Raw genomic sequence first — 57,546 nt, 5'->3', positions numbered from 1 at the left:
AAATCGCCGCTCGGGCGTTACATAGCTAAAGTGCTGTCAAGAAAAGCAGCGCTTGTGTATCTGGAGCAGTCTCCCGGAATCAAGGCAGCAGGCAACATCTTCCGGGGCGCTGCGTGTTCTTCCGAACAACAACTCAGGAAGGAAGAACGTTGAGCGTCAGCGACGTAAGAGGAAATACGATGCAAGCCATACAACGCAACAAGACCACCAATAACAACCACGCCGGCCGCGCCGCCCAGCAATACGTCATGGGCGGGGAAGCGCGCACTTCCCGCTTGGCCAAGCGCCTCAAGGGCGCCGACGCCGCGCATCAGGACGACGACTGCAGCGCGCGTTACGACAAGATTTCCAAGCAGATGGATGACGCCCTGGAAGGCGGTTCGCCGCAGCGTTTCAAGCGTCCCAAGATGGAAAGCGACATCATCGCGCGTTGAAGCAGACCGGATTTCGGGCAGATTTCCAGCCTGGATCCAGCCAGATTCCCGTGTGATAAAAAACAGCCGGAGGCGTTTTCGCTCCGGCTGTCGTTTTCTTCAGTGCTGCTTTGGTGTGAGGTTTGATGAACCTTGACCTGCGCCCGGCACGCCGGCGCTACAGGCTTTCCTCGCGCGGATCCCGCGCCAGCAGCCTGGCCACCATTTCTTGCACCGATACGCCATCAAACAAGGCCGCCGCCACCGCATCGGTGATCGGCATCTCGATGCCTTTTTCGCGCGCCAGTTCACGCACCGCCTGTGCGCAGCGCACGCCCTCGGCCACGTGACCGAGTTCGGCGACGATATCCTCCAGCTTCTTGTTCTGGGCCAGCCCCAGGCCCACGCGCCGGTTGCGCGAGAGATCGCCGGTGCAGGTCAGGATCAGGTCGCCCACGCCTGAGAGTCCCATGAAGGTTTCTGCACGTCCGCCCAGCGCCACGCCCAGGCGCGTGATTTCCGCCAGGCCGCGCGTGATCAATGCGGCGCGGGCGTTCAGGCCGAGTTGCAGGCCATCGGCCACCCCGGTGGCGATGGCCAGGATGTTCTTGACGGCACCGCCGATCTCCACGCCCACCAGGTCATCGCTGGAATAGATGCGGATGTTGTTGCCATGCACCGCTGCGACCACGCGCTCGCACAGCGCCGCATCGGCGCCGGCAATGGTCAGCGCGCAGGGCAGGCCGCGCGCCACTTCCTGGGCAAAGGAGGGGCCGGAGAGCACGCCTGCGGTCAGCCCGGAACCGAAGACTTCCTGCACCACCTGGTGCGGCAGCAGGCGCGTGCCTTCTTCCAGACCCTTGCACAGCCATACCAGATTGGGGATGGCATGGGTGCGCAACTGTCCGGCCAGTTCGCGCAGGCCCGATACCGAGGAAGCCGCGATCAGCAGCGCATCATCAGGATCGTCGCAGACGTGCCGCACGGCAGCGTCGAAGTCCGAACTCACCGTGAGTTCGGGCGGCAGCGGGAATCCCGGCAGGTACAGGCTGTTTTCACGCTGCTGGCTGGCCGCTTGCATGGCCTGGGAATTGCGTCCCCACAGCACGACCTGGTGCTTGCGCGCCAGCGGAATGGCCAGCGCGGTACCCCACGCGCCAGCACCCAGAATGGTGATCTTCATGGTCAGCCGTTCTTCGCTCAATCGCCCCAGACTTCGCCGGCCTTCACGAAGCCGCTCTGGCCGTCGCGATGGCGCACCTTGACCCAGCCATTGCTGGGGCTTTCCAGCATCTCCAGCAGCACCGACTTGTCGGCGGTGAAGACCACCGGGCTGCCTTCATCGGCCGCACTGAAGATGCGCGCATTGGCCACCGACACCACCAGCATGCGCTTGGGCGTCAAGGCCTTGGAAGAGATCCAGGACAGCGTGCCGGCAGCATCCCTGACCTTGCTCCAGTCGCCATAGGTCAGCACTACCTCGACCGGCATGCCGCGCGGCGCGACGTAGACGCGGCGGCCCTTTTCGGAAGGGGCGTCGTACATGATGGCGGGCGAGGCGCCGACCGACTTGAAGTCCAGGGCCAGGGCATCCTTGGCCATGAAGGCGCCCAGCAGGGTGGCGCAAAGTATCAGGGGCAGGCGTTTCATCGTGAAGGTCTCCGCAGATGGGAAAGCGCCGCAGCGCGGGCTGCGGCGGCTCGTTGTCGTGCCGGGCTGCCGCAGGGGATGCGGCCGGCCCGGCAGGCGGACAGGGGGTGAAGCAGGATCAGTTGACGGCGGTGGAGCCGTTGTTGACCAGGGTCGCGCCTTGTTGCTCGGCCAGGGCCTGCAGGCGCTGCTGGTAGAACACCTCGAAGTTGATCTCGGCCAGGTGTACCGGCGGGAAACCGGCGCGGGTGATGGCGTCGGCGATGTTGGCGCGCAGGTACGGGTAGATGATGTTGGGGCAGCCGATGCCCAGGAGCGGGTCCAACTGTTCGGCCGGCACGTTGCGGATCTCGAAGATGCCGGCTTGCTTGCCCTCGACCAGGAAGGCCACCTTGTCCTTGACCTTGGCGGTCACGGTGATGGTCACGGTCGATTCGAACACGCCTTCAGCCAGCGCTTCGGCGCCGACGTCCACCGACACTTCGATCGAAGGGGCTTCCTGTTCCAGGAAGATGGCCGGGGAATTCGGCTGTTCCAGCGACAGATCCTTCAGGTAGACGCGCTGGATCTGGAAAACGGGTTGCTGTTGGGCTTCTTGGTTTTGTTCCGACATGGATCTCTTTCAGGTTCGGTGAATCGATAGGGGGAGTTTGCTGCCCTGGCGTCAGGCTTGCAGCAGCGGGTCCAGCTTGCCGGCGCGGTCCAGTGCGCTCAGGTCATCGAAGCCGCCGACATGGGTGTCGCCGACATAGATCTGGGGCACGGTGCGACGGCCGGTCTTTTGCATCATCAGCTCACGCTGCTGAGGTTCGAGATCCACGCGGATCTTCTCGATCTGCGTGATTCCCTTGCTGGCCAGCAAACGCTCGGCCATCATGCAATACGGGCACACGGCGGTGCAGTACATGGTCACGGGAGCGCTCATTTGGCCTCCTTGGTGGTCAGCGGCAGGCCCTGGCCTTGCCAGGCGGCGATGCCGCCGTTCAGGCCGTAGACTTCGGTGAAGCCGGCCTTCTTCAGCGACGCCTCGGCGCGGTTGGCCTGGGTGCCGGTCTGGCAGACCACGATGACCGGGCGGCCCTTGAGCTTGTCCAGTTCGCCGATGCGCTGCGGCAACTCTTTCAAGGGGATGTTGCGGGCATCGCGCAGGTGGCCGGCGGCGAATTGCTCGGTGTCGCGCACGTCCAGCACCAGCACCTTGCCCTGGTTGAGCATCTGGGTAGCCTGCAAGAGGCTGAGCTTGTTGCCGCGCTGCTGCAGGTAGGGAACCAGCAGCGCACCGCCCGAGACCAAGGCCAGGGCGATCAGGAAAATATTGTCGATGATGAATTTCACGGCAGTCCAATGAGTTTACTGAATCCCGGCATTATAAAATAGAAGCATTCGCGGTTTGCATCCGGACCGAACAGACTAGTCTAAGGCGTGCACCCGGTCTCGCGTAGTCGATCTTTGGGGCAGCCGCATCGGTTTATCCATCATCAATCAGTCCTGCTATGTACAAAATCGTATTCATGCGCCACGGCGAATCGACCTGGAACCTGGCCAACCGCTTCACCGGCTGGGTCGACGTCGACCTGACCGAAAAGGGCGTGGCCGAAGCCCGCCAGGCCGGCAAGCTGCTCAAGGAAGCCGGTTTCTCCTTCGACCTGGCCTATACCTCGGTGTTGAAGCGCGCCATCCGCACCCTCTGGACCACGCTGGATGAAATGGACCAGATGTACATCCCGATCAAGAACGACTGGCGCCTGAACGAGCGCCACTACGGCGCCCTGCAAGGCTTGAACAAGGCCGAGACCGCCGCCCAGTACGGCGACGAGCAGGTGCTGGTCTGGCGCCGCAGCTACGACACCCCGCCCAATCCGCTGACCCCGGGCGAAGAGCGCGATTCCTTCGGCGATGCCCGCTACGCCGGTCTCTCGCGCGAACAGGTGCCGCTGACCGAATGCCTGAAGGACACCGTGGCCCGCGTGCTGCCGGCCTGGAATGATGCCATCGCCCCGGCCATCCGCGCCGGCAAGCAGATCATCGTATCGGCCCATGGCAACAGCCTGCGCGCCCTGATCAAGTACCTGGACGGCATCAGCGACAACGACATCGTTGGCCTGAACATCCCCAACGGCCAGCCGCTGGTCTATGAACTGGATGCCGACCTCAAGCCCATCAAGAGCTACTACCTGGGCGACCAGTCCGCCATCGAGGCAGCGCTCAAGGCCGTGGCCAATCAAGGGAAGTCGAAATAAAACTGCGTTTCTCCAGCAAGACGCCGGCCGCACAGGCCGCGTCCCTTTCCGGCAAGTGCATTGCACCGGCGCGTTCCGTCCTGCAGACGGGCGCGCCGCGGGTCGCTGTGCGCCTGTTCTCGGCGCTGGCGGCGGGGATGCTGCTGTGCGCTGCGGTGCAGGCCCAGCCGATCACCGAGCGTACCCGGCAGAAGCAGGCCGCCGAGAAGGAGCAGGCCGACCTGCAGCAGCGACTGAGCGCATTGAAGCGTGATATCGACCAGACCGAAACCGCCAAGGACAATGCCGCCGATGCCCTGGCCGCCTCCGAGCAGGCGATCTCCAAGGCCAATCGTTCATTGCGTGACCTGGCGCAGGAACAGCAGGATACCGAAGCGCGCCTGGCACAGCTGGTCAGGCAGTTGAATGAACTGACGGCGCTGGTCAACGCCCAGCAGGCACAACTCGCCAAGCTGCTGCGCGAGCAATACGTGGCCGGCAATGAAGACCGCATCAAGCTGCTGCTCTCGGGCGACAACCCCAATCGCATCAACCGCGAGCTGCAGTACATGGGCTATGTCTCACAAGCCCAGGCCAAGCTGATCGAGACCCTGCGCGTGAACCAGCAGGCGATCCGCGCCAACAAGGCCGACACGCAGAATGCCAAGTTCGAACTGGAAGAAATCGCCCAGGAAGAACTGGAACAGAAAAAAGTGCTGGAGCGCGAAAAGGGTCGCCGCCAGACCCTGCTGTCGCAACTGTCCACCAAACTCAACGCCCAGCGCCAGGAAGCCGGCCGCCTGGAGCAGGACCAGCAGCGCCTGTCCAGCCTGGTGGACAAGCTGGCGCAGATCATCGAGCAGCAGAAAAAGGCCGAAGCCGAGGCCCGCGAGAAGCGGCGCCAGGAACAATTGGCCAAAGCCAGGGCCGAACGCGAGAAGCGTCTGGCGGAGCAGCGCGCCCGCGCCGAGAAGCACGCCGCCGAAGCGGCCAAGGCCGCCAGGGAGGGCAAGCCGGTCCCCAGGATGCCAGATCCGGCTGACGCCATCGATGATGACGAACCGCCGCAAAGCGCCTCCCTGGGCCGCAACGACACGCTGCCCGAACCGCAGTCGGACAATTTCGGCAAGCCCTTCGCCAGCCTGCGCGGGCAATTGCATCTGCCCGTCAGGGGTGACTTGACCTCGAAATTCGGCAGCCGCCGGGGCGACGGGCCGACCAGCCGGGGCCTCTTCATCCGCGCCCCCGAAGGTGCGGAAGTGCGCGCGGTGGCGGCGGGACGGGTGGTCTTTGCGGACTGGCTGCGCGGGTTCGGCAACCTGATCATCGTCGATCACGGCAACCAGTACATGACGATCTACGGCAACAACCAGGCGGTATTGAAACGCGCCGGCGACCTGGTCAAGGCCGGCGAAACCATTGCCACTGCAGGCAACAGCGGCGGCAATGAGCAATCGGGTTTATACTTTGAAATGCGGTATCAAGGCCGCGCATTCGACCCACAGGGGTGGGTAACTTCTAGGTGACACATGGGCAGCAAACTCAAGAATATCAGTCTGATCGGTTTGGGCATGGTGGCAGGTGCCACTGCAATGATTCAGTTCGACGCCATCGCGCAAAAGAATGCAACGGCGTCGCTGCCCCTGGAGGAGCTGCGCCAGATGGCCGACGTGTTCGGCCTCATCAAGTCGGATTACGTGGAGCAGGTCGATGACAAGAAGCTGCTGACCGAAGCCATCTCCGGCATGGTCGCTTCGCTCGATCCGCACTCCGCCTATCTGGACAAGAAGGCCTACAAGGAACTGCGCGAAGGCACCATGGGCAAGTTCGTCGGCCTGGGCATCGAGGTCGGCATGGAAGATGGCTACGTGAAGGTCATCTCCCCCATCGAGGATTCGCCGGCCTTCCGCGCCGGGATCAAGGCCGGTGACCTGATCACCCGCCTGGACAGCACCCCGGTCAAGGGCCTGACCCTGGATGAAGCCGTCAAGAAGATGCGCGGCGAACCCAATACCAAGATCACCCTGACCATCGCCCGCAAGGACGAAGACAAGCCCATCATCCTGACCATCACCCGTCAGGAGATCCGCGTGCAGAGCGTCAAGGCCAAGGTGGTCGAACCCGGCTACGCCTGGCTGCGCGTGACCCAGTTCCAGGAGCCGACGGTGGACGACATGTCCAAGAAGCTGGCCGCCATCTACGCCCAGGAACCCAACCTGAAGGGCATCGTGCTGGACCTGCGCAATGACCCGGGCGGCGTGCTGCCGGGCGCCATCGGCGTGGCCGCAGCCTTCCTGCCCAAGGATTCGGTGGTGGTCTCCACCAATGGCCAGCTCCCCAGCTCCAAGCAGACCTTCTACGCCAAGCGCGAGTACTACGCCTCCAACCCGCTGTCGGATCCGCTGTCGCGCCTGCCGGACGCCATCAAGAAGGTGCCGATGGTGGTCCTGATCAACAGCGGCTCGGCCTCGGCCTCCGAAATCGTGGCCGGTGCCCTGCAGGATTACAAGCGCGCCACCATCATGGGCACGCAATCCTTCGGCAAGGGTTCGGTGCAATCGGTGATCGCCCTGCCGCCCGAGAAGAACACCGCGGTCAAGCTGACCACCGCCCGCTACTACACGCCCAAGGGCCGTTCCATCCAGGCGCGCGGCATCGTACCGGACATCATGGTGGACGAATATCCGGATGGCGACGGCCTGAACGGCCTGCGCCTGCGTGAAGCCGATCTCTCCAAGCACCTCACCAACGACACCGACAAGTCCGCCGAGGTCAAGGCGCAATCGATGGATGAACAGTCCGAAGAACGCCTGATCGCCGCCGAGAAAAAGCGCAAGCCGCTGGACTTCGGCAGCAAGGACGACTTCCAGCTGATGCAGGCCCTGAACCAGTTGAAGGGCCTGCCGGTCAAGGTCTCCAACGCCAAGCCGGAAGTGCGCAATGAAGAAGGCAAGAACGACACCCCGGTGAAGGATGACCGCAAGGACAACAAGGCGCCGGCCGAGAAGATCGACACCACCAAGTAATTCGCCGCCTCCGGGCAGGCACATCGGGCCGCTAGCACTTGCCAGCGGCCCTTTTTTTCATGTCAACCAGGGTAGACCTGACGATGGATGACCAACAGCTGCTGCGCTACTCGCGCCACATCCTGCTCGACGAGATCGATATCGAAGGCCAGACCCGGTTGCTGCAAGGCCATGCGCTGGTGATCGGCGCCGGTGGCCTGGGCTCGCCGGCCGCCATGTACCTGGCCTCGGCCGGCGTGGGCCACATCACCCTGGTGGATCACGACAGCGTTGACCTGACCAACCTGCAGCGCCAGATCATGCATACCACGGCGCGTGTGGGCCAGCCCAAGGTGGCGTCCGGCCGCGAGGCATTGCAGCAGATCAACCCCGGCGTGCAGGTCACCGCGCTGGCCGAGCGGGTGGAAGGCCAGCGGCTGCAGGCGCTGGTGGAGACGGCTGACGTGGTGCTGGATTGCAGCGACAACTTCGCCACCCGCCACGCCGTCAACCGCGCCTGCATGGCGGCCGGCGTGCCGCTGGTATCGGGCGCGGCGATCCGCTTCGATGGCCAGGTCAGCGTGTTCGATCCGCGCCAGGACGCCAGCCCCTGCTACGCCTGCCTGTTCCCGCCCGAGCGCGAATTCGAGGAAGTGCAATGTTCCACCATGGGCGTGTTTTCGCCGCTGGTGGGCATCATCGGCACCATGCAGGCGGCCGAGGCCATCAAGCTGGTGGCCGGCATCGGCCGCTCGCTGGCCGGGCGCCTGCTGATCCTGGATGCGCGCGAGATGGAGTGGACCAGCATCTCCATCGGCCGCGACCGCCAGTGTCCGGTGTGCGCCCGGCGACACGCCTGAGTCCTGGCAGGCGGGCCGAACGCATCGGCGCTTCCATCCCGCCCCGTTATTCTGGTATAAACACGGATGGATGTTGCAATGCAAATGACATGCAACATGCGCCTGGCTGATGTTCGGAACGACGACAATTCATAAGCGCGATCAGCCCGCCCCGTCCAGCCCGTCACAGGGGGAGACATGAACCGCTCCATGAACAGGACCACCGCCCGCGTCCGGCTACCCGCAACAAGGGCCACCGGCCCGCTGCGCCAAGGGCTTGGCATCCGGAATCGTTGGTGTACAATCCTTGACCGCGAAAAAGCGTGCGCCATCCGCAGCGCGGCCTGGGGCACCGGGCGGGCCAGCGGATCGCGTCAACGTCAATCGAAGAGGTGCCAACGCGGCAAGGGAAGTGGATTCACAAGCGACCTGTTCCGGCAGCCGTGCATCAGCCGGGATAATGGATATAGTTGAAAAACCCGTAGTATTGAAAGTAAGCGAAGTGGCAACCAAGACTCCCAAAACTACCCCTGCAGCGCCGTTGCTGACCGAGGAACAGATCCTCAAGATGGACGAGAAGGACTACATGAACGAAGCGCAGCTTGCTTTCTTCAAGGCCCGTCTCCAGCAGCTGGAAAAGGATCTGCTCAAGAACGCGGACGAAACCACCGAACACCTGCGCGAAACCGTGCTGGTGCCGGACCCGGCCGACCGCGCCACCATCGAGGAAGAACACGCCCTGGAACTGCGCACCCGCGACCGCGAGCGCAAGCTGCTCAAGAAGGTGCAGCAATCCATCGTGGCCATCGACAATGGCGAATACGGCTGGTGTGAAGAAACGGGCGAACCGATCGGCATCCCCCGCCTGCTGGCGCGTCCGACCGCAACCCTGTCGCTGGAAGCCCAGCAACGCCGCGAACTGAAGCAGAAGCTCTACGGCGACTGATCCGTCACTCGCACGATGACGCCTGCGCCTTGCGGCGCGCGGGCGCTGTGCCGCTGTCGTTCTCAACCTGGTCCGGCTCCATGAATCGTCTGCGTGCCCTGCGAAGCTCCACCGTCATCGCCGTGCTGGCGATGACGCTGCTGTTCGCGCAGATGCTGGGCTTCGTGCACGGTATCGCGCACGCCGGCTGGGCGCCGGGGACGGTGCATTCGCTGATCAGCGAAGCCTTCTTCGACGAAGGTGGCGAAGGCCACGCCGAGCCCGCAGCCAATTCCGGTGGCGCGCCAGACCACCACGATGCTCATTCGCACGCCCACGGCCTGCATCATTCCTGCCTTGCCTATGACGCGGCCGCCTTGTCGGTGGCCGTGCACTTCGATTTCCCTCCGCTCCCGCTGCTGCCGCCGGTCCGGCTGCTGGCCCTGTGGGTGGCCTTCGCGTCCTGGGACGCGCCGCTGAACTGCCATTTCTCCTCGCGCGCCCCGCCGCGCTGAATTCCTTCCTCCTGCAAGACCCTCACCACTGGTTACCGGTTGTCTCCCGCGCATGCGCGCGTGGCGCCGCGTCGTCCTGACGCCGCCGCGCGCGATCGCGTGCCGACGGCCGGTGTATCCGCGCCGCCCCGTCCCCCTCACGACAAGGTGGGCGGCGCCTCGTGCATAACAAGGAAATTCACATGGCTCTTCAACGCCAACGTATCGCCTCGGCCGTCCTCACGGCCCTGGCGGCCTGGTCCGTGTCGGCTTCGGCCCAGACTGCGGACACCACCGCTGCATCTTCTGCGGCTCCCGCGGCCGCTGCCTCGCAACCCGCCCTGCAACCCATCGTCGTCACCGCCACACCCTTCGCCTCGGACGAAAACGTGCAAGTGCTGGCCCCCGCCAAGGTCATTGCCGGCGACGAACTGCGCAACAAGCTCGGCAACTCGCTGGGCGACACGCTCTCGGGCGAACTGGGCGTATCGGCCTCGGCCTTTGGCGCCGGCGCCTCGCGTCCCATCATCCGCGGTATGGAAGGCCCGCGCGTGATGATCCTGCAAAACGGCATGGGCGTCTCCGACGTCTCCACCGTCTCCAACGACCATGCCGTGGCCACCGAAGCCGCCACCGCCCGCCAGATCGAAATCCTGCGCGGTCCGGCCGCGTTGCTGTATGGCTCGGGTGCCATCGGCGGCCTGGTCAACGTGGTCAACGACCGCATCCCCACCGAACTGGTCGGCAAGCCCACCGGCACCGTCGAAGCCCGCTATGGCACCGTCGATGGCGAGAAGAACACGTCCTTCTCGCTGGATACCTCGGCCGGCCAGATCGGCTTGCACCTCGATGGCAACTACCGCGATACCGACAACTACAAGATCCCCGGCAACGCCCGCCAGGGCGACAGCAGCAGCGCCTCGGGCCGCCTGCCCAATTCCTTCACCCATGAGACCAGCCTGGGCGGGGGGCTTTCCTACGTCGCCGACTGGGGCTACGTCGGCTTGTCGGTGGCGACCCTGGATGATCACTACGGTATTCCGACCGATGAAATGTCCTTCATCGATCTGCACCAGAACCGCTACGACCTCGATACCGTCGTCAACAACCCCTTCGCCGGCATCGAGAAGTTCCGCTTCCGCATGGGCTACACCGACTACACCCACATCGAGAAGGCGCAGGATGGCACGCCCAACACGGTCTTCTCCAATCGTGCCCTGCAGACCCGCTGGGAACTGACGCACGCGCCGCTGGCCGGCTGGCACGGCACCTTCGGCGTACAGACCGAGCAGAGCAACTATTCGGCCCTGACGCCCACTACCGGCGCCTCCGAACTGACGCCGCCGACGCGCTCGTCCTCCTTTGCCGGTTTCCTGGTGGAAGAGCGCCAGTTCGGCCAGGTGCTGGCCAGCGCCGGCCTGCGTGCCGAGAGCGTGAGCCGCCGTCCCGACAGCGGCAGCGGCTTGCCGGGACGTGACTTCAGCCTGATCTCCTGGTCTACCGGTGGCCTGTGGACCTTCCAGCCCGGTTATGGCCTGGGCCTGACCTACTCCTTCGCCCAGCGCGCGCCGACGGTGGAGGAGCTGTATTCCAACGGCCCGCATGAATCGACCTCGACCTACGACATCGGCGACAACCAGTTGAAGAAGGAAACTTCACACAACATCGAACTGAGCCTGCAGAAGACCGAAGGACTGGTGCGCTGGAAGGGCAACGTATTCCGCAACAAGGTCAACAACTACATCTACGGCCGTACCAACGGCCAGGTGGACGATACCGGTGCGGCCGATCCCGATGGCGAGTTCACCCAGCGCTTCTGGTCGCAGGGCGACGCCACCATTCGCGGCGTGGAAGCCGAAGTCACCTACAACTGGAACGGCGAGGGCGTCTCCGGCCGGGTCTTTGCCGACACCTCGCGCGGCACGCTCGACAACCAGGGCAACCTGCCCCTGCAGCCGGCCACCCGCTATGGCATCGAACTGGGCTACAAGACCGGCCCCTGGGCCAGCGGCGTGAAGGTCTTGCGCGCGCAGAAGCAGGATCGCCTGGCGTCCTTCGAAACCTACGCAACCCCGTCCTATACCCAGCTCGATGCCAACCTGTCCTACACCCAGCGCCTCAACGGCGTGAAGCTGACCTGGTTCGCGCTGGCGCGCAACCTGTTGAACCAGGACATCCGTGTGTCCACCTCGGTGCTGCGCGAGACGGTACCGCTGGGTGGCCGCAACTTCATCGTGGGGGTACGCACCGCTTTTTGACCGATATGAACTAAACGTCAGCTGCCTCGGGCAGTGGCGTCCTCGGGTGCCGGTGGGAGACTGCGCCTCCCGCCAGCGCGGTTTGCCCGGCCGCCTCCGCAAGGAGGCCGCCGGGCTTTTTTTTCGCGTATGAACGAATGTGTCATTTTTCGGATTTTTTTGCTGGCCCATTACGGCGCCGGCGGGAAATCCAGAACAGTATCGTTCACACGGTTAAACAGATTAGTGAAGGTAATGGCAGTGACCGCCAGCAGCGTATCAACGATCTGGGCATCGCTGTAGACGGCCCGCACGCGTTCGACCGCGCTTGCTTCGACAGTGCCGCGCGTGGCGACCAGGCTGCGGGGCGAAATCGGCCAGTATGTCCAGCTTGTCATCGCCCGAGGGCCGGGCGTGGCGCACGCCATCGATGGCCTGGGCCGACAGGCCGACTTTTTTGCCCATGAGCGCATGGGCGGCCAGGCAGTAGTCGCAACCGGCCTGTTCGCTCACGGCCAGCTTGATGGCTTCAATTTCCTTGGCCGACAGAGTGCTCTTGCGCAGTGCGCCGTCCAGATGCAGCGCCGATTCCAGCGCCACCGGGCTCAGGGTGCCGATGCCCGCGTAGGCATTGGGCACCATGCCCACGGCGGTCTTGATGGCGGCAAACAGTTGGGCGGCCTGGCCGCTGGCTTCGCTGAGGGGGGCAATGTTCAAACGGGACATGATGGTTCTCCTTGATGAGGATGAGCGCTGCGGCCTGGGCGGGATTGCCGGTGGTCCGTGTTGCGCATGGGTGTACTTTAGGCGTCCAGGATGAAATTATGAATGCCTGAAAGTGACATAAAATTGCTCGAAAATCTCATCGAAGGGAAATCATGGATGCCCTCAGCCGACTCTTGTCCCTGCATCCGGTGCGGGCTGCACTGGATATCCGCTGCCGCTTCGGCCAGCCGTGGAATTTGCCGCACGACGCCTTGCCGCCAGGAGTGGCGCCGTATCACTTCATCCTGGAGGGCAGGGCACAACTGCAACTGCGCACGGGCGACATCCTGCCCCTGGAAGCCGGCGACCTGGTAGTGCTCACGCGAGGGTCTGCCCATGATCTCTTCGTCGCACCGGCCGGTGAGGCCATCACGGCCCGGCAGGACGTGACGGCGGCTCCGGTACGGCTGCATGTGAACGATGAAGAGGCAGGTGGTGCGCAGCCGCTGTCCGATTTCCTCTGCGGGCAATTCCATTTCGATGCCCCGCACTCCAATGCGCTGGTGCAGGCCTTGCCGGAAGTGCTGCTGGTCAGGGGCACCCTGCTGCCCGAGGGCGATGGCCTGCGCACCCTGGCCACGCTGCTGCGCAGCGAATGCGGCGGTGCCGATGGCCGTGGAGCATTGCGCGCTGGTGCCCAGGCCGTGGTGGCGGGGCTGGCGGCGGCGTTGTTCGGCCTGGCCCTGCGCGCCTGGCTGGCACAGGGCGGACCGCAGCCGGGTTTGCTGGCGCTGCTGGCCCATCCCGGCCTGCAGTACGCGATGCAGGCCATGCTCGACGCCCCGCAGCAAGATTGGACGCTGCCGGGCCTGGCCGCACTGTGCCACATGTCGCGCGCGACCTTCGTGCGGCGCTTCCAGAAGGTGGGCGGCGCCACGCCGGGCGAGGTCCTGCAGCAATTGCGCATGGCCCGCGCCGCGCAGCTATTGAGCTACAGCAAACTGGCCACCGCGCAGATCGGCGAATCTGTGGGGTATCAGTCGGAGGCGGCCTTCAACCGCGCGTTCAAGAAATTCAGCGGCATGGGACCGGGCGCCTATCGGCGCAAGGGGAGGGAGGCGGAAGGGATGGCGGAGGCGGGCAGCCTCAGCGGATAGGCAGGCGGATGGTGTTCTTCACTTCTTCCATCACGGCGTAGGTGTGGGTCTCGCGCACGCCCTTGAGTTGCAGCAGCGATTTGCCCAGGAATTCACGATAGGCATTCATGTCCTTGACGCGCGACTTCACCAGGTAGTCGAAGCCGCCCGCCACCATGTGGCACTCCATGATCTCGGGGATGCTCTGCACGCTCTTCTTGAATTCGGCAAAGACATCCGGCGTGGTGCGGTCCAGCACCACCTCGATGAAGACCAGCAGGGACACGTCCAGCAATTCCGGATTCAACTGCGCCGCGTAGCCCAGGATGTAGCCGGCTTCCTGCAGCTTGCGTACGCGCTCCAGACAAGCGGCCGGCGACAGGTTCACGCGGGCGGCCAGGTCGACGTTGCTGATGCGGCCGTCGTTTTGCAGCTCCGCCAGAATTTTCTTGCTGATCTTGTCGAGTCCGGCCATGGTTTCTGAACTTTATTCAGTTAAAAAAATATAGAGAAAATTTTATTCCGATTATAAGGGGAATAAGCGCGCCTAATATCAAGGAAGAGTCAATAGAATCCTCCCTCATAAAAAACATAACGTAATGCGGGCATGAAGCGATGTTCACCTCGTTTCTGCGCGGATCACAGCAGTATCTCGGCAAGCGTGTTGACGAGTTTTGTTTGCCAGGGCTTGCCTGTGCGTGGCGGTGACTACCGGCCTCTCGCAGTAGGCCCAGCATCAACGGAATGCGCTGCCCCTGCCCACAAGGCGGGGGATGGCGCAAATCCTGCTTTTCCGTCGTTTTCAATGCAATCACCCACCGCAGTCTGACTTTCTAGAAGAGAGGAAACACCCCATGTTCAAACGCGTCTCCGGACTCAACATCATCGCCGCCTCGCTGGCGCTGATCCCTGCTTTCGCCATGGCGCAGGAAACCCAGGTCGTCAAGATCGGTTTCTCCAGCCCGCTGACCGGTCCCCAGGCATCGGCCGGCAAGGACAACCAGGGCGGTCTGATGATGGCCGTCGAGCGTCTGAATGCGCAACCCATCACCGTGGGCAGCAAGAAGATCAAGTTCGAAGTCATCGCCGAAGATGACCAGGCCGACCCCAAGCAGGGCGTGGCCGTGGCACAGAAGCTGGCCGACCAGGGCATCAAGGCCATCGTCGGTCCCTACAACTCGGGCGTGACCATCCCGGCCTCGCGCGTCTACAACGATGCCGGCATCGTGGTGGCCACCGTGGCTTCCAATCCCAAGATCACCCAGCAAGGTTTCGCCACCCTGTTCCGCGTGGCCGCCAGCGACAGCCAACTGGGCGGCAAGATGGCCCTGTATGCTGCCAAGGAACTGAAGTTGAAGCGCATCGCCGTCATCGATGATCGCACCGCCTATGGCCAGGGCCTGGCCGAGGAATTCGCCAAGGTCGCCAAGGCCAACGGCATCGAAGTGGTCAGCAAGGACTTCACCAACGACAAGGCCACCGACTTCACCGCCATCCTGACCTCGATCAAGGGCAAGAAGCCCGACGCCGTGTTCCTCGGCGGCTATGCTCCCCAAGGCGGCCCGATCAAGCGCCAGATGAAGCAGTTGGGCATCGACGTGCCCCTGATGGGTGGTGACGGCATCTGTTCGCCGGAAATGGGCCGCCTGGGCGGCGACGCCATCGGCGAGACCGTCTATTGCACCCAGGGCGGCACCATGCTGGACAAGGCCAAGGACGGCAAGGTCTTCGCCGACGACTACCAGAAGAAGTACAACCGTCCTGCCGAAACCTATGCAGTGTCCTTCTACGACGGCATGATGCTGATCGCCCAGGCCATGAAGAATGCCAATTCGGTCGAGCCCAAGGCCTTCGGTCCGGCCCTGGCCAAGATCACCTACAAGGGTGTGGCCGGCCAGTATGACTTCGACGCCAATCACGACCTGAAGCAGTCGCCCGTGACGGTCTATCGCTTCAAGGATGGCCTGCCGGTTCCCCTGACCAGCTACTGATCGGTCCTTCACCCGGCCTGATCCTGCCGCCCGCTGCTGCGGGCGGCGCGCCAGGCCTCCAGCCCAGCTCCACTGTGCAGTGCTCCGCTTCCCGCCGGTTCCGACCGGCTCGGGAGCGGTTTGCCGTACCCGCTTGCGGCGCCGATGCCCGTGCCGGCAGTGTTACCCTCTGCCCTGGCGGACCCGCAGCACACCCGGAAGGAAGACCATGCTCAGCTATACCCGTACCGTCCAGACCATCGATGCCCATACCGGCGGCGAACCGCTGCGCATCGTGGTCTCGGGCCTGCCCAGAATCCCCGCCGGCACCATCCTGGAACAACGCGCCTGGCTACGCGAACATCGCGATGACCTGCGCCGCTTCCTGATGAACGAACCGCGCGGCCACGCCGACATGTATGGCGCCTACCTGCTGCCCCCGGTCACGGCCGGGGCCGACTTCGGCATCATCTTCATCCACAACGAAGGCTACAGCGACATGTGTGGCCACGGCATCATCGCCCTGGGCAAGGTACTGGTCGAGATGGGCTACGTCGAACGCACCCAGCCGCAGACGCGCATCTGCTTCGATGCCCCGGCCGGTTTCATCGAAGCCTTCGTCGAGTGGGATGGTGTGCGCGCCGGCAAGGTCAGCTTCAACAACGTGCCTGCCTTCATCTATCGCCGCGACGTGGAAGTGGAAACGCCCGGGTTTGGCAGCATCACCGGGGATATCGTCTTCGGCGGTGCCTTCTACTACTACATCAACGCCACCCAGGCTGGCCTGACGGTCAAGCCCGAACTGGTGCGCCAGCTGATCCAGCTAGGTGCCGAGACCAAGGCGGCGGTGATGGCCAAGGTCGCCATCGCCCATCCGCTGGAGCCCGGCCTCAATACGCTGTACGGCACCATCATCGACAGCGAACCCAATTTCCCCGGTGCCGACCAGTCCAATGTCTGCATCTTCGCCGACCGCGAAGTGGACCGCTCGCCCACCGGCACCGGCACGTCAGGACGCGCCGCCCAGCTGTTCCTGCGCGGGCAGCTGGCGCTGAACCAGCCCTACGTCAACGGCAGCATCGTCGGCAGCAACTTCGGCGTGCGCGTGACGGCCGCCACCAAGGTCGGCGACTTCGACGGCGCCCTCACCGAAGTGAGCGGCTATGCCCACATCATGAGTACCAACCAGTGGGTGCTGGAAGACTCCGATCCTTTCCCGACCGGTTTCTTCCTGCGCTGACCTTCACACAGGATTCCCATGCACATTCTTGATTCCCGCCAGACCGCGCAAGCCCTGCCTTATTCCGCGCTGGTCGATGCCCTCGCGCGCGCCGCGCAGGAACTGGCCAGCGGCGCCATCCGCGCACCCGAGCGCCAGGTCGTTCCCATCGATGGCAATAGCGTGCTGCTGGGCATGCCGGCCATCGCCGGGGATCTCTCGGTGACCAAGCTCATTACCGTCCATGGCGACAATGCCCGCCATCAACTGCCCGCGATCCAGGGCGAGGTGATCGTCTTCGAGACCCACACCGGCCGCCGCCTGGCCTTGATGGATGGTCCCACCGTGACTGCCCGCCGCACTGCCGCCATGAGCATGCTGGGCATCCGCACGCTGTTGCCGCGCACGCCGCAATCGGCGCTGCTCATCGGCACCGGTGCCCAGGCGGCGGCGCATGCCGATGCGCTGGTGGAAGTCTTCGGCGTGCGCCAGTTCTGGGTGGCCGCGCGTGACCTCGCGCGCACCCAGGCTTTTTGCCAGTCCATCAGCGAACGCCAGCCGCAAGCCGTGGCCAGTCCGCTCCCGGCACAGATGTTGCAAGAGAATCTGCCACGCACCGATGTGGTGATTGCCCTGACCACTTCGCGCGTGGCCGTGATCCCTGAACAGATCGCGGCCGATACGCTGGCCATCGGCGTGGGCGCCTTCAAGCCGGACATGGTGGAGTTCCCGGCGAGCCTGCTGCACGCACGGCGCATTGTGGTCGATGACCTGGCCGGCGCGCATCACGAAGCCGGGGACCTGATCCAGGCCCAAGTCGACTGGTCCGGCGTGGTGGGCATCGGTGATGTGCTGGGCGGCAAGACAGAGGCTGCAAGCTTGCGCGGCGCGGGGGCGCTGCCGGTATTGAAGACCGTAGGCCAGGCGGCATGGGACCTGGCGGCAGCCCGCGTGATGCGCGCGACACTGGGAATGTGAAATTTGCGCGTGCATGCGCGCTTAATTTGATAAATAATTTACGCTTTTTTGCGAGCGCTCCCGCGTTCGCCGTTTCCTTGCAATTTCCTGACGTTTCACAACAATCATCCTCCTGAAGGAGACACCGTTTCATGGACATTTTCATCCAGCAGATCATCAACGGATTGGTGCTAGGCAGCATGTACGCACTGATCGCCCTGGGTTACACCATGGTGTACGGGGTGCTGAACCTGATCAACTTTGCCCACGGCGACATCCTGATGGTCGGGGCCATGGTTGGCCTGTCGCTCCTCAAATTGGTGCAACAGGTGGCGCCTGAGCTGCCGGGCATCGTCAAGCTGATCATCGCCATCGTTGGTGCCATTCCCGTGTGCGTGATCGTGAGCCTGTTGATCGAGCGCATCGCCTACCGTCCGCTGCGCAATGCACCGCGCCTGGCCCCGCTGATCACCGCCATCGGCGTGTCGATCCTGCTGCAGACCTTTGCCATGATGATCTGGGGCCGCAGCCCGCTGCCGTTCCCGCAGATCATGCCCTCGACCCCGGTCAACATCGCCGGTGCCCTGATCTCGCCGACCCAGATCATGCTGCTGATCCTGGCCCTGGCCGCGATGATCGGCCTGGTGCTGATCGTGGAAAAGACCAAGATGGGCCGCGCCATGCGCGCCACCGCCGAGAACCCGCGCATTGCGGGCTTGATGGGCGTGGACGCCAACCGCGTCATCATCGTCACCTTCGGCATCGGCGCCGCCCTGGCCGCCATTGCCGGCGTGATGTGGGCCGCCAACTACTCCACCGCACAATTCGCCATGGGCTTCGTACCGGGCCTGAAGGCCTTCTCGGCCGCAGTGCTGGGCGGTATCGGCAACATCTACGGTGCCATGCTGGGCGGCATCCTGCTGGGCCTGATCGAAAGCCTGGGCGCCGGCTACATCGGCGACCTGACCGGCAACTTCCTGGGCAGCAACTACCAGGACATCTTCGCCTTCATCGTGCTGATCATCGTGCTGACCCTGCGCCCGTCCGGGATCATGGGTGAGCGTGTGGCAGATCGCGCATAAGTTTTAAGTTTTAAAGTCTCAACAACTTAAAAACGAATACTTAAAAGTTTAGAAAACAGAACTTAGAAAATCGGAAGAGAACACTATGGCTCTCATGACCTTCGACATGAAGCGCAACCCCCAACAGGCCCGCATCAGCCTGCTGGTGCTGTTGGCGCTGATGATCATCTTCCCCATGATCGCCCAGCAGTTCGGCAATTCGTGGGTGCGCATCATGGATATGGCGCTGCTCTACATCATGCTGGCCCTGGGCCTGAACGTGGTGGTGGGTTTTGCCGGCCTGCTGGACCTGGGCTACATCGCCTTCTATGCCATCGGTGCGTACAGCACCGGCTTGCTGGCCTCGCCCCAGTTTGCGCAGGTGATCGAATCCTTCGTCAACACCTATCCGGCCATCGGCAATTTCCTGGTCTGGCTGTGCGGTCCGCAGATCGTGCAGAACGGCATCCACCTCTCGCTGTGGCTGATCGTACCGATCTCGGGCGTGCTGGCGGCGATCTTCGGGGCCCTGCTGGGTGCCCCGACCCTGAAGCTGCGCGGTGACTACCTGGCCATCGTGACGCTGGGCTTCGGCGAGATCATCCGTATCTTCATGAACAACCTCAACGCGCCGGTCAACATCACCAACGGTCCGCAGGGCATCAACCTGATCGATCCGATCCGCGTGTTCGGCGTGTCGCTGGCCGGCGAGCCGGGTTCGGGTTCGATGGTCAAGGTGTTGGGCATGAGCCTGCCCTCGGTCAACGCGTATTACTACCTGTTCCTGGTGCTGTGCATCTTCGTGATCTTCTTCTCCAGCCGCCTGCAGGATTCCCGCCTGGGCCGCGCCTGGGTCGCGATCCGCGAAGACGAGATCGCTGCCAAGGCGATGGGCATCAATACCCGCAACGTCAAGCTGCTGGCTTTCGCCATGGGTGCTTCGTTTGGTGGCGTGGCCGGTGCCATGTTCGGTGCCTTCCAGGGCTTCGTTTCGCCGGAATCCTTCTCCCTGACCGAATCCATCGCCGTGCTGGCCATGGTGGTGCTGGGCGGTATCGGCCACATCCCTGGCGTGGTGCTGGGGGCGTGATCCTGGCAGCGCTGCCGGAAGTGCTGCGCCACGTGGTGGAGCCGCTGCAGATGGCGATCTTCGGCCGTGTGTGGATCGATGCGGAAGTGCTGCGCCAGCTGCTCTACGGCCTGGCCATGGTCATCATCATGCTGACCCGTCCGGCCGGCCTGTGGCCCTCGCCGCGCCATGAAGACCGTCCCGAAGTGGACCATACCAAAGTCGGCACCACCGGCGAAGTCAAAGCCTAAGCCATATCAGGAGCACAGAACATGACACAAACACTGCTCAAGATCCGTGACGTCAGCAAGCGTTTCGGCGGCCTGCAAGCCTTGAACGGCGTGGGCATCACCATCGAGCGCGGCCAGATCTATGGCCTGATCGGCCCCAACGGCGCCGGCAAGACCACCTTCTTCAACGTCATCACGGGCCTGTATCAACCCGATACCGGCACCTTCGAACTGGACGGCAAGCCCTATTCGCCGAGCGCCCCGCACGAAGTGGCCAAGGCCGGCATCGCCCGGACCTTCCAGAACATTCGCCTCTTCGGTGAAATGACCGTGCTGGAAAACGTGATGGTCGGTTGCCACGTGCGCACCAAGCAGAACGTCTTCGGTGCGGTGTTCCGCCACAAGGCTGCGCGTGAGGAAGAAGCGGCGATCCGCGCGAAGTCGCAGCAGCTGCTGGACTTCGTGGGCATCGGCCAGTTCTCCAAGCGCACTGCGCGCCACCTGTCGTATGGCGACCAGCGCCGCCTGGAAATCGCTCGTGCCCTGGCGACCGATCCGCAACTGCTGGCGCTGGATGAACCGGCGGCCGGCATGAACGCCACCGAGAAGCTGGGCCTGCGCGAGCTGCTGGTGAAGATCCAGGCCGAAGGCAAAACCATCCTGCTGATCGAACACGATGTGAAGCTGATGATGGGCCTGTGCAATCGCATCACCGTGCTGGACTACGGCAAGCCGATTGCCGAGGGCGTACCGGCCGACGTGCAGAAGAACCCGGCCGTGATTGAAGCCTACCTGGGCGCCGGACATTAAGCGAGACCACAGAACATGACAACCAATATCCTCAAAGTCGAACAACTGAGCGTGGCCTATGGCGGCATCCAGGCCGTCAAGGGCATCAGCCTGGAGGTCAACGATGGTGAGCTGGTCACCCTGATCGGCGCCAATGGCGCCGGCAAGACCACGACCCTTAAAGCCATCACCGGCACGCTGCCCAGCAGTAAAGTCGATGGCCACATCTACTATCTGGGCAATCCGTTGAAGGGCAAGAAGTCCTTCGAGCTGGTCAAGGACAAGCTGGCGATGGTGCCGGAAGGCCGTGGCGTCTTTACGCGCATGAGCATCCAGGAAAACCTGCTCATGGGCGCCTACACCAGCAATGACAAGGGCCAGATCCAGGCCGACATCGACCGCTGGTTCGAGGTCTTCCCGCGCCTGAAGGAACGTGCGGCGCAGATGGCGGGTACGCTCTCGGGCGGTGAGCAGCAGATGCTGGCGATGGCGCGTGCGCTGATGAGCCATCCCAAGCTGCTGCTGCTGGATGAACCTTCGATGGGCCTGTCGCCGATCATGGTGGAGAAGATCTTTGAAGTGATCCGCAATGTGTCGGCCCAGGGCATCACGATCCTGCTGGTGGAACAGAACGCCAAGCTGGCGCTGGAAGCGGCGCATCGCGGTTATGTGATGGAGTCGGGCCTGATTACCATGGAAGGGCAGGCCAAGCAGATGCTGGATGATCCGCGGGTGAAGGCGGCTTATCTGGGTGAGGGATGATGGGTGGTTTTGGTGCCTGGTGAAGTAACAGGTAAATGATATAAATCATTTGTAGCTGAACCCCATGAAAAAAGCGCAGCTCTCGGGCTGCGCTTTTTTTGCTTGAAGGCAGAGTACATCGCCTGCATGAATCTTTATTGCGGCGACATGGGTAATCGTTGGTGGCCAAACTCAATACTCTTCAATGCGCGCATGAAGTCTCGATAATGTAGTTCGTTGGGCTCTCTGGGATTACGATCTCGGGCAAGGCAGGTGGCGAACTCCAGGCTGTTTTTTTGATTGCCGATCAAGGCGATGAAACATCGTTGTGGTCGCTTGGGCGCCGCGTTGCCCATCTCTTTCCTGGTTGGCTCCGTGCGCCGTGTCCAGAGATAGCCGGTCCAGTCCTTGCCGTGAATTTTCTCCCGCTTGATCTCATCGGGCTGTGTCGCCCAGAGAAAATCCACACCGTACTCGTTGAGCTGTATCGCATCATCTTCCTGATCCAGGTGGCCAGTGCGCGCGGGGACGGCGACCCAGTCCGAGATGCCTGAGGCGAGATAGTCCTGCGTCGATTGTCCCGAGAGAAAACCATCCGTGAAGGCCAATAGCCCAGGTCCCGGAAAGTCCTGCGGATAATGGCCTATCTGCAGCACCTTGGCACCAGGGTAGCGAGGGAGGTCTGCACAGGTGATGAAGGCTGCACTGGGCGGTAGCTGCATATCGAGAAGACATTTGCGTCGGACGTCACTTCTAACGTCATGTGCGAAGGCTTCACGGTTTCCTGCCATGCTGGTGGTCGCCAGCGTGGCCGTGAATAAGAGCGAGCAATAGAGCAGACACATGTTCAACGATATTCTCCTGAATGGAAGATGGTTCTTTCGAGCGGACGGCGCAAGTAGCTAGGGGGACCTGATCGGGAAAGATAAGTAAAAAGAAAATTAGTCCGTATTGAATCTGATGCTGCGAATCATCGTGAGGAAGTCCTCAAAGTCAAAATCGGCAGGATGGGTTTTCTTGCGGTTTGTTGGCAAGCAGGCTGGGCCGAAGTGCAAGATCCTGGATCGATTGCCGATGATCGCTACGAAGCAGGTATCCGACAGATCAGAAGTCATGCATTTGCCCGCTAGATCAGCGTGTTTTGGCCGCGATCTACGTGCCCACAGATAGCCTGACCAGTTATCAGACTTGATGGCTTTTCTCTCAATGTCGAGTTCGCTTCTTGCGCATAGACTTTCCATTGTCTCCGGCTGAAGAACGGGCTTGCCATTTTCCTGGAGCTGCCCGCTAGCACCCAATTCTCGGGCTACGACCACGCCTCGCGCGCCACCATTCATATATTTTTCAAACACATTTTTTTCGACAATTCCGGAGATGTGTCTTACGGCTTCGTTGTGTATGAATTGTTGGAGAAAGTATTCAATGTCTAGAATTACGTAGTCATGTTCGTTAAGACCCCTACCGCATCCAGCTGAACTAATGGACGCGGGAAAATGGATTTTCAAATCGCAGTCGTCCATTAACTCCAATGGCAAATTTTCAAGTTGCTCCGGCTTGAAAGGAGTCGACCAGCTGGAATATTGCATAAGAAAACTAAGGCAGAACACCATAAAAAATCTACTTGGGCTCATTTGTTTTTCTCCCTTTGGAGCATAGAAATATCGGCAGAAACATACTTCTCGTCGCCAAGAAATCGGATGAGGTACAGAAGTCAGCATCCCTGTTTCTGCGAAAACCTGACTTAGAAAATGCGCTGTTCTCAAATGAGAAGCAGAGATAAAGTAGCGCTTGAGCAGGTGAGGCAGTTTTCGATGAAGATTCGGCGGAAAGGTTTGTCCATCCTTGTTTTTCGTTCCTAGTGTCATCCTCTTCAGTGCATCTTCCCAAGTGACATTGATCGACTTTTTCTCAATTGTTATTTCTCTAGGAATCGTCTGCGTCATTTCTTCCAGACTAATCCATCCGTTTCTTCTGAATGCCGCAAGGAATTCTCGCGGATTGAACCGCCACTTCGCCATCAAAACCTCTTTGTGATCGATGCAAAGCGCCCTCGCATGCTTTTTGAATTGCTCAAATCCCTCGGCATTCAACCGCGCCGGCACACCCTTCTCGCTGCGTGTCAGCCATGACCATCGCGCCTCCAGCCTGGCGGCAGCCGTGGCCCCGCCCAGCAGTCCGATGGCCTGCTGCGTGCGCAGCCGGAATTGCTGACCACTGACGTGCTGGGCGTCCTGTCCGTTGATCAGGCTGACGCTGCCGCCATTGGCCATCTGCAGATGCTGTCCCGCCACCACGCCCAACCCTTCCTTCGCGGCGATCTGGATCAGCGGTGTGCTGGTGGCGGGCAGGTCCTGCTGCGCGATCTCGGCCTGTCCGACAATGGCCTGCTTCATCGCATCGAGTCCCTCGGCCATGCCCACCGTGCGATGTGTGCGCACTGCCTCGTCGAAGGTCTTGCGGATGTGTGCGGCCTGTCGCGCCATGGCCCGCTGGCCCATGTTGTCTCCAGCCGGATCACGATGCTGGGCGCGATGTTCCACCCGATAACTGGAGAACAGAATGCCGCGTCCCGCACGAATGACCCCATAGGCATCAGTACGCAATTCCACGCCCGTGCCACGGAAGCTGCCACGATAATTGTCAGCGCTGTGGATCAGGTGCCCCAGGTTCAGTTCGGTACCGGCCTGGGTGGTCTTGAGCTGGATACGGCCACGGTGGTTGCTGTCGTCGAAGAGCAGCTGGTTGTATCCCCAGCCGCCAAACTCCTTGGAACGGATGCCCCATTGCGCGGCGGGATTGCGATGCCCATCGAGATCGGCACTGGCACCATGCCACGTTGGTGCGTTACCGCCAGCCAGATTGCCCTGGCCGCTGATGGCGGTATCGCCGGCTTGTTGAAAAACCTGGATTTCGGCAGAAACCTTCACTTCGCCACCGGGCGTCGGGGCGACACCTCCCTCCCCACGGCCGTTGTAGAGGGCACCGAGCACAACCGGTCGCTCCAGGTCGTTTTCGATGAATTGCACGAGGACTTCCTGCCCGATGCGCGGCAGGAACTGCATCCCCATGCCCGGTCCGGCGCAGCGCTGGCCTACCCGCACCCAGCAGGTCGCCGCTGCATCGTCGTGCCGTCCCTGCCAGTGGAAACGGATGCGCACGCGGCCCAACCGGTCGCAGCAAATTTCATCGGGGCCGTTGGGCTGGGTCTCGCCCCGGTAGCCGACCACGATGGCGCTCTGGCTGCCATGCGCTAGCGCATGAGGACGACGCTCCAGGCCCGTGCCATCGGCCAGGACCGGCCGCCAGGGAATATCGGCGTGGATCGCTTCGAACACATTGGCATGTCCCATACGGCGTGCCTGCTCGATCAGGCTGTGATCGGCAGCCAGCGCCTGGAACGTCCCGGTGGCCTTGAGGCAGGCAGCGATGGCCTCCTCCAGCAAGACCGGCAAGGGCCCGAACAACTCAGCCAGTGCCGCTTCGGTATCCGCAGGCAGATTGTTGACGCCCACACCGAGCACCGAGAGCACGGCATAGTCGCGTTCCTTTCCGGCCAACGGTCCCTGCGTCAAGGTGAAGCGCGACCCGGCCCGCAAGCTGCGTACCGTGCCGCGTCCGCGCCAGCGCTTGTTGCGGGCCTCGGCGGCTTCCATCATCAGGCGCGCGTGACGGTCTGCGGCGTCGCTGTCGTCGCGGGCGGCCAGGCCTGCACTGTCGTGGCTTTCCAGCCATGGCGCAGCGCGGCCGCCGAAAGCATGATGGGTGGGGATGCTGGCGGCGACGGCTCGTTTGTTTTCATAATCGTAGGACAGCAGTGCATAGCTGGCCGCTTGCAGACTGCGGCAGGCTGCCAGAGCCTGGATGCCATCCTGTTGCTCCTGTTCCCGGGCGCCATGAAAGCGGATGCCGCCATGGGCCGCGCTGGTCGCATCTTCGGGAAAGGAACCGCGCGCAGTACTGTCGGCAAAGATCACCATGCGATGTCCCTGCGGGCTGGTCGCATGTTCTTCCATGCGCCATGAGAGCCCTTCGCCGGCCAGCAGGCGGCTGATGAAATCGAAATGGGTCTGCCGGTATTGCACGGTATAGCTGCGCAGCGGCAAGCGATCCAGGCAGGCCAGCGCGTCGGCAGACCAATGCCAGTCGGCGTGTTGCAGGAATTCGTGGAAGACGTCTTCGACCACTTCCAGCAGGCTTTTGTCTTGCCAGACGCGGCTGGTGCTGGCCTGTGTGAGCAACCACGGCCAGGGTGCCAGGCGCAGGCGGTAACGGCAGAAGCCGCCATTGCCGCCCAGCTTGGCGACTTCATGAATCAGCCCGGTCCTTCGACGGACGCCGCCATCGGCCAGGCGCATCTCCAGCGTGGCGCGGCAACCCAGCAGGGACTTCGCTGGCGCGTCTGCATCCAGGCTCAGGACAATCACTTCGGTGGCACCCACCGCATGCAAGGCGTCGACAGCGGCATAGGCTTCGACCATGAAGCGGTCCTCGGTTTGACCGGCAATGTCCAGGCGGTACAAGCGCGATGCGGCAGAAAAGCGGATCAGACGGGAGAGCAGACGGCTGGTGGTATCCATGAATGGGGGCGGTGTGCAATGACGGGCCGCCATTCTTGTTCGGCAAGTTTGCCTTGCCGGAAAAACCACCAAAATCCTGGGTAAAGCTCGAAAGGAACCGAAGAATCCGTCGAATAATTTTGGATTCGCGCAGAGGTCACCGCGATGGCACAGGCTCCTGGCGGCTTTGCGCCCTCATCGCCCCGGAAGCCGCGACAGCTCTGCCTGTCCTGCCCATTCAACAGCGATGTGGAAAATTTAAAATCGCAGAAATAAAATTTGCCAAATTAAATATTGGTCTATGACCATAAATACAGAATTAATATTGGCATCAAGCACATAGAATCCCGTTGCCCATTCCATCCCATCTCGACTCCAGACCATGACCACCGCCGTCTCCGCCGCGCCTGCGGCCCCCGTTTCCAGTTTGCCTTTCGGCACGTTTCAGGCCGAGTTGCTGCCGCCCCCGAGTCCGCTGCGCGCGGCCATCACCGCTGCTTATCGCCGTGACGAGCGCGAGGCCGTGCAGTGGCTGCTGCAGCAGGTCCAGGGCCAGCAGCCCTGGAAGGACGCCACCCAGCAACTGGCCAGCAAACTGGTGCAGCAGGTGCGCGAGAAGCGTACCCGTTCGTCCGGAGTGGACGCACTGATGCATGAATTCTCGCTGTCCTCGGAAGAAGGCGTGGCCCTGATGTGCCTGGCCGAAGCGCTGTTGCGCATCCCCGACCGCCAGACCGCCGACCGCCTCATCGCCGACAAGATCAGCAAGGGCGACTGGCGCAAGCACCTCGGTGAATCACCGTCGCTGTTCGTCAATGCCGCCACCTGGGGCTTGCTCATCACCGGCAAGCTGGTCTCCACCAGCAGCGAAAGCGGCCTCACGCAAGCCATCACGCGCCTGATCGGCAAGGGCGGCGAGCCGCTCATCCGCAAGGGCGTGGATCTGGCCATGCGCATGCTGGGCAACCAGTTCGTGACCGGCCAGACCATCGAAGAAGCCCTGGAAAACAGCCGCGACAACGAAAAGCGCGGCTATCGCTATTCCTACGACATGCTGGGCGAGGCCGCGCTGACCATGCATGACGCCGACGCCTACTACCAGTCCTACGAGACCGCCATCCACGCCATCGGCCGCGCCTCCAACGGCCGCGGCATCAAGGATGGCCCGGGCATCTCGGTCAAGCTCTCGGCCCTGCATCCGCGCTATTCGCGCGCCCAGCATGCGCGGGTGATGAGCGAACTGCTGCCGCGCCTGAAACAGTTGCTGCTGCTGGCCAAGCAATACGACATTGGCCTGAACATCGACGCCGAAGAAGCCGACCGCCTCGAACTGTCGCTGGACATGATGGAAGTGCTGGTCGCCGACCCCGACCTGGCCGGCTTCGAGGGCCTGGGCTTCGTGGTGCAGGGCTATCAGAAGCGCTGCCCCTTCGTCATCGACTACCTGGTCGACCTGGCCCGGCGCAACGGTCGCCGCCTGATGATCCGCCTGGTCAAAGGCGCCTACTGGGACAGCGAAATCAAGCGCGCCCAGGTCGATGGCCTCGAAGGTTATCCGGTCTACACCCGCAAGGTGCATACCGACCTGTCCTACCTGACCTGCGCACAGAAGCTGCTGGCTGCCACCGACGTGATCTATCCGCAATTCGCCACGCACAATGCGCATACGCTGGCGGCCATCTATCACTGGGCCAGGCAGCACCAGGTCGACAACTACGAATTCCAGTGCCTGCACGGCATGGGCGAAACGCTGTATGACCAGGTGGTCGGCCCCGACAATCTCGGCAAGGCCTGCCGCATCTACGCACCGGTCGGTTCGCACCAGACCCTGCTGGCCTACCTGGTGCGCCGCCTGCTGGAAAACGGTGCCAACTCCTCCTTCGTCAACCAGATCGTGGACGAAGCCGTACCGCTGGATCGCCTGGTGGCCGATCCCATCGAGACCGTGCGCGCCCAGGGCGGCGTGCCGCATCCGGCCATCGCCTTGCCGCACCAGCTGTATGGCCAGGAGCGCAAGAATTCGACCGGTATCGATCTCTCCAACGAAGCACGCCTGCAGCAACTGGGCGAGCTGTTCGTCTCCATGGCCCAGCGCCAATGGCAGGCCGCACCGCTGATTGCGGGCGAATCCTCTGCGCAGCAGGCGCAGGCCGTGCGCAATCCGGCCGACCATCGCGAAGTGGTGGGGCAGGTCAGCGAAGCCACCGTGGCCGATGTCGATACCGCGCTCACTGCAGCGACTGCCTATGCGCCGCAATGGCAATCGACCCCGGCCGCCGAACGTGCCGCCATGCTGGAACGCGCGGCCGACCTGCTGGAAGAACATATCGCCGAACTGATGGCACTGGCCGTGCGCGAAGCCGGCAAGTCGCTGCCCAATGCGATTGCCGAAGTGCGCGAAGCGGTCGATTTCCTGCGCTATTACGCCATCGCCTCGCGGCATGACGGCAACGTGCTGGCCTGGGGCCCGGTGGTGTGCATCAGCCCGTGGAATTTCCCGCTGGCGATCTTCATCGGCGAAGTCAGCGCGGCGCTGGCTGCCGGCAACGTGGTGCTGGCCAAGCCGGCCGAACAGACTGCCCTGATCGCCCATCGCGCCGTGCAATTGCTGCATGAAGCGGGCGTGCCGCGCGCCGCCTTGCAGCTGCTGCCGGGTCGGGGCGAGACCGTGGGCGCCGCGCTGACTTCGGATGTGCGCGTCAAGGGCGTGATCTTCACCGGTTCCACCGAAGTGGCGCAACTCATCAACCGTACCCTGGCCCAGCGCAAGCATGACGATGGCGATGGCAGCGGCGAACATGGCGATGTCCCGCTGATCGCCGAGACCGGTGGCCAGAATGCGCTGATCGTGGATTCGTCGGCCCTGGCCGAACAAGTCGTGCAGGATGTGCTGTCCTCGGCCTTCGACAGCGCCGGCCAGCGTTGCTCGGCGTTGCGCATCCTGTGCCTGCAGGAAGACATCGCCGACCGTACGCTGGAGATGTTGAAGGGCGCCATGGCCGAACTGCGCGTGGGCCGTCCGGATCGTCTCTCCACCGACATCGGTCCGGTCATCGATGCCGAGGCGCAGCAGAACCTGCTGGCCCACATCGAACGCATGCGCAAGACCGCCCGCGCCGTGTTCCAGCTGCCGCTGGGCGAGCAGTGCCAGCACGGCACCTTCGTAGCACCGACCGTGATCGAGATCGACGACCTGGCACAACTGCAGCGCGAAGTCTTCGGTCCTGTGCTGCACGTGCTGCGCTATCGCCGCGATGCCTTGCCGCAACTGATCGACGCCATCAATGCCACCGGCTATGGCCTGACCCTGGGCGTGCATTCGCGCATCGACGAGACCATCGATTTCGTGGCCCAGCGTGCGCACGTGGGCAATATCTACGTCAACCGCAACATCGTCGGTGCCGTGGTGGGCGTGCAGCCCTTCGGCGGGGAAGGCAAGTCCGGCACCGGTCCCAAGGCCGGTGGCCCGCTCTACCTCAAGCGCCTGCAGCGCAATGCGCAACTGCATGAAGAGCTGACCCGCGCCCAACCCTCGGACGTGCCCAACGCACTGCTGGACAGCCTGCTGGACTGGGCCCGCACCCACGGCCACGAACGCCTGGCCGCCAGCGGCCAGCGCTACCACCGCGACAGCCTGTTGCAACGCAGCCTGTTGCTGCCCGGCCCGACCGGTGAGCGCAATACCCTGGGTTTCGCCCCGCGCGGGCTGGTACTGTGCGTGGCGGCCGGCGTCGGTACGCTGCTGAATCAACTGGCGGCGGCCTTTGCCACCGGCAATACGGTGCTGGTCGATGAGGCCACCGCCGCGCTGCTGCCGGCCGGCCTGCCCGCCCCGGTGCGCGCAGCCATCCGCCGCGCCAGCCAGCTCGATGCCGAACCCTTGCAGGCGGCCCTGGTGGACAGCCACCAGGCCGCCGCCTGGCGCGTGCGCCTGGCCGCACGGGAAGGCGCGCTGGTGCCGCTGATCCTGTGCAGCGAAGATGGTGCCATCCCGCTGTGGCGCCTGCTGGCCGAGCGTGCGCTGTGCGTCAACACCACGGCCGCAGGCGGCAATGCCAGCTTGATGACCATTTCGGTGTAATCGCTCCCGCTGCCTGAGACGGGCGCCCGTTGTTCTTGCGGGCGTACAATATCGGCCTCGGTGGCGGCCGGTCCGATCGCGCGACTTGCAATCCGGCCGGCCAGCCCCATCTCGACAGGAATGCGGATCGGATATGCCTTTTCCGCGGCTCCCAGGCACATATTGAACAGAGGCAAGCATGGAACAATTTCACGGCACCACCATCCTTTCCGTCCGTCGCGGCAATCAGGTCGCGCTGGGCGGCGACGGCCAGGTGACGCTTGGCAACATCGTCATGAAGGGCAGTGCGCGCAAGGTGCGCAAGCTCTACCACGGCCGTGTCCTGGTCGGTTTCGCCGGCGGCACGGCCGACGCCTTCACCCTGCTCGACCTGTTCGAAGCCAAGCTGGAAAAACACCAGGGCAACCTGATGCGCGCCTCGGTCGAACTGGCCAAGGACTGGCGCACGGACCGTATGCTGCGCCGCCTGGAAGCCATGCTCCTGTGTGCCGACAAGGAAACCACCCTGGTCATCACCGGCAACGGCGACGTGCTCGAACCCAATGACGGCATCGGTGCCATCGGCTCCGGTGGCAGCTATGCGCAATCGGCGGCCAAGGCCCTGTACGACAACACCGACCTGGCGCCGGCCGAGATCGTCAAGAAATCGCTGACCATCGCCGGCGAGCTGTGCATCTACACCAACCTGAACCACATCATCGAGACGCTGGAATAAGCCACGCGACGCGGGTTTTGCGCCCATTCCCCTGATGAATCGCCACAGCGAAAAGATCACCACCATGAATATGACTCCCAAGGAAATCGTCTCCGAACTCGACAAGCACGTCGTCGGCCAGGCCCGCGCCAAGCGCGCGGTGGCCATCGCCCTGCGCAACCGCTGGCGCCGCCAGCAGATCGAGGAGCCGCTGCGCCACGAGATCACGCCCAAGAACATCCTCATGATCGGCCCCACCGGCGTGGGCAAGACCGAGATTGCGCGCCGCCTGGCCAAGCTGGCCGATGCGCCCTTCATCAAGATCGAAGCCACCAAGTTTACCGAAGTCGGCTACGTCGGCCGCGACGTGGACACCATCATCCGCGACCTGGTGGACATCGGCATCAAGCAGACGCGCGAGCTGGAAACGCGCAAGGTCCGCACCCGCGCCGAGGACGCCGCCGAAGACCGTATCCTGGACGTACTGTTGCCCCCGGCACGCGATTTCGGCTTCACGCCCGAAGGCAGTGCCAGCGGCGAGAAGGACGACAAGAACACCACCCGCCAGACTTTCCGCAAGCGCCTGCGCGAAGGGGCACTGGACGATCGCGAGATCGAACTGGAATTGAACGACGCCGCCCCTTCCATGGAAATTATGGCGCCCCCGGGCATGGAAGAAATGACCGAACAGATCAAGTCGATGTTCTCGGGCCTGGGCAACCAGCGCAAGAAGGCGCGCAAGATCAAGATCAAGGAAGCCATGAAGCTGTTGATCGAGGAAGAGGCAGCCAAACTGGTCAACGAGGAAGAACTCAAGCAAAAGGCCATCTCCAACGTGGAGCAGAACGGCATCGTCTTCCTCGATGAGATCGACAAGATCGCCACCCGCTCGCAGAACGGCAATGCCGACGTCTCGCGCGCCGGCGTGCAGCGCGACCTGCTGCCGCTGGTGGAAGGCACCACCGTCAATACCAAGTACGGCATGATCAAGACCGATCACATCCTCTTCATCGCCTCGGGGGCCTTCCATCTGTCCAAGCCGTCCGACCTGATTCCGGAACTGCAGGGTCGTTTCCCGATCCGGGTGGAACTGGATTCTCTGTCCATTGCCGACTTCGAGCGCATCCTGACCGGTACCGATGCCTGCCTCACCAAGCAATATGAAGCGCTGCTGGCCACCGAAGGGGTGAAGATCGAATTCGCCGACAGCGGCATCAAGCGCCTGGCCGAGATTTCGCACACGGTCAATGAAAAGACCGAGAACATCGGTGCGCGCCGTCTCTATACCGTGATGGAAAAACTGCTGGAAGAGATTTCCTTCACGGCCGGCGAGGCCGGTGTGGATGGCCTGCGCATCGATGCGGAGTATGTCAACGAGCGGCTGGGCGAGCTGGCCGTGGATGAGGACATGTCGCGCTATGTCCTGTGATGGGATGATGTAAAGGCGCCGGCAAGGCAAGGAGAACGCGATGGCCAACAAGACCCTGGGAACGCGGCAGAAGCTGAGCTTTCGCGTGGAGCCATCGCAATCCAGGCCGCGCAATCCGGTCGCGCTGGCGGCCCAGCAGCGCGCAGGCGGTGCCGGTGCCCATCGCAAGAATGCCTCGGCGCAGCGCCAGCAATTGAAATCCGAGCTGCTCAAGAAGCTGGTTGGCGACACCAAGGACGAATGATTGCCCATGCATGTTTGTATAGTCGGTGCGCGCAAGCACTGCCAGCAAGATGTTTCAAGATGTTAGAAATCCAGTAAAGCGCCGGTAGAGATACCGGCGCTTTTTCCTTGATGCAGGCCGATCCTGAAGCTGGACCACAAGCGTGCAATGGAAATTGACGATAAAAAAATACAACAATTGCCATTTCAATCTTTCGCTCCCGTCTAAAAAATCACTTCTATCGACCAAGGTGCAGTCACGCGCGACGAGAAGCATTAATGTTTGCCCATCCGACTGCAAGTGCGGATCCTCAAGACTATTTTTAGAGAAGGACGTCACATGAAAAAATCTCTGCTGGCACTCGCCGTTCTGGGCGCGTTCGCAGGCGCAGCCAATGCGCAAAGCTCCGTCACGATCTACGGTATCGTCGATACCGGTGTTGTCTACCAAAGCAAGGTTGCCACCTCCTCCGGCGGCACTGGCAGCAAGTTCGGCCTGAACTCGGGCGTCATCCAGGGTTCGCGTATCGGCTTCAAGGGTGTTGAAGATCTGGGCGGCGGTCTGTCGGCCGTGTTCCAACTGGAAGCCGGCTTCAGCAATGACACCGGTGCTCTGGACGATTCCAAGACCAGCAACACCCTGTTCCGCCGCAAGTCGGTGGTGGGTCTGACTGGTGGCTTCGGTAGCGTGCTGGTCGGCCGTCAAACCGACTTCGCTGACACCATCTCCGCTTACACCGCCGTGAACGACTTCGGTGGCTGGGTCAGCAACTCCGGCTCCGGCCTGGATCGCCTGCAAGGCACCCGTACCAACAACTCGATCAGCTACACCACGGCCAACCTGAACGGCTTCACTGGTAACCTGATGTACGGCTTCGGTGAAACCGCTGGCCAGACCTCCGCTGGTCAAGCCTTCGGCATCGGCGGCAAGTACGACAACGGTCCGCTGGGTCTGGGTATCAACTACTACCAGTCCAAGGCTGGTTCGACCGCAGCTGACACCTCCCTGCTGAGCAGCACCACCACTACCAGCGTGGCTAGCGAAAGCAACCTGGCTGGCAGCACCGCTCAGAAGGTCCTGAACGTGGCAGCGTCCTATCAGTTCGGCCCGGCTCGTGTGTACGGTAACTACTCGCGCGTCAAGCAAGACCTGAACACCCAGACCAACCTGACCGCAGCCGGCGTCGGTTCCCTGACCAGCATCGCCAACCGCACCCTGGCCAATTCGAAGAAGGCTGACATCTACGAACTGGGTACTGCTTACTCCCTGAGCCCGTCGCTGAAGCTGCTGGCTGCCGTGGATCACACCCGTGCCGACTTCGACGGCGTGTCCACCAAGGCCAAGCTGACCCAAGTGAGCCTGGGTACCGACTACTGGCTGTCCAAGCGCACCGACCTGTACGCCTTCCTGGCTTACACCAAGGCTAGCGACCTGAACAACCCGGGCGTTTCCAACGCCACCGGTACCGATGGTAACCAAGGCGCCGTCGCCGTGGGTATCCGTCACAAGTTCTAATGTGACTTGAGCTGCGCCGTCTTTTTGGCGGCGCAGTTTGATGCGCAAGTGAGCAAGAAAAAAGCGCCGCATGAGGTTCATGCGGCGCTTTTTTCATGCCTGCTTTACCGATCTATTTTGTTAGATTTTGTAACAGTATTTTTCTCTCTCCGCAGGAATGCGACGGATTGGAGACTTCTCCCCATTTTGTTTCGCATTGCATTCGGATTTGGTGCATGCCGAATCCCGCTGCCACGTAGGAAAACTCATTTTCTGCGTCGCAAAAAGCTCGCTTTTGGATCGCAACAAGCTGACGAAAGCCTTACCAGTAGCGGGTGTTGGCGAATGTAAAGGAAGCGTAATAAGCTCTCGTTAACGCGCACTTTTTTGCGGCGCACTGCTCTAATGACGTGCATCATTCCGATGCGCGTGGTGCAGAAGCGCTTCCACGAATCGCGTATCGCGCCGCCTCACAACGCACTGGCGGGCAGCATCCAAATACTTAGTTTTTGATGCACACCGGACCGACGCAGCTTGCTGCGCCGGCGGGGACTTTTTTGTCCGCAGTTTTTGACTGCGGGCTTGCTGAGAAAGGAAAAGAACATGGCAACGAGAGAAGAGCTGGCCGTCATCAAGGCCGCCCGCGCTGGTGAATCGCGCGCGCAACTGGCCCTGGGCCGGCGCTACCTCAACGGCGGCAGCGGACTGCCGCGCAGCAAGGGCACGGCGTTCTACTGGCTGCGGCGTGCTGCGCAACAGGGCCTGGATGATGCGTGGATGATCATCGGCCGCAACATCACCTACGATCAGGTCAAGGAGCTGTCCTCGCCGCAGGAAGCGGCCATCTGGTACGAAAAGGCCTTTGACGCCGGCGTGCCCCAGGCGGGCATCATCTTCGCGCGCCTGGTGCTGGAGCATACCGAGCAGTTCGACAGCAACGCCCATGCGCGCGCCATCGCTGCGCTGTCCTTGCTGGCCAGCCGCGACGATCACGAAGCCCAATGGCTGCTGGCCCAGCAGATGCAGCGGCATGGCCAGCCGGTAGTGCCGGGTGCAGCCGCCTCGGCCGTCGAAGAAAGGCTCATGCGCGAGGCTGCCCGCGCCGGTATCGAACAGGCGCAATACGCGCTGCTGGACAAGGCCTGGCAACAGGGACAGGGCGAGGCGTTCGCGCGCGGTGCGGTGGTTCTGGTCAAGCGCCTGATGGAGCGCAATAGTGCAGCGCTCACGCAGCTGGACAAGGAAGGCGATGCTACCGGCCTGGTCGAACTCAATGTCGAGGAAGCGACCCTGCTGCTGCGCTACGGCCAGTGGCAGGCGCGCAGCGCCAAGCCGGAGCTGCCGCAATTGATGCGGCTGTTCGAACTGGCGGCGCTGGCTGGCGACATCGAGGCGCGTCTGGAACTGGGACTGCTGTGCGCCAAGATCGACCGCGCCGGCAACCGCGTCTTCATGGAACACGGCCTGGCCAATTTCAAGAAGGCCCTGCACTGGCTGGTGCTGGCCGGGGAGGGCGGTTCCGGACAAGCCTGGCACGCACTGGCGCGCATCTATTCGCGCTCGATCTATTCACAGCGCAATCTGCAGGTGGCCCAGCAATATCTCGAGAAGGCGGCCGAATCGGGCCTGGCCGATGCGCAGTGCGAACTGGCGCAGATCTTCTGGCGCAATCGCCGCGACGATGCGCTGCATGATGTCAAGGCGCTCTACTGGTGGCAGCAGGCGGCAGTCCAGGGAGATACGACCGCCGCTGAGGCGCTGCAGGCCTTCACGGCGCAGGAAGACGCCCAGCCCTGGGCGCTGCAGGCCCGTGCCCGGCTCAGCGACAAGCTGCGCAACAGCAATCCTTTCCTGAGTGCGCGCATCGAACTGGCCGCCACCTTTGGACTGACCAAACCGGAAGCGCTGCTCATCGACATCAAGCAGGCCGATTACGGCCACTGCCTGGTGGTCGACATCTGTGCCCACCACGCGCGCAGCAAGCGGCGCCTGATCGCCGTGCAGACCGAAGCCCAGCGCGCGGCCATCAATCGCGTCAGCCGCTTGTTCGGCGACGTCGACTGCGGCTTCAGCGGACCGGAAGGCAATTACCGGCAGCGCCAGTACCGGCTGCGGACGGCTTTCCCGGATGGGGTGTGAGCAAGCGGTGAAGAGTTGAGCGGCCCGCGTCGCTCAGCGCGCCGGCTCAATGGTAGTGGATGACCTGATCGCCGTCGGCGTCGCCGTCCGGTCCGGCCTGGCCGAAGGAGTAGAGCTCGTAGCTGGTGCCGTCGTCGTCAGCCTCGTACTGGTAGGAATTGCCCCAGGGATCGCGCGGCAGGCGATCGACGTAGCCGCCGATCTGCCAGTTGCCCGGCACGGGCGCGCGCACCGGCTTGATCACCAGCGCCAGCAGGCCCTGGGCGGCACTCGGATAGCGGCCATTGTCCTGGCGGTAGCGTTCCAGGCCGGTGGCGATGGCTTGCATGTCTTTCTCGGCGGCCAGGGCCTGGGGGCTGTGGTCGTGGTTGAAACGGGTCACCAGGGGCGGCAGCAGCAGCGCTGCGGCCACGGCCAGGACGGTCAGTACCAGGATCCAGCGCAGACGCGCCAGGCCACGCTGCAGGAACAGGAAGGCGGGATGTCGGAGGGATCGACGCATGAATGCTGCGGGTTTCTTTTCGTGGACGGTAGAAGCCGGAAGGGCGCAAGCATCAGCGCGCCGCCGCTGCTGCGGTGGGGCGCGCAGGCCGGCACCGTGCCGGCTCAGGGCTTGAGGGTGACCGGCACGCCGGCCTGGCTGCTGACCACTTCCGAGAGCGTGGCATAGAGCTCGCTGCCGTCACGGGTATTGAGCCACTGGCTGCCGTCATACTTGTAGTGGAAGCCGCCCGAACGTGCGGCCAGCCACATTTCCTGCATGGGGGCCTGGCTGTTGATGATGATCTTGGAGCCATTGTCCACGCACTCGATTTCCAGCACGTTGCCGCTGCGGCTGCATTCCACGTCCAGGTCGCTGGCGTCGCAGGCGTCTTCCAGCGCCGTCTCGATGGCGTTGAGGGTGGCGTCGGCCAGGTCCAGGAATTCCGATTCGGTCATGCTACACTCCAAGTCATTCTAAGATTTCGATGTAATCCGTCATTTTATCGTGAAGTCACACTATTCTCCCGCCCGTTGTGCAGCTTCCCTGGCGCTGTGCGCCGCCGTCGTGATGCTGGCCGGTTGCGGCCAGAAAGGCCCGCTGTACATGCCCAAGATCCCGCCCGACCCGTTCGTGCGCACCCAGCCGGCCGCGCCGGCCAAGGACAAGGCAGCGGCCCAGGAGGGTGCGGCCCCTGCCGACACCTCCGCCGCCGACACGCCCAAACGATGATGCCCGGCTGAAACATCTGGCTGCATCGCGGCCGGTCCCCCAGGAGCATGAGGGCGGGATCGCGCCGGGTTTCCCTACAGAACTGACTTTTCCGGATCTCCATGTCCCACTTCTCCTACCGCAACGGCGCGCTGCACGCCGAAGACGTCTCGCTGCAAGCGCTGGCCGAACAGTTCGGCACCCCGCTCTACGTCTATTCCAAGGCCGCCCTGGTGCAGAACTTCTCGGCCTATGCCGATGCCTGCCGCGCAGCCGGCCGTGCCGATGGCGACAAGGGCGGCGCCCTGGTGTGCTACTCGGTCAAGTCCAATTCCAACCTGGCGGTGCTGAACCTGCTGGGCAAGCTGGGCTCCGGTTTCGACATCGTGTCCGGCGGCGAGCTGCTGCGTGTGGTGGCCGCTGGCGGTGATGCGCGCAAGGTGATCTTCTCGGGCGTGGGCAAGGGCCGCGACGAGATGAAGCTGGCGCTGGAACATGACATCCTCTGCTTCAACGTCGAATCCATCCCCGAAGTGGCCCGCCTGAACGAAGTGGCCGGCGCCCTGGGCAAGCGCGCGCGCATCTCGCTGCGCGTGAACCCCAACGTGGATGCCAAGACCCACCCCTACATCTCCACCGGCCTGAAGGAAAACAAGTTCGGCGTGGCCTATGAAGATGCGCTGAACTGCTATCGCGCCGCAGCCGCCCTGCCCAACATCGAAGTGGTGGGCATCGATTGCCACATCGGCTCGCAGCTGCTGGACGATTCGCCGTTGCTGGAAGCGCTGGACAAGATCATCGAGATGGTCGATGCGCTGGAAGCCGAGGGCATCACGATTCACCACCTCGACATCGGCGGCGGCATCGGCATCCGTTACGACGACGAGCAGCCGGTCGCCATCGGCGACTACCTGGCGCGCGTGTTCGCCCGCGTCGATGCCTGGCGTGCCAGGAAGTACGACGGCCGGCCGATCCAGGTCATGTTCGAGCCGGGCCGCTCGGTGGTCGGCAATGCCGGCCTGCTGCTGACCGAAGTGCAATACCTCAAGCATGGTGAAGGAAAAAACTTCGCCGTGGTCGATGCTGCCATGAACGATTTGATGCGTCCGGCCATGTACGAAGCCTGGCATGGCGTCAAGACAGTGAAGGAAAACGCCGGCCAGCCCCGTATCTACGATGTGGTCGGCCCGGTATGTGAATCCGGCGACTGGCTGGCCCGCTCGCGCGAACTGGCCATCGGCGAAGGCGATTTGCTGGCGCTGATGTCGGCCGGTGCCTATGGCATGACCATGGCCTCCAACTACAACACCCGGGGCCGTGCGGCCGAGGTGCTGGTCGATGGCGCGCAAGTCCACCTGGTCCGGGCACGCGAAAACCCGGCCGACCTGTTTGCGCTGGAAAAGATCGTCGACTGACACCGATTGTTGTCAGTCCTCCCAGCGGCAGCCCCGGAAACGAGGCTGCCGTTTCTTTTTGCACATCGTTTCTTGATAGGCCGGCAAGTCCCGCCCAGTCTGGGTTCGGAAATTTTTTGCAGAGCCGCATTTTTATTTTGCCTTTCGGAAATTTGAGCGCAAAATAGCCATCCGTCCAAAAAACAAACGCTGCATCAAAACCGCCTGGGGCCGAATTCGCCCGATTCTTGAGACCAGGCAACAGCCATCACGGACGTGAGGGAGCACACCAGGGCCGCCAGGGACGGCGGCCGGTAGCGCAATACAGGGGAATTCCAATGCAGCTTCTGGCACCTACAGAGGAAGATCGTGACCGGCGCGCCGCCGAAGGCGCGTCTGCGGCCGGTCACGGCAGCCAATCCGGCAACACCAGCCATATCAGCCCCACCGGTCATCCGGCCCACCCGGCGATGCCACCGCTGGCGCTGAGCGAGGAAGAGCTCGAAGTCCGCGCCTCGCACATTACCGCTGCGGCAGTGGCCGCTGCCGCCGTGACGGCTGCGGTCGCCACTTCTGCAGCCAGTGCCAGCCTGCCTTACGAAGACGATGCCCCTGCCGTGGCCGTCCAGGAACAGCCTGAACCCGCCGCACGCCCGGCGCCGCGCGGTCCGCGCACCGAACCCGAGGTGCGGGCCTCGACCCGGGGCGCCTTGCTGGTCTCCCTGCTGACCCTGGCCATCATCGGCCTGGCCCTGTGGCTGGGCGGGCAATGGCCGCAGCGCGGGCTCAAGCCGGTGATGCAGCAGTCGCCCGCACTGTCCAAGTCCGCCCAGGCTGAGCCGGCCGCCCCGATGGCCAGCCAGGTCACCGCAGAACCTGCTGCCGGTGATGCCGCGCCCGGTCCCGAGGTGATCGCCCAGCTCCAGCAGGAAGCCGACGAAAAGGCCCATCAACTGGCCCAGAAGCGCGCGGCCGCCGAGGCCCGCCACCGCCGCGAGGATGCCGCCCTGGCCCTGCGTGAGCAGCGCCGCCGCGACGCCGAGGCGCAACTGGCCAATGCCCGCGCCAAGGCCGAACGCGCCCAGGCCGCCGTGCCGGCACCGGAGGTGGTCGAAGTGCTGCCCGTGCCGACGCTGGCCGAGCAGGTCAAGCAATGCGGCACCCTCTCGGTGTTCGCCCGCGAAAGCTGCCTCTGGAAGCTGTGCGACGGCAAATGGGGCAAGAACGGTTGCCCTTCCTACGAGCACAGCAACGAAGGCGCCTGATCCGCCTGCGCCTGCGCTGCCGCTCCCGGGCGGCGCAGGATTGTTCACCTTCTATTCACTCCAACTGACAAAATGCTGACGCCCCCGTCCTGTGGGCGGGAGCATTTCTTGCTTGCTGCGAGATCAATTCCCTTGCGCCGGCCAGCACGGCTGTGGCCCCCTGGCGACAGATGAAAAGTCTTGCCACAAGCGGCTTTGCGCGGGGAAGTTGCCGCTATAATGCGCGTTTTTCATCCCCCCGCCTGCAAGGAAAAAGGCATGAATGCACTGCTTTGGTTCGTCGTTCTCTATTGGGTCATCTCCGTCGCTATCGGCTTGTACGCCACCCGCTACGTGAAGAGTTCGAAGGACTACGCCGTCGCCGGCCGCTCGCTGCCGATGTCGGTGGTGACCGCGACCGTCTTTGCGACCTGGTTCGGTTCGGAGGCGGTGCTGGGGGTGTCCTCGACCTTCCTCAAGGAGGGCCTGGGCGGCATCGTGGCCGATCCCTTCGGTTCTTCACTGTGCCTGATCCTGGTTGGCGTGTTCTTCGCCAAGAAGCTCTATCGCATGAACCTGCTGACCATCGGCGACTACTACAAGAAGCGCTTCGGCCGCGCCGCCGAAATGCTGGTCACGATCTGCATCGTCATTTCCTACCTGGGCTGGGTGGCCGCGCAGATCAAGGCGCTGGGCCTGGTCTTCAACGTCGTCTCGGGCGGCTACATCCCCATGCACTGGGGCATGATCATCGGCGCCGGCAGCGTGCTCATCTATACCCTGATGGGCGGCATGTGGGCCGTGGCCATCACCGACTTCCTGCAGATGATCATCGTGGTGGTCGGCATGCTGTATATCGGATATGAAGTGTCGGGCATGGTCGGCGGTCCGGGTGTCGTGATTGCGCATGCTGCCGAGGCCGGCAAGTTCAACTTCTGGCCGGCCGCTGAACTCAAGGACGTGCTGTGGTTCTTTGCCGCCTGGATCACCATGATGCTGGGCTCGATTCCGCAGCAGGACGTGTTCCAGCGCGTCATGTCCTCCAAGAATGAAAAGGTGGCGCGCAATGCCTCGGTGCTGGGTGGCGTGATCTATTTCTTCTTCGTCTTCATCCCCATCTTCCTGGCCTATTCGGCTACGCTGATCGACCCGGCCATGGTCTCGCGCCTGCTGGACACCGATTCGCAACTGGTGCTGCCGACCCTGATCATGGAAAAGATGCCGGTCTTCGCCCAGGTGATGTTCTTCGGCGCCTTGCTCTCGGCCATCAAGAGTTGCGCCAGCGCGACCCTGCTGGCGCCCTCGGTGACCTTCACCGAGAACGTGCTCAAGGAAATCCGCCCCTGGAAGAACGACCGTGAATTCCTCTTCTCGATGCGTGCCGTGGTGCTGGTCTTCACCGCCGGCGTGACCTCGCTGGCCCTGAACAGCCAGTCCAGCATCTATGAAATGGTCGAGAACGCCTACAAGGTGACCCTGGTAGCCGCCTTCGTGCCGCTGGCCTTCGGTGTCTACTGGCAGCGCGCCACCCGCCAGGGCGCGCTCATGTCCATGGTGCTGGGCCTGGTGTCGTGGATCACGCTGGAATACGCCGCCCCGGACGGCCTGTGGCCGCCGCAGCTGGCCGGTCTGCTGGTCTCCATCGGCGGCATGGTGGTGGGTTCGCTCATGCCCCAGGTGCTGGCTCCCGTGCCGCCCATGGTGGTGGCATCGGCCGAGGGCAGCGTCCAGTCCTGACCCCTCTTGCCTGATTGAAACGGTCGCCCGGCCTAGCCGCGCGGCCGTTTTTTCTTTTTGGGCGGCCTCCCAGAACTGCTGGGCCAGGTGCTGTCAAAGCAATTCCAACGCCCGGCTTTTCGAACTTATTCGATGTTTAATTGATAAGAATTCGAGAACAAGCCGGAACTTATTTGCTTTCCATCAACCTGAAAAAGCATGACTGAGCACACTCGCCCCTACGATGTTGCTGCCGATGCGTTGTTCCTGGACTTCGACGGCACCCTGGTCGACCTGGCGCCCCAGCCCGAAGAGATCGTGGTGCCACCGGACCTGATCACGCTCCTGCAGCGCATCCAGCAAGAATCGGATGGCGCGCTGGCCATCGTCAGCGGCCGCCCGCTCGATCAGCTGGATTTCTTTTTGTCGCCCTTGCGCCTGCCGGCCGCCGGCGTGCACGGTGCCGAGCGCCGTACCGCCGATGGCCGCATCCTGCAGCAGCCGGTGCCGGACGTGCATCACCTGCGCGAGCGTCTGCTGCCGCTGGTGGAGTCGCATCCCGGCCTGCAGCTCGAACTCAAGCGCGGTGCCCTGGCCCTGCATTACCGCCACGCAGCTCACCTGGAACAGCGCTGCGTGGAAACCATGATGGACGCGCTGCGCCACGAACCCGGATTCACCCTCCTGCAGGGCAAGATGGTGGTGGAGGCCAAGCCGCACATCAACAAGGGCGACGCCGTTGCGGCCTTCCTGCATGAGGCGCCTTTCCGTGGCCGCCGCCCGGTCTTCATCGGCGACGACGTGACCGATGAAGCCGGCTTTGCCATCGCCCAGGGCGAAGTCTTCGGCGGTCTCGGCATCAAGGTCGGCAGCGGCCCCAGCCAGGCCCTGCAGCGCCTGGGCGACCCGGCCGCCGTATTGACGCTGCTGCGCCAGAGCGTGGAGGTCCGCAGCGCCAGCGCATAGATGCCACCGGATGCCTCTCCCCGCAGCACATCGCCTTCCATCAAGAAATCTGACCCACAGAACAGAGCACGAGGAACCATGAGCCAGCCCAGCCCCGACCCGCAGCAAGAAGCGCAACCGCAGCCGCATTCCCAGACGCAGCATTCCGAACAACCGCATCTGGCCGCCCAGGCGCACGACATGCCCTCGACCTCCTCGCTGGAGCTGGGCGTGATCGGCAATTGCGCCTTCTCGGCCCTGGTGGACAAGATGGGCCGCATCGTCTGGTGCTGCCTGCCGCGCTTCGATGGCGATCCGGTCTTCAATGCGCTGCTCGATCCCACCGACAATGGCGCGCTGTGGTCTTTCCAGCTGGAGAATTTTTCCCACAGCGAGCAATGGTATGAACCCAATACCGCCGTGCTGCGCACCCGCCTCTACGACACGCTGGGGCAGGGCATCGAGATCACCGACCTGGCGCCGCGCTTCCAGAGCCGTGGCCGCTTCTTCCGTCCGCTGCAGCTGGTGCGCCGCATCCATCCGCTGTCGGGCGCGCCGCGCATGCGCGTAGTGCTGCGCCCCAGATTCGACTGGGGCCGCGAAGAACCGCTGCAGACGCGCGGCAGCAACCACATCCGCTATGTCGGACAAGAACAGACGCTGCGCCTGAACACCGATGCGCCCATCAGCTACATCGTCGGCGAGACCGCCTTCGTGGTCAGCCGTCCCTACAACTTCATCCTCGGCCCCGATGAAACCCTGCACGGCGGCATCAACGACACCGCCCGTGATTTCGAGCAGGAAACCACCGCCTACTGGCGCAACTGGAGCCGTGCCCTGGCTACGCCCCTGGAATGGCAGGATGCCGTCATCCGTGCGGCCATCACGCTGAAAATGTCGGTCTATGAAGATACCGGCGCCATCATTGCCGCCATGACCACCAGCGTGCCCGAAGCACCGGGCAGCCAGCGCAACTGGGACTATCGTTATTGCTGGCTGCGTGATGCTTTCTTCGTGGTGCGCGCACTCAACAGCCTGTCCGAGCTGGGCACCATGGAAGACTACCTGCGCTGGCTGACCAACGTGGTGGTGCGCTCCGGTGGCGGCCACGTGCAGCCGCTCTATGGCATCGGCCTGGAAGAGGCGCTGCCCGAACAGATCCTGGATCACCTGCCGGGCTACCAGCATCACCAGCCGGTGCGCGTGGGCAACCAGGCTTACGAACATTTCCAGCATGACGTCTACGGCAACATCGTGCTGGGCGCGGCGCAGGCCTTCCACGACATGCGCCTGTACCATCGCGCCGGGGCCGAGCACTTCCAGCATCTGGAAGCCGTGGGCGAGCGCGCCTACGAGGTCTACAACCAGCCCGATGCGGGCATGTGGGAGCTGCGTACGCGCTCGCGCATCCATACCTCATCGGCACTGATGAGCTGGGCCGCCTGCGATCGCCTGGCCAAGATCGCCGCTCGCGTGGACCTCCCCGAACGTGCCCGCTACTGGGGCGAGCGCGCCAGGGAAATTGGCGAGCGCATCCTCACCGAAGCGTGGAACGAACAGCGCCAGGCCTATGCCGAAAGCTTCGGCGGCCGCGACCTCGATGCCAGCGTATTGCTGATGGTGGAAGTGGGCCTGATTGCGCCCACCGACAAGCGTTTCATCTCCACCGTCGAAGCCCTGGAAAAATCGCTCTGCGACGGCCCCTACATGCGCCGCTACGAAGCCCCGGACGACTTCGGCCGCCCCGAGACCGCTTTCAACATCTGCACCTTCTGGCGCATCGATGCATTGGCGCGCATCGGCCGCAAGGAGCAGGCGCGCGAGATCTTCCAGGCCATGCTGGATGCCCGCAACCACCTGGGCCTCCTGTCCGAGGACACGCACCCGGTCACGCGCCAGATGTGGGGCAACTTCCCGCAGACCTATTCGATGGTGGGCATCATCAACTGTGCGATGCGCCTGTCGGCATCGTGGGAGGCGGTGATCTGATGGGCAGACTCGTTGTTGTTTCCAATCGCCTGGCCGATCCGCGCAAGCCTGCTGCGGGCGGCCTGGCCGTGGCCCTGGGCGAGACGCTCAAGAAGACCGGGGGACTTTGGTTTGGCTGGAGCGGCAAGGTCGTCGAGAATGGCACGCCCGGCGAGGGTGAGCTGCGCGTGAACCAGGCCGGTCCCGTGACCCTGGCCGAACTGGACCTGTCGCAGGAAGACCATGATGCCTACTACCGTGGCTATGCCAATGGCGTGCTGTGGCCGGTGTTCCACTATCGCCTCGACCTCGCGCATTTCGAAGCGGGGCACCTGGGCGGCTACCGTCGCGTGAACCAGCTCTTCGCGCGTAAATTGTTTCCGCTGTTGAAGCGTGATGACATCGTGTGGATCCACGATTACCACCTCATCCCGCTGGCCGCCGAGCTGCGCGCCATGGGCTGCGAGGCGCGCATCGGTTTCTTCCTGCACATCCCGCTGCCACCGCCACCCATCCTCACTGCCATCCCTTCCCATGAATGGCTCATGCGCGCGTTGTTTGCCTACGATCTGGTGGGTTTCCAGAACCACGCCGACCTGCAGCACTTCGCCCAGTACGTGCAGGCCGAAGCCACCGCCGAGCCGGTCGGCCCGAACCAGTTCCGCGCCTTCAATCACACGGTGCATGCCAATGCCTTCCCCATCGGCATCGACGTGGCGGAGTTCCAGCGCCTGGGCCAGGCCAAGGAAGCGCGGGACACCTATGAAAGCACCAAGGCCGAGTATTCGCGCCGGCGCCTGCTGATCGGGGTGGACCGGCTGGATTATTCCAAGGGCTTGCCGCAGCGCATCCGTGCCTTCCGCGAACTGTTGCGCCTGTATCCGGAGAACCGCCACAGCGCCACGCTCCTGCAGATCGCCTCGCCCAGCCGCGAGGACGTGGAAGCCTATGGCGACATCCAGCGCGAGCTGGAAAGCCTGTGCGGTTCCATCAATGGCGATTTCGGCGACTTCGACTGGATGCCGATCCGCTACATCCACCGCACCGTGGCACGGCGCCGCCTGCCGGGTTTGTACCGCGCTTGCGCGGTGGCGCTGGTGACACCCCTGCGCGATGGCATGAACCTGGTGGCAAAGGAATTCGTTGCCGCCCAGAACGCGGACGACCCCGGCGTGCTGGTGCTGTCGCGCTTTGCCGGGGCGGCTGAGCAGATGAAGGCTGCGCTCATCATCAACCCCTATGACACCCACGGCACCGCCCAGGTGATCCAGCAGGCCCTGCAGATGTCGCAGTCCGAACGGCGCGAGCGCCATGCCGCACTGATGGAGAACATCCGCCGGTTTGACGTGCATTGGTGGTGTCGTGAATTTCTGGACACCCTGCGCAGCAGCCGTGCCGCCCCGGTGGAGGCTTGAGGCGGGATGGCGCTGCGGGACGCGGTGCGACGTGAATAAATTTTCCAAAAGACAAGATTTTGCTGGCGCGGCGCTGCATGCCGTCGCGCCAGCGCATCGCCCGCGCGGGCAGGTTCACTAAAAATCCGCCAAAAGCCTTTATAATTCAGGGTTTTGGAAGTTTTTTGCGGAGTTAGTCATGCCCATTTACGCGTATCGCTGCGAAGCGTGTGGTTTTGCCAAGGATGTCTTGCAGAAGATCTCTGACGATGCGTTGACCGTTTGCCCCTCCTGCAACAAGGACAGCTTCAGGAAGCAGTTGACTGCGGCCGGCTTCCAGTTGAAGGGTTCGGGCTGGTACGTGACCGATTTCCGGGGCAATGGCAGTGGTACGGCCAACAGCAAGGGCGCCAACGGCACCGGCATCGCCGCCTCCACCGACGCCCCCGCAGCTCCTGCAGCCGCCGAACAGGCCGCTGCTGCCCCGGCTCCTGCTGCCAGCGCACCGGCGCCAGCGCCTGCAGCCGCACCCGCCACCCCCAGCGCAAGCTAACGAGGTCTTCCTTCCCCCATGCGCAAATACTTCATCACGGGTCTGCTGATCCTGGTCCCCCTGGCCATTACGCTGTGGGTGCTGAACCTCATCATCAGTACCATGGACCAGTCGCTGCTGCTGCTGCCCGAGGCCTGGCGGCCGGCACACTGGCTGGGCCACAACATCCCCGGCCTGGGCGCGATCCTGACACTGCTGATCGTGTTCCTCACCGGCCTGGCTGCGCGCAATTTCATCGGCCGCCGCCTGGTGCTGCTGTGGGAAGGCCTGCTGACCCGCATTCCGGTGGTGAAGTCGATCTATTCCAGCGTCAAGCAGGTGTCCGATACGCTGTTCTCGCCCTCCGGCAATGCCTTTCGCAAGGCTGTGCTGATCCAGTACCCGCGCCAGGGTTCGTGGACCATCGCCTTCCTGACCGGCGCGCCCGGCGGTGAAGTCAAGCATCACCTGCAGGGCGACTTCATCAGCGTGTACGTGCCCACCACCCCCAACCCGACTTCCGGTTTCTTCCTGATGCTGCCGCGTGCCGACTCCATCGAGCTCGACATGTCGGTGGATGCGGCCCTGAAATACATCGTCTCCATGGGCGTGGTCGCCCCCGAGATGGCCACCGACAAGAAGATCATCACCGACGCGGCGGCGCCGAAGAATTGAGGGGGCGGCCGGCACCTTGCCCGGCCAGCCCCGCCTTCGCCCTTAGCGTCTTCTCTCTCGAATCCAACAAGAACACTGTCAACGGAATCACAACCATGTCCATGCGAACCCAATACTGTGGCCTCACTACCGAGGCACTGCTCGGCCAAACCGTCAGCCTGTGCGGCTGGGTGCACCGTCGCCGCGATCACGGCGGCGTGATCTTCATCGACCTGCGCGACCGCGAAGGCCTGGTCCAGGTGGTCTGCGATCCGGACCGCGCCGATGTCTTCAAGAACGCCGAATCGGTGCGCAACGAGTTCTGCCTGCGTATCACGGGCCTGGTGCGCAACCGTCCGGAAGGCACCACCAACGCCAACCTGAAGTCGGGCAAGATCGAAGTGCTGTGCCACGAACTGGAAGTGCTGAACCCGTCGGTGACGCCCCCGTTCCAGCTGGATGACGACAGCCTGTCCGAAACCACCCGCCTGACCCACCGCGTGCTGGACCTGCGCCGTCCGCAGATGCAGAACAACCTGCGCCTGCGCTACAAGGTCGCCATGGAAGTGCGCAAGTTCCTGGATGCGCAAGGTTTCATCGACATCGAAACCCCGATGCTGACCAAATCCACCCCGGAAGGCGCCCGCGACTACCTGGTGCCCTCGCGCGTGAATGCCGGCGAATTCTTTGCCCTGCCACAATCGCCGCAGCTGTTCAAGCAGCTGCTGATGGTGGCCAACTTCGACCGCTACTACCAGATCACCAAGTGCTTCCGCGACGAAGACCTGCGCGCTGACCGCCAGCCCGAATTCACCCAGATCGACTGCGAAACCTCCTTCCTGAACGAACAGGAAATCCGTGACCTGTTCGAAGGCATGATCCGCCTGGTCTTCAAGAACGCACTGGACATCGACCTGCCCAACCCCTTCCCGGTGATGGACTTCGCCACCGCCATGGGCATGTATGGTTCGGACAAGCCGGACATGCGCGTCAAGCTCGAATTCACCGAACTGACGGACGTGATGAAGGACGTCGACTTCAAGGTCTTCTCGGGTGCCGCCAACAGCGAAGGCGGCCGCGTGGTCGGCCTGCGCGTGCCGGGCGGTGCAGAAATGCCGCGTTCGGAAATCGACGCCTACACCCAGTTCGTCGCCATCTACGGCGCCAAGGGCCTGGCCTACATCAAGGTCAATGAAAAGGCCAAGGGCCGTGACGGCCTGCAGTCGCCCATCGTCAAGAACATCCACGATGCGGCCCTGAACGCCATCATCGAGAAGACCGGCGCGCAAGACGGCGACCTGATCTTCTTCGGTGCCGACAAGGCCAAGGTGGTCAACGATGCCATCGGTGCGCTGCGCGTGAAGATCGGCCACAGCGAATTCGGCAAGAAGAACGGCCTGTTCGACGACGCATGGCGTCCGCTGTGGGTGGTCGACTTCCCCATGTTCGAATACGACGAAGACGGCCAGCGCTGGGTCGCCCTGCATCACCCGTTCACCTCGCCCAAGGATGGCCACGAAGACTTCATCTCGACCAATCCGGGTGCGGCCATCGCCAAGGCCTACGACATGGTGTTGAACGGTTGGGAACTGGGCGGTGGTTCGGTCCGTATCCACCGTGCCGACGTGCAGAGCAAGGTGTTCCGTGCCCTGAAGATCGATGACGAAGAAGCCCGCCTGAAGTTCGGCTTCCTGCTGGACGCCCTGCAATACGGCGCGCCCCCGCACGGCGGCATCGCCTTCGGCCTGGACCGCCTGGTCACCATGATGGCCGGTGCCGAGTCGATCCGCGACGTGATCGCCTTCCCCAAGACCCAGCGCGCCCAGTGCCTGCTGACCCACGCACCGTCGGAAGTTGACGAGAAGCAGCTGCGCGAACTGCATATCCGCCTGCGCAATACCGAGCCGGCAGTGAAGGCCTGATCGGCTTATCGAATTTTTCGATAAACCCATCGAAAAAGCGCGTGCAGAAATGCACGCGCTTTTTTATTTTTCGACGTTTTCATAAAATATATAAAAGATATAAATAATTAATGCGTAATTAGGTAAATCATTTACGCATGCATGCGCACAGGTCATGGCAGCATGCACAGATATCATTTCCGCCCGCCCCCTGCTGACCCTATTATCGGCCGCATATTCAACGTCTGACATGAGGGGAGAGCATGCAAGCAACGACATTACCAGCCGGCGGGATTCCGTTGGTAAGCAACCACCAGCGCCGCCGTGCGATCATTGCCACCGTCATCGGCAATGGTCTCGAATGGTTCGACTTCACCGTCTACAGTTTCTTTGCGGTGATCATCGCCAAGCTGTTCTTCCCGACCGGCAATGACCTCACCTCATTGCTGCTGGCCGTGGCCACCTTCGGCGTGGGCTTCTTCATGCGTCCGGTGGGCGGCATCCTCCTGGGCATCTACGCCGACCGCGTGGGCCGCAAGGCCGCGCTGTCGGTCACCATCCTGCTCATGGCCCTGGGCACCACCCTGATCGGCCTGGCGCCGACCTACGAAAGCGTGGGCCTGTTCGCACCGCTCATCATCGTGGTGGCGCGCCTGTTGCAAGGCTTCTCGGCCGGTGGCGAGATGGGTAGTGCCACCGCCTTCCTGACCGAATATGCACCCGAGCGCGAGCGCGCCTATTACTCCAGCTGGATCCAGGCCAGTATCGGCGTGGCCGTGCTGCTGGGCGCAGCCGTGGGAACCTTCGTCACCGCCAGCCTGGATGCGCAAGCGCTGGCCAGCTGGGGCTGGCGCCTGCCCTTCCTGCTGGGGATCGTGATCGGGCCGGTCGGTTACTACATCCGCAATCACCTCGAAGAAACTCCGACCTTCCTGGATGAAAAGGACAAGACCGATTCGCCGCTCAAGGAAGTGATTTCCAACTTCCCGCGCGAGACCTCGGCCAGCTTCTCCATGGTGATCCTGTGGACGGTCTGTACCTATGTCTTGCTGTTCTACATGCCGACCTATTCGGTGAAGGTCTTGAAGCTGCCGCAGACCACCGGTTTCATCGCCGGCATGGTCGGCGGGCTCTGCATCATGGTGCTGGCGCCCATCGTCGGCCGTCTGGCTGACCGCATCGGCCGCCGTCCGCTGCTCTCTGGCTCGGCCGCGCTGATCCTGGTACTGGCCTATCCCATGTTCGCCTACATCAACAGTGCGCCCAGCCTGGCCACGCTGCTGATCTTCCAGCTGGTCTTCGGCACCCTGATTGCGGGCTATACCGGCCCCATCCTGGCGGCGTTCTCCGAACTGTTCCCGGCCAAGGTCCTGTCCACCGGCCTGTCGGTGGCCTACAACCTGGCCGTGACCATCTTCGGCGGCTTTGCCTCCTTCTTCATCACCTGGTTGATCGCCGCCACCGGCAGCACCATGGCCCCGGCTTTCTACGTGATGATCGCCGCCGCCATCAGCTTCATCGGCACCCGTTTCGTGCGTGAGCCGCAGTACCTGCAACAACATTGATTCCTGACATGACCAAGATTCTCCTGAAGGGCGGCAACGTCCTCGATCCCGCGCTGGGCAGCCTGTTCCCGCGCCATGATGTCCTGATTGAAAAAGACCGCATCATCGATGTTTCGGCTACCCCGCTGGCGGTGAGCGGTGCCCGCGTGGTCGACGTGACCGGCAAGACCGTCATGCCCGGCCTGATCGACTGCCACGTGCACGTGCTGGCCTCGCTGGCCAACCTGGGCCTCAATGCCATGCAACCCGGCTCGCTGACGTCGATTCGCGCCCTGCCCATCGTCGAGGCCATGCTCAACCGCGGCTTCACCAGCGTGCGCGATGCGGGCGGCGCCGACTGGGGCCTGGCGCAAGCCATCGCCATCGGCCTGGTGCCGGGCCCACGCATCTTCCCCTCGGGCAAGGCGCTGTCGCAGACCGGCGGCCATGGCGATTTCCGCCCGCGTTCCGACGTGCTGGAGCCGTGCTCCTGCGCCTTCCGCGCCGGCGCCATTGCGCGCGTGGCCGATGGTGTGGACGCGGTGCGCCTGGCCGCCCGCGAAGAATTGCAGAAGGGCGCCACCCAGATCAAGATCATGGCCTCGGGCGGCGTGGCGTCCCCCACCGACCCCATCGGCAACACCCAATACAGCGAAGATGAAATCCGCGCCATCGTGGCCGAGGCCGAAGCCGCGCAGACCTACGTGATGGCGCACGCCTACACCGGCCGCGCGATTGCCCGCGCCGTGCGCTGCGGCGTGCGCACCATCGAGCACGGCAACCTGGTCGATGCCGAGGCCGCACGCGTGATGCGCGAGCATGGCGCCTTCGTGGTGCCCACGCTGGTGACCTACGACTCGCTGGCCCGCGACGGCGCCCGCCTGGGCTTGCCCCCGGATTCGGTGGCCAAGATCGAATCGGTGCGCCAGGCCGGCCGCGATTCGCTGCGCATCTATGCCGAACACGGCGTACCAATGGGCTTCGGCTCGGACCTGCTGGGCGAGATGCATCAGGACCAGTCCACCGAATTCCTGATCCGCGCCGAGATCCTGGGCAATCTGGAGACCATCCGTTCGGCCACCTCGATTGCCGCCACCATCCTGCAACGCGAAGGCGAACTGGGCACCGTGCGTGCCGGCGCGCTGGCCGACCTGATCGTGGTCGACGGCAATCCGCTGCAAGACATCACGCTGCTGACCGGCCAGGGCGAGCACCTGTCGCTGGTCATGCAGGCCGGCCACATCCACCGCAGCCGCTGATTTCCGGCACTGCGTCTTTTCCGCCACCGCTTTCCAGACGCCGGGAAAGCGGCGGCGGGCATGCTTTTCGCTCTACCATCTCGATCTGGATGAGACCTTTCGAGCTGGAGCGCCGACCATGCGTATATCGCCACTTCCCCCCCTGCCTTCGCTGATCGCCTTTGAAGCCGCCATGCGCCATGGCAGCTTTACCCGTGCGGCAGCGGAGCTGCATCTCACGCAAAGCGCCATCAGCCGCCAGATCGCCCAGCTGGAGCGCTTCCTGGGCAAGAAGCTGTTCCTGCGGGAGCCGCGCGCACTGCGCCTGACCGTCAGCGGCCAGCGCTATGCCGCCCTGGTGCAGCGCCTGCTGGTCGATTGTGCCGAGGCCACCGAAGACATCATGAAACGCAAGGGTCATCAGGAACTGACGGTGGCCTGTTCGCAAGGGGTGGCAGTGCTGTGGCTGACGCCCCGCCTGGCGCGTTTTCGTGCGCAGCATCCGGACTGCCATCTGCGCCTGATCGTCAACGACAGCCTGGCGCAACTCTCCGAAACCGATTTCGACATGGGCATCTACTTCCTGCGCGACGGCCCGCCCTCGGGCCTGGCGGCGCGCCGGCTGTATGACGAGGAAGTGTTCCCGGTCTGTTCATCCGGCTATCTGCGCGGACGCACCCTGACGCCGGCCGACCTGCGCAACGAGACGCTGCTGATGCTCGAAGACGGCCAGCGCCAATGGATGTCGTGGCAGAACTGGATGGCGCACAACGAAGTGGCCGATGCGCGCATCGAACATCAGATTCTTTCCAACCAATATCCCGTGCTGTTGCAACTGGCCATGGAAGGGCAGGGCATCGTGCTGGCCTGGCGCCACATGATCGATGCCTGCATGGAGCAAGGCTTGCTGGTGCGCGCCTGCGAGGCCAGCGCCAGCCTGGGCGGCGGCTACTATGCGGTGTGGCCGCGCGACCGCATCGAGCATGCCGCCGCACGTGCCTTCCGCAGCTGGCTGGTGGCCGAGAGCGAAGCCACGCTGCTCTGAAAGGCTGCCGTCCCGATACAATGGGGCTTTTCCGCATCACGGACAGGCCATGACGCAAGCCAAGCCCTACAAGATCCCCGAATCGGTGCTGGTGGTGATCCACAGCGCCGACCAGCATGTGCTCTTGATCGAACGCGCCGACCAGCCCGGTTTCTGGCAGTCGGTCACCGGTTCCAAGGACAGCCTTGATGAGCCCTTGTCGGAGACCGCCCGACGCGAAGTGGAGGAAGAGACCGGCATCGTGGTGGCCGGCAGCGGCGTAGACTCGGCGCACGATGGTGGACGCCGCGTGCCCTCATCCCATCTGCGCGACTGGCAACTTTCCAACATCTATGAAATCTATCCGGTCTGGCGGCACCGCTATGCGCCGGGCGTGACGAAGAATACCGAGCACGTCTTTGGCCTCCTGGTGCCGCGTGATATCCCGGTGACGCTGGCCCCGCGCGAGCACACCAATCATGTGTGGCTGCCGTATCGCGAAGCGGCCGACCGCTGCTTCTCGCCTTCCAATGCCGAGGCGATTCTGCAGTTGCCCCGCTACCTCGCTCCCTAGCACGGACTTGCGCCAGGACGGCACCGGACAAGAACAAGAGAAAGGTTGCATCGATGAAGCTGCGCGTTGCCACATACAACATCCACAAGGGCGTGACCTCCTTTGCCGGACGCCCGCGCATCCTGGCGTTGAAGCAGGCGCTGGCGCAGCTGGATCCGGACATCCTGTTCCTGCAGGAAGTGCAGGGCCGCCATGACCTCAATGCCTTGCGCCACGCTTCGAACTGGCCGCAGCAGGGTCAGCACGAATACCTTGCCGGCGACACGCACCACGCCGCCTATGGCATGAACGCGGTCTATGACCATGGCCACCATGGCAATGCGTTGATCTCCCGTTTTGCAATCGCTTCCGTGCGCAACCAGGATGTTTCGGACCACGCCTATGAGTCACGCGGCATCCTGCATTGCGTGGTGCCGATCGAGGGCGTGGAGGTGCACTGCTACGTGATTCACCTGGGTCTCTTCGCCAATGGCCGGCGGCGCCAGACCGATGCGCTGGTCCAGGCGGTCAGCACGTCCTCGCCGCCCGATGCGCCCTTGCTGATTGCCGGGGACTTCAATGACTGGACCAACCAGTTGAGCCGCACCCTGTACCAGAACCTTGGCGTGACCGAAGTGTTCGACCAGCCGCAACCTGCTGCGCGCGGCGTGATGCAGGGTCTGCGTCGCCTCGGCGGCCTGTCGGCGCCGATCCGCCCGGCGCGCACCTTCCCGGCCATGATGCCGTGGCTGCGGCTGGACCGCATCTACGTGCGCGGTTTCCGTGTGGAAACGGCGGAGGTCTTGAAGGATGGTCCGTGGGCACGCCTGTCGGATCACGCCCCTATCGTCACCGAACTGCATCTGGCCTGATCTTGCGCCACCTCGCCTTTACCGACGGCAACCAGATCGCCCTGCTGCACAGTGGCGCAGGTTTTTATCCGGCGCTGATCGGCGCCATCGATGCGGCACGTGTCGAGATCTATCTGGAAACTTATATTTTTTCCCTGGACGATACCGGCATGCTGGTGTGTGAAGCCTTGCAGAGGGCTGCCGGACGCGGGGTTGTGGTCTACGTCATCAATGACTGGCTGGGCACCGGACGGGAAAATACTAAGAAATTACATGCCGCCCTGAGCTCGGCCGGAGTGCAGCATCGTTCCTTCAATCCCTGGTTCCGGCGCGGCGTGGCACGCAGCCATCGCAAGCTGTGTGTGGTGGACCGGCAGGTGGCCTTCGTGGGCGGGCTCAACATCAACGACGATATGGTGTCCGACCGTGACCATATCACGCCGCTGCCGGCACCGCGCTGGGACTTCGCGGTGAGCATCCTCGGGCCGCTTGTGCAGGACATCTACCGCGAGGTGCAAGCCCAATGGCTGCGCGTGGGCCGCATGAAACTGAAGGCGCGCTGGCGCAATTTCAGGCGCCTGCGCCATGGCCAGCCGGGCCCCGTGCATGACCAGACCCAGGCTGCGCTGGTGGTGCGCGACAACTTCCGCAACCGCCGCACCATCCAGCGCGCCTATCTGCAGGCGCTGGGCCGCGCGCGGGAGACGGCTTTTCTCGCCAATCCTTATTTCGCCCCCGGCCGCAAGATGCGCCGCGCGCTGGAAGAGGCCGCCCAGCGCGGGGTGAAGGTGACCCTGCTGCTGGGTGTGGGGCAGTTCATGATGCAGGATGCGGTGGCGCATTCCTTTTATCCCAAGCTCTTGCGCGCGGGCGTGCGCATCGTCGAATACACCCATACCGAGCTGCATGCCAAGGTGGCGGTGGTGGACGACAAGTGGGCTACCGTGGGATCGAGCAACTACGATGGACTTTCGCTCTTCGTCAACCAGGAGGCCAACGTGGTGGTGCAGGATACCGCCTTCGCCGGCTACCTGCGCCAGGAGATCGAGGCCGGTGCGGCCGGGGGCAGGGTGGTGCATCTGTCGGACTTTCTGCATGTGCCCTGGTACAAGCGCGCGGCCTATGGTGCGGCCTTCCTCCTCTATCGCACGGTAATTCACATCATCACGCTTGGAAAAGACGCCTGAGACTTTGTTGTCCCGGCTTGATTTACCGAAAATTCACCATATCGCGTTCGAAGCTGAAATGGAATAAGATGACCATCCCGGTTTTCCCAAGGGGAGCCGCTATGGCTTCCTGCTATTTCAATAAAAGGAGCGAGTTATGGATGATGTGGTCATTGTCGCAGCACAGAGAACGGCGATCGGCAAATTCGGCGGAGCCTTGTCGAAGATTGCAGCGGCCGATCTGGGTGCGCAAGTCATCAAGGCCTTGCTGGCCAAGACCGGCATCAAGCCCGAAGCGATCAGCGAAGTCATCCTGGGTCAGGTGCTGACGGCTGGCGTCGGCCAGAACCCGGCGCGCCAGGCGGTCATCAAGTCCGGCCTGCCCGACATGGTGCCGGCCTTCGTGGTCGGCAAGGTCTGCGGTAGCGGCCTGAAGGCTGTGCAACTGGCCGCCCAGGCCATCCGTTGCGGCGACGCCCAGATCGTCATCGCCGGCGGCCAGGAAAACATGAGCGCCTCGCCCCACGTCCTGAACAACTCGCGCGACGGCTTCCGCATGGGCGATGCCAAGCTGACCGATACCATGATCGTCGACGGCCTGTGGGACGTCTACAACCAGTACCACATGGGCATCACCGCCGAGAACGTGGCCAAGAAGTTCGAGATCAGCCGCGAAGAGCAGGACGCCTTCGCTGCCGCGTCGCAGAACAAGGCCGAAGCCGCCCAGAAGGCCGGCAAGTTCAAGGATGAAATCGTGCCCATCGAGATCAAGGGCAAGAAGGAAACCGTGGTCTTCGACACCGACGAATTCGTCAAGCATGGCGTGACCGCCGAAGCGCTGGCGAGCCTGCGTCCGGCCTTTGACAAGGCGGGTACGGTGACGGCCGGCAACGCTTCGGGCATCAATGATGGCGCCGCTGCAGTGGTGGTCACCTCGGCCAAGCTGGCCGCTGAACTGGGCCTGCCGGTGCTGGCGAGGATCAAGGCTTACTCTTCGGCCGGCCTGGACCCCAGCATCATGGGCATGGGCCCGGTGCCGGCTTCCCAGCTGACCCTGAAGAAGGCCGGCTGGACTCCGCAGGACCTGGACCTGATGGAAATCAACGAAGCCTTTGCCGCGCAAGCCATTGCGGTGAACAAACAGATGGGCTGGGACACCAGCAAGATCAACGTCAACGGCGGTGCCATCGCCCTGGGCCACCCCATCGGTGCCTCGGGCTGCCGCGTGCTGGTGACGCTGCTGCACGAGATGGTGCGCCGTGATGCCAAGAAGGGTTTGGCCAGCCTGTGTATCGGTGGCGGCATGGGTGTGGCGCTGGCTGTGGAGCGTTGAGCCTGTTTTAGCGATTGTTGCAATGAAGAAACGCCGGCTTGCGAGCCGGCGTTTTTCTTTGTGGCAAGAGTAGGGCTGGGTGGCTCAGCTTCCTTTTGTTGTCGATGCTGCGGGATCGAAATTGCGGATCGTGATGTCCTTGCGTCCCGATGGCAGAGGCTGATTCGCCTGATCCAGCCATTGCCATTGGATATCTTTTGGAGAAATATCCAAGCCCCGATCACGCGGGTCAGGGAAAGGTTGTCCTTCTTCGACGTAGGCCTGGCGCGTCCATAGGTTGAAGACTTTGGCCAAGGGATGGGTCGGATCAATGCGCCCGTGCCAGATACCGGTAGCGGGAGCCGGGAGCAAGCCGGTGGAGTGCAGTTCGCGCGAGGGCGCGGGGATCTCGCGCAGCACGCCTTGCGGCACTCGCCAGTCGGGGACATGTCGAGCAGCTGGCGCTTTGGGCACAGGTGTGCCGAGATAGTGGAAACGAAGAACGCCGGACTCTTTGGTGATGTCGTCGGGAGGGGTGAAGGATTCGCCCTTCTCGTAGTGCATGGGTACCTGCGCGGCATTCCATGCGACTTGTCGGGGTGTGAAGGGTTTGGCCAATTGGGCGAGCCAAAAGCCGCTGATG

The 57,546-nt window shown here is 63.1% G+C and carries 49 protein-coding genes and 2 pseudogenes (1 of these 51 only partly in view); 39 read left to right on the top strand and 12 right to left on the bottom strand.

Annotated elements, in window-relative coordinates; translation table 11 throughout:
- The first annotated feature begins 179 nt into the window (after positions 1-179).
- Positions 180-434 carry a hypothetical protein gene (locus tag ACVC5H_RS24795; RefSeq protein ID WP_489620353.1) on the top strand — a complete coding sequence of 85 codons (255 nt, stop codon included), beginning with the start codon at positions 180-182 and terminating at the stop codon, positions 432-434.
- Between the two features lie 157 nt (positions 435-591).
- On the opposite strand, the gene ACVC5H_RS24790 is transcribed toward ACVC5H_RS24795, so the two are convergent.
- From ACVC5H_RS24790 to ACVC5H_RS24770, 5 genes are all read right to left on the bottom strand, one after another.
- Entirely contained in the window at positions 592-1,596 is a 1,005-nt protein-coding gene (locus ACVC5H_RS24790; RefSeq protein ID WP_489620352.1) for an NAD(P)H-dependent glycerol-3-phosphate dehydrogenase, read from the bottom strand.
- 17 nt (positions 1,597-1,613) lie between these two features.
- Positions 1,614-2,063: an SH3 domain-containing protein gene (locus ACVC5H_RS24785; protein ID WP_489620351.1), complete on the bottom strand. Its 450-nt coding sequence runs from the start codon at positions 2,061-2,063 to the stop codon at positions 1,614-1,616.
- A gap of 118 nt (positions 2,064-2,181) precedes the next feature.
- A complete protein-coding gene (secB, locus tag ACVC5H_RS24780; protein ID WP_013232209.1) occupies positions 2,182-2,676 on the bottom strand; it encodes a protein-export chaperone SecB in 495 nt (164 codons plus the stop codon).
- Between the two features lie 51 nt (positions 2,677-2,727).
- Positions 2,728-2,988: a glutaredoxin 3 gene (gene grxC, locus ACVC5H_RS24775; protein ID WP_034340510.1), complete on the bottom strand. Its 261-nt coding sequence runs from the start codon at positions 2,986-2,988 to the stop codon at positions 2,728-2,730.
- Entirely contained in the window at positions 2,985-3,398 is a 414-nt protein-coding gene (locus tag ACVC5H_RS24770) for a rhodanese-like domain-containing protein (protein ID WP_489620350.1), read from the bottom strand. The genes grxC and ACVC5H_RS24770 overlap by 4 nt, the downstream gene beginning before the upstream one ends.
- A gap of 158 nt (positions 3,399-3,556) precedes the next feature.
- Between ACVC5H_RS24770 and gpmA the strand changes: the two genes are divergently transcribed.
- The 7 genes from gpmA to ACVC5H_RS24735 all read left to right on the top strand — a co-directional run bounded on the left by gpmA (position 3,557) and on the right by ACVC5H_RS24735 (position 11,803).
- Positions 3,557-4,303, top strand: a complete 747-nt coding sequence (gene gpmA, locus ACVC5H_RS24765) for a 2,3-diphosphoglycerate-dependent phosphoglycerate mutase (protein ID WP_058893886.1) — start codon at positions 3,557-3,559, stop codon at positions 4,301-4,303.
- A 137-nt stretch (positions 4,304-4,440) separates the two neighbouring features.
- Positions 4,441-5,808, top strand: a complete 1,368-nt coding sequence (locus tag ACVC5H_RS24760; RefSeq protein WP_489622752.1) for a murein hydrolase activator EnvC family protein — start codon at positions 4,441-4,443, stop codon at positions 5,806-5,808.
- A gap of 3 nt (positions 5,809-5,811) precedes the next feature.
- Positions 5,812-7,308 (top strand): S41 family peptidase, encoded by a 1,497-nt coding sequence (locus tag ACVC5H_RS24755; RefSeq protein WP_489620349.1) that lies wholly within the window; start codon positions 5,812-5,814, stop codon positions 7,306-7,308.
- Between the two features lie 83 nt (positions 7,309-7,391).
- Positions 7,392-8,147 (top strand): HesA/MoeB/ThiF family protein, encoded by a 756-nt coding sequence (locus ACVC5H_RS24750; RefSeq protein ID WP_489620348.1) that lies wholly within the window; start codon positions 7,392-7,394, stop codon positions 8,145-8,147.
- Positions 8,148-8,586: 439 nt separating this feature from the next.
- Positions 8,587-9,072: an RNA polymerase-binding protein DksA gene (dksA, locus tag ACVC5H_RS24745; protein ID WP_338720431.1), complete on the top strand. Its 486-nt coding sequence runs from the start codon at positions 8,587-8,589 to the stop codon at positions 9,070-9,072.
- Positions 9,073-9,152: 80 nt separating this feature from the next.
- Complete coding sequence (locus ACVC5H_RS24740; protein ID WP_489620347.1) at positions 9,153-9,566, top strand: hypothetical protein; 414 nt, start codon at positions 9,153-9,155, stop codon at positions 9,564-9,566.
- Positions 9,567-9,748: 182 nt separating this feature from the next.
- On the top strand, positions 9,749-11,803 hold the full coding sequence (locus ACVC5H_RS24735) for a TonB-dependent receptor (RefSeq protein WP_489620346.1): 2,055 nt from the start codon (positions 9,749-9,751) through the stop codon (positions 11,801-11,803).
- Between the two features lie 170 nt (positions 11,804-11,973).
- Here the strand turns inward: ACVC5H_RS24735 and ACVC5H_RS24730 are convergent.
- Positions 11,974-12,508: pseudogene (locus tag ACVC5H_RS24730) on the bottom strand (carboxymuconolactone decarboxylase family protein).
- A gap of 152 nt (positions 12,509-12,660) precedes the next feature.
- Between ACVC5H_RS24730 and ACVC5H_RS24725 the strand changes: the two are divergent.
- A complete protein-coding gene (locus tag ACVC5H_RS24725; protein WP_489620345.1) occupies positions 12,661-13,644 on the top strand; it encodes an AraC family transcriptional regulator in 984 nt (327 codons plus the stop codon).
- On the opposite strand, the gene ACVC5H_RS24720 is transcribed toward ACVC5H_RS24725, so the two are convergent.
- Positions 13,634-14,098 carry an Lrp/AsnC ligand binding domain-containing protein gene (locus tag ACVC5H_RS24720; RefSeq protein ID WP_008334229.1) on the bottom strand — a complete coding sequence of 155 codons (465 nt, stop codon included), beginning with the start codon at positions 14,096-14,098 and terminating at the stop codon, positions 13,634-13,636. The genes ACVC5H_RS24725 and ACVC5H_RS24720 overlap by 11 nt on opposite strands.
- A 379-nt stretch (positions 14,099-14,477) precedes the next feature.
- On the opposite strand from ACVC5H_RS24720, the gene ACVC5H_RS24715 reads away from it, so the two are divergent.
- From ACVC5H_RS24715 to ACVC5H_RS24685, 7 genes and pseudogenes are all read left to right on the top strand, one after another.
- Positions 14,478-15,614 (top strand): branched-chain amino acid ABC transporter substrate-binding protein, encoded by a 1,137-nt coding sequence (locus ACVC5H_RS24715; RefSeq protein WP_489620344.1) that lies wholly within the window; start codon positions 14,478-14,480, stop codon positions 15,612-15,614.
- Positions 15,615-15,822: 208 nt separating this feature from the next.
- Positions 15,823-16,833 carry a trans-3-hydroxy-L-proline dehydratase gene (lhpH, locus tag ACVC5H_RS24710; protein WP_489620343.1) on the top strand — a complete coding sequence of 337 codons (1,011 nt, stop codon included), beginning with the start codon at positions 15,823-15,825 and terminating at the stop codon, positions 16,831-16,833.
- An 18-nt stretch (positions 16,834-16,851) separates the two neighbouring features.
- Positions 16,852-17,790, top strand: a complete 939-nt coding sequence (locus ACVC5H_RS24705; RefSeq protein ID WP_489620342.1) for a delta(1)-pyrroline-2-carboxylate reductase family protein — start codon at positions 16,852-16,854, stop codon at positions 17,788-17,790.
- A 131-nt stretch (positions 17,791-17,921) separates the two neighbouring features.
- Positions 17,922-18,851 carry a branched-chain amino acid ABC transporter permease gene (locus ACVC5H_RS24700; RefSeq protein ID WP_489619496.1) on the top strand — a complete coding sequence of 310 codons (930 nt, stop codon included), beginning with the start codon at positions 17,922-17,924 and terminating at the stop codon, positions 18,849-18,851.
- Positions 18,852-18,936: 85 nt separating this feature from the next.
- Positions 18,937-20,150 (top strand): annotated as a pseudogene (locus ACVC5H_RS24695) (ABC transporter permease subunit).
- A 21-nt stretch (positions 20,151-20,171) separates the two neighbouring features.
- Positions 20,172-20,939, top strand: coding sequence for an ABC transporter ATP-binding protein (locus ACVC5H_RS24690; protein WP_489620341.1), 768 nt, complete (start codon positions 20,172-20,174; stop codon positions 20,937-20,939).
- A 15-nt stretch (positions 20,940-20,954) separates the two neighbouring features.
- Positions 20,955-21,680, top strand: coding sequence for an ABC transporter ATP-binding protein (locus tag ACVC5H_RS24685; protein ID WP_489619493.1), 726 nt, complete (start codon positions 20,955-20,957; stop codon positions 21,678-21,680).
- A gap of 134 nt (positions 21,681-21,814) precedes the next feature.
- On the opposite strand, the gene ACVC5H_RS24680 is transcribed toward ACVC5H_RS24685, so the two are convergent.
- Together ACVC5H_RS24680 and ACVC5H_RS24675 are read right to left on the bottom strand one after the other, a co-directional pair.
- Positions 21,815-22,504: a hypothetical protein gene (locus tag ACVC5H_RS24680; protein ID WP_489620340.1), complete on the bottom strand. Its 690-nt coding sequence runs from the start codon at positions 22,502-22,504 to the stop codon at positions 21,815-21,817.
- A 96-nt stretch (positions 22,505-22,600) separates the two neighbouring features.
- Positions 22,601-26,236 carry a type VI secretion system Vgr family protein gene (locus tag ACVC5H_RS24675; protein ID WP_489620339.1) on the bottom strand — a complete coding sequence of 1,212 codons (3,636 nt, stop codon included), beginning with the start codon at positions 26,234-26,236 and terminating at the stop codon, positions 22,601-22,603.
- 361 nt (positions 26,237-26,597) lie between these two features.
- Between ACVC5H_RS24675 and putA the strand changes: the two genes are divergently transcribed.
- The 6 genes from putA (at position 26,598) to ACVC5H_RS24645 (ending at position 36,275) form a co-directional block, all read left to right on the top strand.
- Complete coding sequence (gene putA / locus ACVC5H_RS24670; protein ID WP_489620338.1) at positions 26,598-30,296, top strand: trifunctional transcriptional regulator/proline dehydrogenase/L-glutamate gamma-semialdehyde dehydrogenase; 3,699 nt, start codon at positions 26,598-26,600, stop codon at positions 30,294-30,296.
- Between the two features lie 178 nt (positions 30,297-30,474).
- On the top strand, positions 30,475-31,011 hold the full coding sequence (hslV, locus tag ACVC5H_RS24665) for an ATP-dependent protease subunit HslV (protein WP_489620337.1): 537 nt from the start codon (positions 30,475-30,477) through the stop codon (positions 31,009-31,011).
- A 64-nt stretch (positions 31,012-31,075) separates the two neighbouring features.
- Positions 31,076-32,419 (top strand): ATP-dependent protease ATPase subunit HslU, encoded by a 1,344-nt coding sequence (hslU, locus tag ACVC5H_RS24660; RefSeq protein WP_489620336.1) that lies wholly within the window; start codon positions 31,076-31,078, stop codon positions 32,417-32,419.
- A 40-nt stretch (positions 32,420-32,459) separates the two neighbouring features.
- Entirely contained in the window at positions 32,460-32,663 is a 204-nt protein-coding gene (locus ACVC5H_RS24655; RefSeq protein ID WP_489620335.1) for a hypothetical protein, read from the top strand.
- 318 nt (positions 32,664-32,981) lie between these two features.
- Positions 32,982-34,157: a porin gene (locus tag ACVC5H_RS24650; RefSeq protein WP_489620334.1), complete on the top strand. Its 1,176-nt coding sequence runs from the start codon at positions 32,982-32,984 to the stop codon at positions 34,155-34,157.
- Between the two features lie 582 nt (positions 34,158-34,739).
- Complete coding sequence (locus ACVC5H_RS24645) at positions 34,740-36,275, top strand: tetratricopeptide repeat protein (RefSeq protein ID WP_489620333.1); 1,536 nt, start codon at positions 34,740-34,742, stop codon at positions 36,273-36,275.
- Positions 36,276-36,321: 46 nt separating this feature from the next.
- On the opposite strand, the gene gspG is transcribed toward ACVC5H_RS24645, so the two are convergent.
- Positions 36,322-36,777 (bottom strand): type II secretion system major pseudopilin GspG, encoded by a 456-nt coding sequence (gene gspG, locus ACVC5H_RS24640; protein ID WP_489620332.1) that lies wholly within the window; start codon positions 36,775-36,777, stop codon positions 36,322-36,324.
- A gap of 104 nt (positions 36,778-36,881) precedes the next feature.
- Positions 36,882-37,214 (bottom strand): iron donor protein CyaY, encoded by a 333-nt coding sequence (gene cyaY, locus ACVC5H_RS24635; protein ID WP_489620331.1) that lies wholly within the window; start codon positions 37,212-37,214, stop codon positions 36,882-36,884.
- Positions 37,215-37,263: 49 nt separating this feature from the next.
- On the opposite strand from cyaY, the gene lptM reads away from it, so the two are divergent.
- From lptM to ACVC5H_RS24550, 17 genes are all read left to right on the top strand, one after another.
- Entirely contained in the window at positions 37,264-37,488 is a 225-nt protein-coding gene (gene lptM / locus ACVC5H_RS24630) for an LPS translocon maturation chaperone LptM (RefSeq protein ID WP_489620330.1), read from the top strand.
- Positions 37,489-37,589: 101 nt separating this feature from the next.
- Positions 37,590-38,882 carry a diaminopimelate decarboxylase gene (gene lysA / locus ACVC5H_RS24625; protein WP_489620329.1) on the top strand — a complete coding sequence of 431 codons (1,293 nt, stop codon included), beginning with the start codon at positions 37,590-37,592 and terminating at the stop codon, positions 38,880-38,882.
- A 317-nt stretch (positions 38,883-39,199) separates the two neighbouring features.
- Entirely contained in the window at positions 39,200-40,126 is a 927-nt protein-coding gene (locus tag ACVC5H_RS24620; protein WP_489620328.1) for a phage tail protein, read from the top strand.
- Between the two features lie 258 nt (positions 40,127-40,384).
- The gene (locus ACVC5H_RS24615; RefSeq protein WP_489620327.1) at positions 40,385-41,842 is read left to right on the top strand and encodes a high affinity choline transporter 1; all 1,458 of its coding nucleotides are present in this window, start codon (positions 40,385-40,387) and stop codon (positions 41,840-41,842) included.
- A 198-nt stretch (positions 41,843-42,040) separates the two neighbouring features.
- A complete protein-coding gene (otsB, locus tag ACVC5H_RS24610; protein ID WP_489620326.1) occupies positions 42,041-42,787 on the top strand; it encodes a trehalose-phosphatase in 747 nt (248 codons plus the stop codon).
- Positions 42,788-42,865: 78 nt separating this feature from the next.
- Positions 42,866-44,755, top strand: coding sequence for a glycoside hydrolase family 15 protein (locus ACVC5H_RS24605; RefSeq protein WP_489620325.1), 1,890 nt, complete (start codon positions 42,866-42,868; stop codon positions 44,753-44,755).
- Positions 44,755-46,149 (top strand): alpha,alpha-trehalose-phosphate synthase (UDP-forming), encoded by a 1,395-nt coding sequence (gene otsA, locus ACVC5H_RS24600; RefSeq protein ID WP_489620324.1) that lies wholly within the window; start codon positions 44,755-44,757, stop codon positions 46,147-46,149. Before ACVC5H_RS24605 ends, otsA begins: the two co-directional genes overlap by 1 nt.
- Positions 46,150-46,327: 178 nt before the next feature.
- A complete protein-coding gene (locus ACVC5H_RS24595; protein WP_489620323.1) occupies positions 46,328-46,681 on the top strand; it encodes an FmdB family zinc ribbon protein in 354 nt (117 codons plus the stop codon).
- A gap of 18 nt (positions 46,682-46,699) precedes the next feature.
- Positions 46,700-47,335, top strand: coding sequence for a DUF502 domain-containing protein (locus tag ACVC5H_RS24590; protein ID WP_489620322.1), 636 nt, complete (start codon positions 46,700-46,702; stop codon positions 47,333-47,335).
- Between the two features lie 95 nt (positions 47,336-47,430).
- Complete coding sequence (aspS, locus tag ACVC5H_RS24585; RefSeq protein WP_112068518.1) at positions 47,431-49,236, top strand: aspartate--tRNA ligase; 1,806 nt, start codon at positions 47,431-47,433, stop codon at positions 49,234-49,236.
- Between the two features lie 242 nt (positions 49,237-49,478).
- Complete coding sequence (locus ACVC5H_RS24580) at positions 49,479-50,780, top strand: MFS transporter (RefSeq protein WP_489620321.1); 1,302 nt, start codon at positions 49,479-49,481, stop codon at positions 50,778-50,780.
- Positions 50,781-50,788: 8 nt separating this feature from the next.
- Entirely contained in the window at positions 50,789-52,018 is a 1,230-nt protein-coding gene (locus ACVC5H_RS24575; RefSeq protein WP_489620320.1) for a metal-dependent hydrolase family protein, read from the top strand.
- Positions 52,019-52,136: 118 nt separating this feature from the next.
- Complete coding sequence (locus tag ACVC5H_RS24570; protein ID WP_489620319.1) at positions 52,137-53,042, top strand: LysR substrate-binding domain-containing protein; 906 nt, start codon at positions 52,137-52,139, stop codon at positions 53,040-53,042.
- A gap of 49 nt (positions 53,043-53,091) precedes the next feature.
- Positions 53,092-53,595 (top strand): dihydroneopterin triphosphate diphosphatase, encoded by a 504-nt coding sequence (nudB, locus tag ACVC5H_RS24565; RefSeq protein ID WP_489620318.1) that lies wholly within the window; start codon positions 53,092-53,094, stop codon positions 53,593-53,595.
- A 53-nt stretch (positions 53,596-53,648) separates the two neighbouring features.
- On the top strand, positions 53,649-54,446 hold the full coding sequence (locus ACVC5H_RS24560) for an endonuclease/exonuclease/phosphatase family protein (RefSeq protein ID WP_489620317.1): 798 nt from the start codon (positions 53,649-53,651) through the stop codon (positions 54,444-54,446).
- Positions 54,447-54,448: 2 nt separating this feature from the next.
- Positions 54,449-55,612 (top strand): phospholipase D-like domain-containing protein, encoded by a 1,164-nt coding sequence (locus ACVC5H_RS24555; RefSeq protein WP_489620316.1) that lies wholly within the window; start codon positions 54,449-54,451, stop codon positions 55,610-55,612.
- A gap of 136 nt (positions 55,613-55,748) precedes the next feature.
- The gene (locus tag ACVC5H_RS24550) at positions 55,749-56,924 is read left to right on the top strand and encodes an acetyl-CoA C-acetyltransferase (protein ID WP_489620315.1); all 1,176 of its coding nucleotides are present in this window, start codon (positions 55,749-55,751) and stop codon (positions 56,922-56,924) included.
- A gap of 84 nt (positions 56,925-57,008) precedes the next feature.
- Here ACVC5H_RS24550 and ACVC5H_RS24545 read toward each other — a convergent pair whose 3' ends face one another.
- Positions 57,009-57,546, bottom strand: partial view of an SEL1-like repeat protein gene (locus ACVC5H_RS24545; RefSeq protein WP_489620314.1) — the 3' portion only. It continues 1,019 nt past the right edge of the window; only the last 538 of its 1,557 coding nucleotides appear in the window; the start codon falls outside the window, past its right edge; its stop codon occupies positions 57,009-57,011.

This window comes from Herbaspirillum sp. Her3, from assembly GCF_057961275.1.
Note: the sequence above shows the minus strand (reverse complement) of the source record. Positions and strands in the feature narration are given on the sequence as shown.

What these genes read in the sequence shown, in the direction of transcription:
- ACVC5H_RS24620 (WP_489620328.1), top strand. Translation starts at nt 39,200, where the DNA reads ATGCAGCTTCTGGCACCTACAGAGGAAGATCGTGACCGGCGCGCCGCC.
- ACVC5H_RS24705 (WP_489620342.1), top strand. Translation starts at nt 16,852, where the DNA reads ATGCACATTCTTGATTCCCGCCAGACCGCGCAAGCCCTGCCTTATTCC.
- gspG (WP_489620332.1), bottom strand. Translation starts at nt 36,777, where the DNA reads ATGCGTCGATCCCTCCGACATCCCGCCTTCCTGTTCCTGCAGCGTGGC.
- nudB (WP_489620318.1), top strand. Translation starts at nt 53,092, where the DNA reads ATGACGCAAGCCAAGCCCTACAAGATCCCCGAATCGGTGCTGGTGGTG.
- ACVC5H_RS24740 (WP_489620347.1), top strand. Translation starts at nt 9,153, where the DNA reads ATGAATCGTCTGCGTGCCCTGCGAAGCTCCACCGTCATCGCCGTGCTG.
- ACVC5H_RS24580 (WP_489620321.1), top strand. Translation starts at nt 49,479, where the DNA reads ATGCAAGCAACGACATTACCAGCCGGCGGGATTCCGTTGGTAAGCAAC.
- ACVC5H_RS24605 (WP_489620325.1), top strand. Translation starts at nt 42,866, where the DNA reads ATGAGCCAGCCCAGCCCCGACCCGCAGCAAGAAGCGCAACCGCAGCCG.
- ACVC5H_RS24760 (WP_489622752.1), top strand. Translation starts at nt 4,441, where the DNA reads ATGCTGCTGTGCGCTGCGGTGCAGGCCCAGCCGATCACCGAGCGTACC.
- ACVC5H_RS24570 (WP_489620319.1), top strand. Translation starts at nt 52,137, where the DNA reads ATGCGTATATCGCCACTTCCCCCCCTGCCTTCGCTGATCGCCTTTGAA.
- gpmA (WP_058893886.1), top strand. Translation starts at nt 3,557, where the DNA reads ATGTACAAAATCGTATTCATGCGCCACGGCGAATCGACCTGGAACCTG.
- ACVC5H_RS24700 (WP_489619496.1), top strand. Translation starts at nt 17,922, where the DNA reads ATGGACATTTTCATCCAGCAGATCATCAACGGATTGGTGCTAGGCAGC.
- ACVC5H_RS24680 (WP_489620340.1), bottom strand. Translation starts at nt 22,504, where the DNA reads ATGTGTCTGCTCTATTGCTCGCTCTTATTCACGGCCACGCTGGCGACC.
- putA (WP_489620338.1), top strand. Translation starts at nt 26,598, where the DNA reads ATGACCACCGCCGTCTCCGCCGCGCCTGCGGCCCCCGTTTCCAGTTTG.
- ACVC5H_RS24685 (WP_489619493.1), top strand. Translation starts at nt 20,955, where the DNA reads ATGACAACCAATATCCTCAAAGTCGAACAACTGAGCGTGGCCTATGGC.
- lhpH (WP_489620343.1), top strand. Translation starts at nt 15,823, where the DNA reads ATGCTCAGCTATACCCGTACCGTCCAGACCATCGATGCCCATACCGGC.
- ACVC5H_RS24590 (WP_489620322.1), top strand. Translation starts at nt 46,700, where the DNA reads ATGCGCAAATACTTCATCACGGGTCTGCTGATCCTGGTCCCCCTGGCC.
- ACVC5H_RS24650 (WP_489620334.1), top strand. Translation starts at nt 32,982, where the DNA reads ATGAAAAAATCTCTGCTGGCACTCGCCGTTCTGGGCGCGTTCGCAGGC.
- aspS (WP_112068518.1), top strand. Translation starts at nt 47,431, where the DNA reads ATGTCCATGCGAACCCAATACTGTGGCCTCACTACCGAGGCACTGCTC.
- otsA (WP_489620324.1), top strand. Translation starts at nt 44,755, where the DNA reads ATGGGCAGACTCGTTGTTGTTTCCAATCGCCTGGCCGATCCGCGCAAG.
- ACVC5H_RS24615 (WP_489620327.1), top strand. Translation starts at nt 40,385, where the DNA reads ATGAATGCACTGCTTTGGTTCGTCGTTCTCTATTGGGTCATCTCCGTC.
- ACVC5H_RS24655 (WP_489620335.1), top strand. Translation starts at nt 32,460, where the DNA reads ATGGCCAACAAGACCCTGGGAACGCGGCAGAAGCTGAGCTTTCGCGTG.
- ACVC5H_RS24550 (WP_489620315.1), top strand. Translation starts at nt 55,749, where the DNA reads ATGGATGATGTGGTCATTGTCGCAGCACAGAGAACGGCGATCGGCAAA.
- hslU (WP_489620336.1), top strand. Translation starts at nt 31,076, where the DNA reads ATGAATATGACTCCCAAGGAAATCGTCTCCGAACTCGACAAGCACGTC.
- ACVC5H_RS24715 (WP_489620344.1), top strand. Translation starts at nt 14,478, where the DNA reads ATGTTCAAACGCGTCTCCGGACTCAACATCATCGCCGCCTCGCTGGCG.
- ACVC5H_RS24645 (WP_489620333.1), top strand. Translation starts at nt 34,740, where the DNA reads ATGGCAACGAGAGAAGAGCTGGCCGTCATCAAGGCCGCCCGCGCTGGT.
- ACVC5H_RS24785 (WP_489620351.1), bottom strand. Translation starts at nt 2,063, where the DNA reads ATGAAACGCCTGCCCCTGATACTTTGCGCCACCCTGCTGGGCGCCTTC.
- cyaY (WP_489620331.1), bottom strand. Translation starts at nt 37,214, where the DNA reads ATGACCGAATCGGAATTCCTGGACCTGGCCGACGCCACCCTCAACGCC.
- ACVC5H_RS24560 (WP_489620317.1), top strand. Translation starts at nt 53,649, where the DNA reads ATGAAGCTGCGCGTTGCCACATACAACATCCACAAGGGCGTGACCTCC.
- ACVC5H_RS24690 (WP_489620341.1), top strand. Translation starts at nt 20,172, where the DNA reads ATGACACAAACACTGCTCAAGATCCGTGACGTCAGCAAGCGTTTCGGC.
- grxC (WP_034340510.1), bottom strand. Translation starts at nt 2,988, where the DNA reads ATGAGCGCTCCCGTGACCATGTACTGCACCGCCGTGTGCCCGTATTGC.
- ACVC5H_RS24735 (WP_489620346.1), top strand. Translation starts at nt 9,749, where the DNA reads ATGGCTCTTCAACGCCAACGTATCGCCTCGGCCGTCCTCACGGCCCTG.
- ACVC5H_RS24725 (WP_489620345.1), top strand. Translation starts at nt 12,661, where the DNA reads ATGGATGCCCTCAGCCGACTCTTGTCCCTGCATCCGGTGCGGGCTGCA.
- ACVC5H_RS24675 (WP_489620339.1), bottom strand. Translation starts at nt 26,236, where the DNA reads ATGGATACCACCAGCCGTCTGCTCTCCCGTCTGATCCGCTTTTCTGCC.
- dksA (WP_338720431.1), top strand. Translation starts at nt 8,587, where the DNA reads ATGGATATAGTTGAAAAACCCGTAGTATTGAAAGTAAGCGAAGTGGCA.
- ACVC5H_RS24755 (WP_489620349.1), top strand. Translation starts at nt 5,812, where the DNA reads ATGGGCAGCAAACTCAAGAATATCAGTCTGATCGGTTTGGGCATGGTG.
- ACVC5H_RS24750 (WP_489620348.1), top strand. Translation starts at nt 7,392, where the DNA reads ATGGATGACCAACAGCTGCTGCGCTACTCGCGCCACATCCTGCTCGAC.
- lysA (WP_489620329.1), top strand. Translation starts at nt 37,590, where the DNA reads ATGTCCCACTTCTCCTACCGCAACGGCGCGCTGCACGCCGAAGACGTC.
- hslV (WP_489620337.1), top strand. Translation starts at nt 30,475, where the DNA reads ATGGAACAATTTCACGGCACCACCATCCTTTCCGTCCGTCGCGGCAAT.
- ACVC5H_RS24720 (WP_008334229.1), bottom strand. Translation starts at nt 14,098, where the DNA reads ATGGCCGGACTCGACAAGATCAGCAAGAAAATTCTGGCGGAGCTGCAA.
- ACVC5H_RS24575 (WP_489620320.1), top strand. Translation starts at nt 50,789, where the DNA reads ATGACCAAGATTCTCCTGAAGGGCGGCAACGTCCTCGATCCCGCGCTG.
- otsB (WP_489620326.1), top strand. Translation starts at nt 42,041, where the DNA reads ATGACTGAGCACACTCGCCCCTACGATGTTGCTGCCGATGCGTTGTTC.
- ACVC5H_RS24790 (WP_489620352.1), bottom strand. Translation starts at nt 1,596, where the DNA reads ATGAAGATCACCATTCTGGGTGCTGGCGCGTGGGGTACCGCGCTGGCC.
- secB (WP_013232209.1), bottom strand. Translation starts at nt 2,676, where the DNA reads ATGTCGGAACAAAACCAAGAAGCCCAACAGCAACCCGTTTTCCAGATC.
- ACVC5H_RS24595 (WP_489620323.1), top strand. Translation starts at nt 46,328, where the DNA reads ATGCCCATTTACGCGTATCGCTGCGAAGCGTGTGGTTTTGCCAAGGAT.
- ACVC5H_RS24795 (WP_489620353.1), top strand. Translation starts at nt 180, where the DNA reads ATGCAAGCCATACAACGCAACAAGACCACCAATAACAACCACGCCGGC.